Genomic DNA, 57671 nt, shown 5'->3' on the forward strand with positions numbered 1-57671 from the left:
TTCCCTTTCCGGCGGTTCCGACTCTATCAGATCCTTTCGGGCCTGATTCCCAGTCGAACTTGGGTTGTCTTTGCGGCTGTTGGGCCGTTCCGACGAGTGAGACATTAGCGGATTCCTGCGTCCCGAACCAAATCAGGGCCGCGGCTTCCTCATTTCGAGAAAAGGGCACGAAAAGCAGCGCGACAGGCGTCGCGAAGTTGTCGTGATCTTGTTCTGCGGAATGGCTGTCCTGGGCCAGTCGAAACCGGTACTCACATCGGACAACCCGAAGAACTATACGGGGCTCCCCTGTGACCGTCAACCCCCGCTACGGCTCGCTCGCCTCCCGCACGGGCAGGACCGCGCACTGCTGGGCTCCCCGGAGCACAACCGTCACGCCGCATCGTTCGAGGAGCTGCACGACGTCCTCGAAGTAGGAGAGTCCGTCTTCCGGATCCTCCACGACGTCCGCCAGCGCGCGGCGTGCGATCTCTGAGTCGTGCCAGGTCAAGGTGAAAGGAGGAACCACTCCGAAGCCACCGCCCAGGCAGTCCTTGAGCGCGTTCCACTCTCGCCCGAAGTAGCGGCCGGGCCCGAGCAGGGCCTCAGCAATCGCACAGTGCAGCCCGGGCACGTCCGTGACGAATCGGCCGTCGAGATGGTGCTCGCCACCGGACCGGTCAGGTCTGGGCGCAGGCACCCGCCAGGCACGTGTGGCGAGGTCCAGCCACGCGGCCCTGCCTTGCGCGTCGTACGGTGCCCACAGATTGGGCTCTGTCGGCGGGCCCTGATGCCACTCCGCCCAGACGGGGCGGGCTGCCGGGGACGGCCTGTCGTCGCCGCCATCGGTGAGGGTGATGTCGACGAGCGTGCCGCCGAGTACGGACGGCCGCGCTTCAGTGACGGCCAGGCCCACGTTGTGGGAGGCCATCACGGCACCATGGCGATCCAGAACCAGAAGGCAGGCCCAGTCCCGCTCCGCCCCACCGGGGCGGCGTAGCACCGCGAGCAACGGCTCGGCGGGCTCGCAGCCGATCAGCTCCAGCGCGACAGGGGCGGGGTCCACTCGCGGTCTGAACAGGCCGTCCACGGCGGAGCACCGGCCTGCGCCTGCCGCGGCGGCGGCCGTCGTTCCCGCGAAGAGCTCGAAGTGCGGCGTCGCAGGCAGCGCGGAGTCGCCCCCCTCGGCCCTGACGCCGGCGCCGAGCACGATGTCGTACCGTTCCGGATCGACCGAATGGGGCTGGTGGGCCACCACGGCCGCATCGACGAGAGTCCACCACTGCACGGGCTTCTCGCCGTCCCAGACCTCGACGCACACGTCACCCAGGCTCCGTGGCGAGCCGTCGGCCTCAGCCAAGACGTCGCTCAGGAGACCGTCGGGACGGCATCCGCGGAGGGTGAGGACCTCTCGTGGAAGCGGGGTCGGGTCGACGAAGAGGCCTTCCGCACCCGAGCACCTCCCCCAGAGACGTTCCACTCCGTCTTCGTCCTCCTGAACCAGGAGGTACTTCACCGGAAGACCCCGGTCCCGCGTGGCGTGATCTGCGATGTCCACCCGACCCCCGAAACATGAGGGCGACCTTCGCGCCCAGGACGCACAAGATACGGACCCGCTCGGCACGTGGAGCACGGAGGATATTAATTTTGCAGGGTCTGCATCTTTGCGTAGTCTGCAACATGTGAAGAACAAGGACGGCGTACCCGGTCTCCGAGAGCGCAAGAAGCAGGCGACTCGGGCGGCGCTGGCCGATGCGGCGGTGCGGCTGGCTGCCGAGCACGGGGCGGAGAACGTCACCGTCGAGGCGATCAGCAGTGCGGCGGGCGTCTCGCCGCGCACGTTCTTCAACTACTTCGACAGTCACGACGACGCTTTCCTGATGGTCGACCCGGAAGTCGGCGAGCGGGTCAGGCGTGCGGTGCGCGATGCGCCCGCCGCGCTGCCCGTGCTCGACGTGCTGCGGGAGGCGTTCGCGGCGGAGTTGGTGGACGTCGAGGAGCGTCACGAGATCTGGAGCCTGCGGGCCAAGGTCTTCCAGCGTTCTCCGCACCTCCTCGTCCGTGGGCTGGGGGCCCACATGGCCGAGGAGCAGGAGCTGGCCGCGGCGGTTGCCGTGAGGTTGGGGGGTGTGCCGGGCGAGCCCGTCGGGCTCTATCCCCGGCTTGCGGCCGCCGTCGCGACCACGGCGATCCGGGTCTCGATCGAGGACTGGGTCCAGCGCACACCGGACGTCGCCTTCATCGACGTGTTCCGGGAGGCCTTCGACCACCTGGTCTCCGGCCTCGACGCCCCCGCCGCGGGCTCCTGAGGCGCCGCGGCACCACCGCACGAACGCCGGCCCCCTGCCGTACCCCTTGAGTTTGTTCCTGCCCGATCTCCGGATCGACTCCCAAGAAGGACACCGTGAGCGCAACAGCGGCGCCTGACCAGGCGCCCACCTCCATGAACCACAAGCAGATACTCCAGGCCATGTCCGGGCTGATGGCCGGCATGTTCGTCGCCATCCTGGCGGGCACGGTCGTGGCCAACGCACTCCCCCGGATCATCGCCGACCTCGGCGCCAGCCAGTCGTCGTACACCTGGGTCGTCACCTCCGAGCTGCTCGCCATGACGGCGACCGTCCCCCTGTGGGGCAAGCTCTCGGACCTCTACAACAAGAAGCTGCTGCTGCAGCTGTCGCTCGGCATGTTCGTGGTCGGCTCGCTGCTGGCCGGGTTCTCGCACGAGGTCGGGCTGCTGATCTTCAGCCGGGTCGTGCAGGGCATCGGCGCCGGTGGGCTCACCGCGCTCGCCCAGGTCGTCATGGCGGCGATCATCCCGCCGCGTCAGCTCGGCAAGTACGCGGGCATCTTCGGTGCCGTCTTCGCGGTCGGCACGGTCGCCGGGCCGCTGATCGGCGGAGTGCTGGTGGACACGTCGTGGCTGGGGTGGCGCTGGTGCTTCTTCATCGGTGTTCCGTTCGCGCTGCTCGGGATCGTGCTGTTGCAGCGCACGCTGAAGCTGCCGACCGTACGCCGTGATGTGAAGATCGACTTCCTGGGTGCGTTCCTGATCGTGGCGGGCGTCTGCGCGCTGCTGATCTGGACCTCGCTCGCGGGCCACCAGTTCGACTGGGCCTCCTGGCAGACGGCCGCGCTGACCGGTGGCGGTGTGCTGCTGCTGGTCGCCGCGGTGTTCGTCGAGGCGCGGGTGCCGGAGCCGATCATTCCGCTGACCATCTTCCGCAACCGCACGGTCACCCTGACCACGGTCGCGAGCCTGCTCGTCGGTGTGGCCATGTTCGGCGGCACCGTGTTCCTGTCGCAGTACTTCCAGATCGCGCTCGGCAAGTCGCCGACGGTGGCGGGGCTGATGAGCCTGCCGATGATCCTGGGTCTGCTGGTGTCGTCCACCGTGGCGGGCCAGATCATCAGCAAGACCGGCAAGTGGAAGGCGTACCTGGTCGCGGGCGCGGTCATCATGACCGCCGGTCTGGGGCTGCTGGCGACCATCGACGCGGACACCCACTTCGGGCTGCTCAGCGTCTACATGGCCGTCCTCGGCATCGGCGTCGGCATGCTCATGCAGAACCTGGTGCTGGCCGCGCAGAACGACGTTCCCGCCACCGAGCTGGGCGCGGCGACCTCCGTGCTGTCGTTCTTCCGCAGCATGGGCGGCACGATCGGCACCAGCGCGCTGGGCGCGGTGCTGGCGAGCCGGGTCGCGACCGAGATGGCGAACGGCATGAAGGCCGCCGGCATGCCTGTTCCGGCGGGCGGCGACAGCGGTTCCGTGCCCGACATGGCCAAGCTGCCCGCGCCGCTCCGCGACATCGTGGAGAACGCGTACGGTCTGGCCACCGCCGACCTCTTCCTGCTGGCGGCGCCGTTCGCGGCACTCGCGCTGGTGGCGGTCGTCTTCATCAAGGAGAAGCCGCTGAAGACCACGAGCGGCATGGAGCGGCTCGCGGAGGAGGCGGGCACGGCGGAGGCTGGCGACGCCGCTGCTGTTCCTGCGGACGCTGTGGTGAAGGACAAGCTGGCCAAGGACGAGGGCCAGGACGGCGGCAGCAAGAGTGCCGCGCCCACGCCGGTCGGCTGAGCCTTCGGATGTGTACGTGAGTGAGTGACGGGCGAGGCCCCGGTCACCCCCTGTGGGGGTCGGCCGGGGCCTTTCTCGTCAGCGGGTGCCGTGCGGCGGGCGGACCTCGGCGCACCAGCGGCGGCGCGGGCCCCGGTACAGCAGGGCGTCCCAGCCGAGGCCGGTCAGGACCTCGGCGCACCGGGTGAGCCGGTCGCGTTCCTCGGCGGCGGCGCCGCTGCCGGCCGGGCCGAGCCATTCCACGGCGACGGTCTGCGGCTCCGCACCGGGGCTAACCCGGTAGCCGGTGGCGGTGCGGTGGCCCTCGGCGTCGGTCGCGGAGGGGGTGAAGGGGGCGGCCTCCAGGGCGAGGGCGACGGCGTTGGTGAGCTTGCGCAGCTCCCAGGCGGCGGGCACGGCCTCCGAGTCCTGGGTGAGGCGGCGGATCTGGAGGAGGCCTTCGAAGGCGGTGCGGACGGTGGCGGCGCGCCGGTCCGGGGCTTCCGCGGGCAGCGGGCCGTCGCCGGTCGCCGGAGCGAAGGGGGCTTCTGCCGGGGAGGGGCTGGGGGCGGCCATGGGGTCAGTGTCCTCGTTCGGGGCGGGGCGGGGTGGGGCGGGGTGAGTGGGTGCGGGGCCGACGGGTGCAGGGCCTGTGGGTAGGGGGTCAGCCGAACTCGCCCGGGGTGACCAGGCCCGTCTCGTACGCGAGGACCACCGCCTGGGCGCGGTCGGGTTGTCGAGTACGGCCAGGAGGTCGAGGTCGCTGTGCGGGCGCAGGCCGCCCTGGACGGCGGAGCCGTGGAGGTAGACGCCGGTCAGGCCGGGGGTGGGGTCGAGGACGCGGTGGAGGAGGTCGAGGACGGCTCGGGTCTGGGGTGTGGGTTGCTCGATCACGGGGCGCCGCCGATCCGGCGGAGGGTGTGGCCGTCGAGGTGGGCGCGGATGTTCTCGACCGCCTGGCCGTAGTAGGTGGCGTAGTTGGACTGGGTGACGTAGCCGAGGTGCGGGGTGGCCAGGAGGCGGGGGGCCGTGCGGAAGGGGTGGTCGGCGGGGAGGGGTTCGGTGTCGAAGACGTCGACGGCGGCTCCGGCGAAGGTGCCCGCGTGCAGGGCGGCGAGGAGGGCGTCCTGGTCGACGAGGCCTGCGCGGGAGGTGTTGATCAGGTACGCGGTGGGCTTGAGGAGGGCGAGTTCGGGGGCGCCGAGCAGGCCTCGGGTGCGGTCGCCGAGGACGAGGTGCAGGGAGACGAAGTCGCTGGTGGTGAGGAGGTCTTCGAGGCTGGGGGCGAAGGTGGCGCCGGCGGTGGTGGCGCGTTCCTCGGTGAGGTTCTGGCTCCAGGCGGTCACGTCCATGCCGAAGGCGTTGGCGACGGCGGCGACACGCGTGCCGATCTTGCCGAGGCCGACGAGGCCGAGGCGGCGGCCGTGCAGGTCGGCGCCGACGGTGGACTGCCAGGGGCCGTTGGTGCGGAGGTTGTCCGCCTCGGTGACCAGGCCTCGGGCGAGGCCCAGGAGGAGGGCCCAGGTGAGTTCGACGGGCGGGGTGGGGGCGCTGGAGGTGCCGCAGACGGTGATGCCGTGCTTCTCGGCGGCGTCGAAGTCGATGACGGAGTTGCGCATGCCGGAGGCGACGAGGAGGCGCAGGCGCGGGAGGCGGGCGAGGAGGGAGGCGGGGAAGGGGACGCGCTCGCGGAGGGTGACGACGATGTCGAAGTCGGCGAGGGCGGCGGCGAGTTCGTCTTCGGTGGAGAGGGGGGTGGGGAGGGGGACGAGGTCGACGTCGGGGGTGAGGGGGGTCCAGTCGGTGGAGGTGAGGGCGGTGGATTGGTAGTCGTGGAGGAGGGCGCAGCGGAGATTCATGGGGGGCCTTGGGGGTTGGGGGGTGGGGTGGGAGTGCTCGCTTACCGGTGCCGGGGGTGTTCGGGTCCGTCCCGCTTGGGCAGAGAGGCCCCTGCCCCTTCCCCAAGCTCTCAACTTCGTTCGAGCAGGGGAGACCCCATCCTCCGCCTAGAGCGCTCGCCGCGCGGCTTGGTGGAGGGTTCCCTGCGGGTGGGTCGTGGCTGGTCGCGCAGTTCCCCGCGCCCCTCACTGGGTCAGCGGGTGCGGGATCGGGTGGTGAGGTTGCGGGCGGCGGTTCCCCATTCGGGGTGGGTGAAGGTGAAGCCCTCGGTGAGGAGGCGGCCGGGGATCACGCGGCGGCTCTTGAGGAGGAGTTCGGTGTCCGTGCGGAGCGCGAAGGCGCCCAGTTCGGCCATCCGGCGTGTGGCGGGCAGGCCGATCGGGACGCCCGCCGCCCTGCGCAGGGCGCGCATGAAGGCGCGGTGCGGGAGCGGGTTGGGAGCGGCCAGGTTGAAGGGGCCCGAGAGGTCGGGGCGGTCGATGAGGAAGGCGACGGCGCGGACGAAGTCGTCGTCGTGGATCCAGGAGAGGTACTGGGCCCCGCCCGCCACCGGTCCGCCCAGGCCCAGGCGGACCATCCTGTGCAGGACGTCGAAGACGCCTCCGGCGTCCGGGCTCATCACCATCGCGGCGCGCAGGGCGACCTTGCGGGTGTGCGGGGTGGTGGCCTGCTCCTGGGCTCGCTCCCAGTTCCTGGCGATGCGGACGCTGTACTCCCAGTACGCGGGGACGTCCGGTTCCGTGCCGCCGACGACGCCGGTCGTCTCGTCGTGCGGGGCGTCGTAGCGGTGGGCGTAGAGGGTGGCGGTGCTCATCTGGAGCCAGAGGGAGGGGGGTCGGGACGCGTTGGCGATCGCCTCGCCGACCGCCTCGGTGGAGTGGACGCGGGAGTCCATCATCGCCCGGAGGTTGGCGTCGGTGTAGCGGCAGCTCACACTGCGGCCCGCGAGGTTGATGACGACGTCGCTGCCGTCGATCTCCTGGGCCCAGGGGCCCTGGGTGCGGCCGTCCCAGGCGACCTGGCGGGCGCGCGTCGGAGTGCGGGTGAGGATGACGACCTCGTGTCCGGCCCCGGTCAGCGCACGGTCGAGCACCGCCCCGACCTGGCCCGTTCCGCCGGGGATGACGATCTTCACGGGGCTCCCCCTCCGTACGGCGCGGGGCTCCCCCGGCGCGGTGGGGCGAGCCTATGCCCGCCTGGGCGCAGGTGGCCGCCCGGGGCCCCGGGTAGGTGATCGGCCAGGGGCGAGGGGATTCGGACGAGTTGTCGGGGCGGTGTTCGCAGGTGATGTCGCGTGGCTAGCATGGCCAGGGTCGGAAGAGTGGAGCAGGAGATTCAACTTCCGCTTTCCGGCTGTCCGTTCGTACGGCACGGGACGGGTTCCAGCCCCGTTCGCCGCCGCATCCACGTCAGAGGACCCGCGCCATGACATCGTCCCCCGTCCCCCGTCCGCGCCCCGGCCCGCGGAGGCGCCCGCCCTGGGCGGCGCCCTTGGTGAGCCTGGTCGTCGTCGCGGCGGTGGGCGGCGGCGCGGTGGCCGCCGCGCCCGGGGCCGCACGGAGCTGGGTGCTGGGGGCGGCCGTCGTCGCCGGGGTGTGCGTGGTCGTGGCGGTCGCCGTGGCCGGGGCCCTGACGCGCCGGGCCGGGTTGGCCGCCGAGCGGGCGCGTGAGGAGAGCGACGTACTGCGGCAGGAGGCGCTGCGCCGGGCCGGGGAGACCGCACATCTGCTCAACGTGTCACTGCCGGAGGTGGCGAAGCGGCTGCACGACGGTGCGGCTCCGGAGGCCGCGTTGCACAGCGTGCAGCGGCCCGCCGATCCGCAGTTGGCGCAGTTGCTGCACACGGTCGCCGCCCGTTTCGGCGATCTGCACGCCCGGACCGCCGCCGCCGAGTCGGGACGTGCGCAGGCCGAGCACACCCTCGGCGACGTCGAGCGGCTGGCGGCGACCGTGCTGCCGGAGGCAATCTCCCGGCTGCGCACGGGCGCGTCGGCGGAGACCGTGCTCGCCGCCCTTCCGCTGCCCGCCGATCCCCGGCTGCGCGGTCTCCTGGAGCGGACCGTACGCGACTTCGCGGACAGCGAGCGGCGTGCCGTCGCCGCGCAGGCGGCCAGTGCGACAGGGCTCGGCCGGGTGCAGGCCAAAACGCTGCGGATACTCGCCGACCTGCGCGGAATGCAGGACAAGTACGGCGGGGAGGTGTTCGGTGATCTGCTGCAACTCGACCACACGACATCGCAGTTGGGGTTGCTGACGGACCGTCTGGCGCTGCTGATGGGCGGCCGGTCCAGCCGGGCGTGGAACAAGCCGATCGTGATGGAGTCGATTCTCCGTGGCGCGGTGGGGCGGATCAGCGACTACCGCCGGGTGCGGCTGCATTCGACGTCGACGGCCGCGATCGCCGGGTTCGCCGCCGAGGGCGTGATGCACCTGCTGGCCGAGCTGATGGACAACGCGACGAACTTCTCGCCGCCGGTCAACGAGGTCCATGTGTACGTCGAGGAGAGCACCTCGGGGCTGGTGGTGACGGTCGAGGACAGCGGGCTGTGCATGGCGCCTGCCGCGATGCGCCGCGCGGTCGCCTCGGTGTCCGGGCAGTCCAACGACCTGGCCTCCCTCCAGGGCACCCGGCTCGGCCTGGCCGTGGTGGGTGTGCTGGCCGCGAAGTACGGGATCTCGGTGAACTACCGGCCGTCCTCGCGCGGTGGCACGGGTGTCGTCGTCCTGCTGCCGCCGCAGTTGCTGGCGCAGCAGCGCAGCGCCCCGGCTGCGGCGCAGACCGTGCCGCAGGCCCCGGCTCCGGCTTCGGCTCCGGTGGATCTGCCGCGTCCGGCCGCGTCGCCGGAGGCGCCCGTACCGCAGGAGCCGTCCGTACGGGAGCAGGTGGCGCCGGTACAGGACCAGGAGCTTCCGGTACGTGAGCCGCAGCGGCCCGCGCCGGAGGACCCCGGCACCTCCACCCCCAACGGCCTCCCCGTACGCCCCCGCGGCCGGACCATGGAGGCCGCCGACCGCAAGCGGCTGGACGCCGACGAGGCCCCCGCCGCCCGGCCCGCTCCCCCGCTGCCCGGGCAGCCCGAGGCGCCGGACAGGCCGCCGCGTCCCGACGCCGGGGCCCGGTTCGGCGCGTTCCACCGCTCGCAGAAGCGGCAGGCCCCGCCCGCCGAGTAACCCCGTTCGAATCCGGTCGAATCCGGTCGCATCGCGCAACGTCGAGCAACTCCCCTTCCCTCTCCCCCGATTGGAGGCACGGGCCGCCCTCCCCCTGCGGCCCATGACCACCGTGCAGACCACTGACAACAGCCTCACCTGGCTCCTGGACAACCTCCTGGAGCGCACCCCCGGTTCCCGCCACGCCCTCGTGCTCTCCCGCGACGGGCTGAAGCTCTGCCGCAGCAGTCACCTCACGCTCGACCAGGCCGACCAGCTCTCGGCGATCGCGTCCGGCATGCAGTCGCTCGCGCACGGCGCGTCCGTCGAGTTCGGCGACGGGTCGGGCGGGGTGATGCACCTGATGACGGAGTTCCCCGGCGGGCTGCTGCTGATCGTGGAGGCCGGGCAGGGCGCCCACCTCGCGGTGGTGGCGGCGGCCGGGGCGGACCCGGGGATGATCGGGCACCACATGAGCGAGCTGGTCGAGCAGATCGGCGACCATCTGCGGGCCGATCCCCGGCAGCCGTCTCCCGGTCAACCGTCCCCTGACGGCAGCCGGTCATGAGCCGGCCGCCCGTCGACACCGGTTCCCCGGACCGTCTCTACACCGTCACCGGCGGCCGTACGGAGCCGGACAGCATGGTCTTCGATCTGGTCACCCTGGTGGTCAGTGAGCGGGAACCGGCGCCCGGCATGCCGTCGGAGCACGTCCGCATCCTCGAACTCTGCCGCCATCCCGCCGCCGTCGTGGAGATCGCCGCCCATCTGGGGCTGCCGATCACCGTCGTACGCATCCTGCTGGAGGATCTCCTGTCCGCCGGGTCGATCACCGCCCGCCGCCCCCGAGCGGCGGCATCCGTCTCCCAATTGCCCGAGTCCGAACTGTTGTTGGGGGTGCTGCATGGACTCCGCAATCTCTGAAGAAGCCCCGGAGCGCACCCCGCTCGGCGACGCCGCCGACACCGGGCTGAAGATCGTGATCGTCGGCGGGTTCGGCGTCGGCAAGACCACGCTGGTGAAGTCCGTCAGCGAGATCCGGCCGCTGAACACCGAGGAGCACATGACGCAGGCGGGCGCGGGCGTCGACGACCTGTCGCTCACCTCCGACAAGACGACGACCACGGTCGCCTTCGACTTCGGGCGGATCACGCTCAACGAGCAGATGGTGCTGTACCTGTTCGGGGCCCCCGGGCAGGAGCGGTTCTGGTTCCTGTGGGACCGGCTGTTCGCGGGGACGCTGGGTGCGGTGGTGCTGGTGGACACGCGGCGGATGGCGGACTCCTGGTACGCCATCGACCGGCTGGAGCACCACCGGACGCCGTTCATCGTGGCGGTGAACCGGTTCGACGACGGGGCGCACTTCTCGCTGGAGGAGATCCGGCAGGCGCTCGCCCTGTCCGACACCGTCCCCATGATCTCCTGCGACGCGCGGGTGCGGTCCTCGGGCAAGGCCGTGCTGACCACGCTCGTCGACCATCTCTACCGCCTCGCCCTGGCACGGGAGTTGACCACATGAGCAGCAGCACCGAAGGCTGCCCCGCACACGCCGAGGCCGTACGGCTCGGCGGCCTGGAGTATCAGCAGACCCCAGCCGAGCTGTACCGGGGGCTGCGCCGGGAGCACGGGGCGGTCGCTCCCGTACTGCTGGACGGGGACGTTCCGGCGTGGCTGGTGCTCGGGTATCCGGAGGTCAGCTACGTCACCGGCCATGACGAACTGTTCGCGCGGGACTCGCGGCGCTGGAACCAGTGGCCGAACATTCCGGCGGACTGGCCGCTGCTGCCCTTCGTCGGCTATCAGCCGTCGGTGCTGTTCACCGAGGGTGCGGAGCACGAGCGGCGGGCCGGGGTGATCAGTGAGGCGCTGGAGGCGGTGGACCAGTTCGAGCTGGGGCACGACTGCCGGCTGATCGCGGACGAGCTGATCGACGCGTTCGAGGGCAGCGGGCAGGCCGAGCTGATGAGCGCGTACGCGCACGCGCTGCCGATGCGGGCGGCGGTGCAGATGTGCGGGATGCCCGCCGGGTCCATGGACACGGCGGATCTGGTGCACGATCTGCGGGTGTCGCTGGACGCGGCGGAGGGTGACGATCCGGTCGCCGCGTACGTACGGGTGCAGGAGCGCATCCAGCAGCTGGTGAAGGACAAGCGGGCGGCGCCCGGGCCCGATGTGACGTCGCGGATGCTGCACCATCCGGCGGGGCTCGCGGACGAGGAGATCGTGCAGGACCTGATCTCGATCATCGCGGCGGCCCAGCAGCCGACGGCGAACTGGATCTGCAACACGCTGCGGCTGCTGCTCACCGACGACCGGTTCGCGCTGAACGTGTCGGGCGGGCGTCTTTCGGTGGGCGAGGCACTGACCGAGATCCTGTGGCGGGACACCCCGACGCAGAACTTCATCGGCCGGTGGGCGGTGCGCGACACGCAGCTCGGCGGGCGCAGGATCAGGGCGGGCGACTGCCTGGTGCTGGGGCTCGCGGCCGCGAACACGGACCCGCAGATATGGCCGCAGGGGCATGTGGGTGCGGAGGGAAACTCGGCGCACCTGTCGTTCAGCAACGGCGAGCACCGGTGTCCGTACCCGGCGCCGCAGCTGGCGGACGTGATGGCGCGCACCGCGATCGAGACGCTGCTGGAGCGGCTGCCGGACGTGATGCTGTCGGTTCCGGCCGAGTCGCTGACCTGGCGTCCTTCGATCTGGATGCGGGGGCTGGCGGCGCTCCCGGTGTCGTTCACGCCGGTGGCCAGGTAGGCCGGTTCTGCGGTTGCTCCCGTTGCTCCGGTACGAAGTCGGGGCGGGCCCGCGCGGCCGGGTGCGGGCTGCGCGGTCCGGCCCGAATGCGGGCTGCGCGGCCGGCCCGGGTGCGGGCCCGCGCGGCCGGGGCCCGCCGCTGCCCCGGCCGCCGAAGCCTCTACCGTACGGGCGTGAAAGTGACCGGCACCGCTTCCGGGCCGCGGGTGAACACGCCCTTCTCGACGGTCGCCGCGCCCTCCTTGAGGCGGACGTCGGGCATGGCGTCCAGGAGCTGGCCGACGCCGATCTGGATCTCGGCGCGGGCGAGCAGCGCGCCGACGCAGAAGTGCCGGCCGAGCGCGAAGGCCAGGTGGTCGGCGGCGGCGGAGAACGCGTTGGTGGCGTTCAGGTCGGCGCGGAAGATGTCGAAGGTGTCGGGGTCGGCGTAGCGGCGCTCGTCGCGGTTGGCGGAGCCGATGAGGCAGGTGACGGTGGCGCCCGCCGGGACGGTGCCGCCGGTGACCTCCACGTCGACGGCGGTCTGCCGCATGATCATGTGGACCGGCGGGGTGTACCGCAGGGTCTCCGCGAAGGCGCGGTCGATGAGGGTGCGGTCCTTCTGGACGGCCGCCAGCTGCTCCGGGTGGGCCAGGAGGTTGGCGAAGATCGCGGCTATCGCCTTGTCGGTGGTCTCGCCGCCCGCCGCGAGGAGCAGGCTGCAGAAGGCCTTGATGTCCTCGTCGCTCATGCGGACGCCGTCGACCTCGGCGGTGCAGAGGGCCGAGAGCAGGTCGTCGCCGAGGTTGTTCCGGCGCTCCTGGATGACCGGGATCATGTACTCGGCGAACTCGACGCGGGTGCGCTCACCGGCCGCCGCGATCTCGGGGTCGCCCGCGAGGTTGCCGAGGAAGGCGATGACGCTGGTGTACCAGCCGTGGAACTTGGTGTGGTCGCCCTTGTCGAGGCCGAGCATGTCGGCGATGACGTTGACCGGGAAGCGGGTGGCGAAGGCGTCCACCAGGTCGACCTCGCCCGTTTCCCGGAAGGAGTCGATCAGTTCACGGGCGTTGCGTTCGATGACCGGAACGAAGGTCTCCTGGAGGTCCCTGCCGCGGAAGGCGGGGGCGACCAGGGCGCGGCGCACCGAGTGCTCACGGCCGCTGAGCTGGAGGATCGTCTTTCCGTGGACCGGTTCGAGCTGCCAGTCGTAGTTGTCGGTGGTGAACTGGCCCTCCTTGTCCTTGAAGATCCGCTCCACGTCCTCGTAGCGGGAGACTATCCAGCTCTGCATGGGCTCGTGCCAGATCAGCGGCGCGTGCTCGCGCATGGCCCGGTACACGGGGTAGGGGTCGGCGGCGAACTCGGGCGAGAGGATGTCGGGGATCTCGTCGACTGCGGTCACGGGAGGGCTCCTTCGGCGGCGGGGGCGGTTGCGGCAACGGTCGGCGGTGCGGCAACGGGCTTGTCGCCCCAGGCTATTGATCATCCACCAGGCCCGGAACCCCTCCCTCCAGAGGGTCTTGCCCCTGCTGTCCCTCTCGTCGCCCCCTTCCCTTTTGCTGATCGTTCTTGGAACATTCCGTTTGCTTCTGATCCCCCACGATGAGGTTGCGCACCCATGTCCGAAGTCCCTGAAGTCCCTCACGCCTCTGCAGTCCCCGCCCCGTCCGCCGCGGTGAACCGTCGCCGCTTCCTCCAGATCGCGGGCGCCACCGCCGGTTTCGCGGCACTGTCCGGCTCCATCGACCGGGCCGCCGCGATCCCGGCCGCCCGGCGCACCGGCAGCATCAAGGACATCGAGCACATCGTGGTGCTGATGCAGGAGAACCGGTCGTTCGACCACTACTTCGGCGCGATGAAGGGCGTCCGGGGCTTCGGCGACCCGCGCCCGGTGGTGCCGCACGGCCTGAAGTCCGTCTTCCACCAGCCGGACGGGGCCAAGGAGGTCCTGCCGTACCACCCGGACGCGGACGACCTCGGGATGCAGTTCATCGCGGGCCTCAACCACGACTGGGCGGGCGGTCACCGGGCGTTCAACAACGGCTCGTACGACCGCTGGATACCCGCGAAGTCGGCGGGCACGATGGCACATCTGAACCGGCAGGACATCCCCTTCCACTACGCGCTGGCCGACGCGTTCACCGTGTGCGACGCGTACCACTGCTCGTTCATCGGGGCCACCGACCCCAACCGGTACTACCTGTGGTCCGGGCACGTCGGCAACGACGGCAAGGGCGGTGGTCCGGTGCTGGGCAACGAGGAGGCGGGGTACGACTGGACGACGTACCCGGAGCGGCTGGAGAAGGCCGGGGTGTCCTGGAAGATCTACCAGGACGTCGGCGACGGCCTGGACGCGAAGGGCAAGTGGGGCTGGATCGACGACGCCTACCGGGGCAACTACGGCGACAACTCCCTGCTGTACTTCAACAAGTACCGCAACGCCAAGCCCGGCGACCCGCTCTACGACAAGGCCCGCACGGGCACGAACGTCAAGAACGGCGACGGCTACTTCGACCTGCTGACCGCCGACGTGAAGGCCGGGAAGCTGCCGCAGATCTCCTGGATCGCGGCTCCCGAGGCGTTCAGCGAGCACCCCAACTGGCCCGCGAACTACGGCGCTTGGTACATCTCGAAGGTGCTGGACGCGCTGACGTCGAACCCGGAGGTGTGGGCGAAGACCGCGCTGTTCATCACGTACGACGAGAACGACGGCTACTTCGACCACGTCGTGCCGCCGTACCCGCCGTCCTCGGCCGCGCAGGGCAAGTCGACGGTGGACACGGGCCTGGACTACTTCAAGGGCAACATCGGCTACGCGGCGGGCGCGTACGGGCTGGGCCAGCGGGTGCCGATGCTGGTGGTGTCGCCGTGGAGCACGGGTGGTTACGTGTGCTCGGAGACCTTCGACCACACCTCGGTGATCCGGTTCATGGAGAAGCGCTTCGGGGTGAGCGAGCCGAACATCTCGCCGTGGCGCCGGGCCGTCTGCGGCGACCTGACCTCCGCCTTCGACTTCCGGCTGCACGACAGTGACCCGGCGGCGCTGCCGGACACCGACGCCTACGAGCCGCCGGACAAGGAGCGGCACGACAGCTACGTGCCCAAGCCCCCGGCGGCGGGCACCCTGCCCAAGCAGGAGCGTGGCTCACGACCCTCGCGCCCGCTGCGGTACGCGCCGTACGTCGACGGGGCGGTGGACGCGGCGGCGGGGAAGTTCACGCTGACGATGAGCGGTGGCGGCGCGGCGGGTGCGGGCTTCCACGTGACGTCGGCGAACCGCACCGACGGGCCGTGGACGTACACCGCAGGGGCGGGCGCGTCGGTCGCGGACACCTGGAACGCGAAGTACTCCCAGGGGAGTTACGACCTGTCGGTGTTCGGCCCCAACGGATTCCTGCGCACCTTCCGCGGTACGAACAGCACGACCGGCCCCGAGGTGACGGTACGTCACTCCACCGGCGGGGGCGGTCAGCTCGTCCTGACGGCGACCAACGCGAGCAAGGCCGCCTGCCGCCTCACGGTCGTCAACGCCTATGGCGGGGGACGCAGTTCCTTCACCGTGCCCGCGGGCGGGAAGGTCGAGCGGACCGTGGACGTACGGGCCGGGAAGCGCTGGTACGACCTGACGGTCACCTCGGGCACGGACAGCGCGTTCCTGCGGAGGTTCGCCGGGCACGTGGAGACGGGCGCGGCGGGGGTGAGCGACCCGGCGATCGCCACCGCGTGAACTCCCGCCACTGACAGCGGATGTGGCATGTGGGCCGTTTACTGGCCTACATGCCACCTAGGGTCGGGGACATCAACCGCCGCACCGCACGGAGGAGTTCGATGACCACCGAGGCCCCTGGCACGCCCGAGATCCGCCCCTTCCGCATCGACGTCCCGCAGGCCGACCTCGACGACCTGCGGGACCGGCTGGCCCGCACCCGCTGGGCCCCGCAGCTGCCCGGCGAGGGCTGGGAGCGCGGCGTGCCGGTGGAGTACCTCCAGAGCATGGCCGCGTACTGGCGGGACGGCTACGACTGGCGGCGGCACGAGGCGCGGCTGAACGAGTTCCCGCAGTTCATGACGGAGATCGACGGGCAGGACATCCACTTCCTGCACATCAGGTCGGCGGAGCCGGACGCGCTGCCGCTGCTGCTGGCGCACGGCTGGCCGAACTCCTTCGTGGAGTTCACCGACCTGATCGGCCCGCTCACCGACCCGGTGGCGCACGGCGGTTCGGCCTCGCAGGCGTTCCACGTGGTCGTCCCGTCGCCGCCCGGCTTCGGGTTCTCCTCGGCACCCGTCGGTACGGGCTGGAACGTGGAGCGGGTGGCGCGGGCCTGGGCCGCGCTGATGGACCGGCTCGGGTACGAGCGGTACGGCACGCAGGGCGGCGACCTCGGCGCCTATCTGGCTCCCGCGGTCGCCGCCGTGGCCCCCGACCGGGTCGTCGGCGTCCACGTCGAGGCCGGGCTCGGCTTCCCGAACAAGGAGGACCTGCCGGACCTGACGCCGGAGGAGCGCGGGGCGTACGACATGATGCAGCAGTGGATGGGCGGCGGCGTCGACCACCACTCCCTGCTGCGGGCCGCACCCCAGACCTTCAGTCACGGGTGGAACGACTCGCCCGCCGGTCAACTCGCCTGGCTGTTGCAGAAGTTCAAGGAGTTCTCCTTCAGGACCGAGCTCCCAGAGCAGTCCATCGACCGGGAGCTGTTGCTCACCAACGCGACCCTGTACTGGCTGACCGAGACCTCCGGCACCTCGTCGTGGTTCATGTACGAGAGCAGCGAGTTCCGCTGGCCCCGGGGGCAGTCCGCGGTGCCCAGCGGTGTGTACGCCGGGTACGCGCCGCTGCGGAGCGTCGCCGAGCGCGGCAACAAGATCGTCCACTGGCCGGAGAGCAACCCGGAGTCGGGTCACTTCCTGGCGATGGAACTGCCTCTCGCGCTCGCCGCCGACGTACGGGCCTTCTTCGACAAGGTGCGCTGACGCCTGGTCAGCCGCCTTGGGCGGGGGTGTAGTTGTACGGAGTCGTGATGCTGAGCTGGGCGAAGCCGAGCCGCTGGAGGATCGGGCGGCTGGTGTCCAGCACGGCGTCCGACTGGACGTAGCGGTAGCCGCGGGCGACCGCGGTGCGGGAGCGGTGGGCGACGAGGGCGCGGTAGATGCCCTTGCCGCGCCACTCGGGTGCGGTGCCGCCGCCCCACAGGGTCGCGAACTGCGTACCGGGGTCGAATTCGGCGCGCGCGGCGCTCACCGGCTCGTCCCCGGCCATCGCGACGACCACGGAGAGGGTGTCCGGGGCCTCGGTGAGGCGGGCCAGCACCTGGGCGCCGATGCGCGTCGAGTCCTCGTCGAAGGCGAGTTCGTGGGCCCGGACCATCAGGTCGACGCCCGCCTTGTCGGTGACCTCGACGAGCCGCACCCCGTCGGGGAGCACCGGCTCCGTGCCGAGCCCGGCCGCCTCGGCGACCATCACGGCCTCCGGCCCCTCCGGGAGGAACCCTGCGGCGAGGAGCCGCTGCGGGAGGTCCTCGGGGCGGTCGTGCGAGTAGTGCTTCCACTCGAACTCCAGGCCGAGGGCGGAGAAGTACCGGACCTGCTCGGCGATGACCGCGTCCGCGGTGTCCTCGGTGAGGTCGGACCACAGGACGGCGTTCCAGCCCTGTGCGCCGCCGGCGTGCCGGACGACGTGCCCGGCGTCGGGGCCCAGGCGCTCGCCGGGGGCTTCGCGGCGCATCTCGGTGTCGAAGAGTTCGCGTACTGCGTCGAGGTTCATGGGCGTACTGGAACACGGGCCGGGGCCGCCCGCCAGCGAATTCCCCCGGGGCGGGAGGGGCGGGCGGGCCGTGCGGGGCTGCGGGGTGCTCGGCGGGGCACTCGGCAGGGTGTTCATGCATCTGCCATGTATGCGTTACTCATTGCGCCCCGGCGACTGGATCTTCCCCCCTACTGTCGCCGCTGTTCCGCACGGACAGACGGATGCATGCGCGGACGCACGCCCCCCGCCCGACGACAGACAAGGCAGCCCCCATGAGATTCACCCCGCTCGTGATCGCCACCGCATCGGCCGCACTCCTCGCGCCGACGGCCGCCGCCCCCTCGGCCACGGCCCCGGCGGCGCAGGTCCTCGCCCCGCCCACCCTCGTGACGCCCGGCGGCCGGTACGAGCGGGCCGTGCCGCTCGCCTTCCGGGCGGAACGCGGCGCGGTCGTGCGTTACACGCTGGACGGGACGACGCCCACGCGCGGCAGCCGCCTGTACGTGCCCGGCACGTCGGTGCGGATCACGAAGGACACCAACGTCACGGCCGTCGCCTTCCGCGGCGCGCGGGCCAGCGTCCCGGTGTCCCAGGGCTTCCTGATCAAGGGCGCCGAGAAGCCGGTCGCCCGCCTCGTCGTCATGTCGGACGTGCACATCGGCGACTACGCGAAGAACACCACGAAGTGGGCCAGCTTCTTCGACACCATCGACTCCGTCTTCCCGAAGCCCGACGCGATCCTCTCCAACGGCGACATGATCAACGACAACGGGGACGGGAAGGGCCCCGACCACAAGATCGTGGCCCGCATCTTCCAGGAGAACCTGGAGCGCAAGGGCATGACCGGCACCCAGGTCCTGCTCTCCAACGGCAACCACGACGACTCCCTCGCCCAGATCCGCACGCACTACCCCCGGTCCTGGTTCCCGGACGCGGGCGGCGGCTTCTACGAGTCCTCGGTCAACGGGGTGCCGCTGCTCACGCTCAACACCGAGACGTACAACTCCAGTACGGAGCAGCAGAGTTGGCTCAAGCGGCGGCTGGCCGAGCTGACCGCGAAGAGCCCGAACACGCCCGTCCTGATCCAGGGGCACCGGCCCGCACCGAACACGGTGATGGACGGTCAGCAGGCCTCCAACCCGAAGCTGACCGCCGACCTGAGCGCCTTCCCGCAGGCCGTGTTCTTCTCCGGGCACTCGCACCTCAACCTCAACGACGACCGCTCCGTGCACCAGAAGGACTTCACGGCCGTCAACGACGGGTCGATGTCGTACGTGGAGATGGACCACGGCTACCAGGCCGTCACCGCGGAGGGCCTCGCGAGCCGCTTCGAGTCGCCGACCTCGCAGGCCCTGTTCGTCGAGGTCTACAAGGACCGCACCGAGATCGCGCGCGTGAACATGGCCGCCGACAAACACGACATCTACACCGGCGGGAAGTGGTCCTCGGACTGGCAGCCGCCGTACGCGAGCGCGGGCACGCTCAGCGGGAAGTCCTGGACGCTCCGGCTCAAGGGCCGCACCGCGCAGGAGATCAAGGAGAACTTCACGTACACCACGGCCAACCGGAACAAGGTGGCCCCGGCCTTCACCGGCCGCCACCCGCTGTCGGCGGTACGGGACGCCAAGGGTGCGACGGCGCTGCGCATCGCGCAGGCCCGGGACGACCAGATGGTGCACCACTACCGGGTCGAGGTGACGGACGAGTCGACCGGGGCGAACGCCGTCTCCGCGAAGGTGCTCGCCGAGTACTACTACGCGCCGCTGCCCAACGCCCTGGACATCCCGCTGCCGAAGGCTCCGGCGGGCACGCGGTACGCGGCGAAGGTGGTGGCGGTGGACGCGTACGGCAACGCGTCGAAGGAGGTTTCGCTGAAGTTCCGCAGCCGGTAGGCGGGTTGGGGGTGGTGAGGGGGACGATTCAGTGATCAACTGTTCCGTCGGCCGGCTCCGCCGCCGCCCCCTTTCGCCCCGCCTTCCTCAAGGAATTCCGTGAACCTCTCCGTACGGCTGCCCCGTTCCTCCTCCGGCTGGACCATGGCGGTCTTCGGTCTGCTGGCCACCGCGCTGGGCGTCGTGGGGCTCGTCGCCCCCGACGCCCAGCTGGCGTTGATGGGCTTCGCGCCGATACCGGACGGGCAGCGGGCTGCCGGGGACCACACCCTGATGTTCCTGACGGCCTCCTCCATGGCCGCGGTGAACATGGGCGTGTACTACGTGCTGGCCGCGCTCGCCGACTGGCGGGCCTTCTTCCGCTGGACGGTGCCGTTCCGGCTGCTCACCTTCACGGTCTTCACGCTGGCCGTGGTCACGGGCCGGGCTCCGGCCGGGTTCCTCGGGGTGGGGATCTGGGAGGGCGTCGGCGCGCTGGCCACCGGGATCGCGCTGCGCGCGGAGGCGCGGAAGGCTGCACGCGGAGGCGCGGGGGACGAGGAGTCGGGCGAGACGTCGGGCGAGGAGTCGGCGGCCCGTTCCCGGGCATACGACGAGAACACCCGTTCCCTCTGACGTACCGCACCAGATGGGGAGAAGCGCGACAACGGGTGAGAAGGTAGGCGCAGCCGACACCCGATCGACCCACGGAAGTACCGCCATGCCGAGTGAGCCCACCCCACCGCAGACCGATCGGAGCGGTCCGCCTCCCGCCCCGGGCGTGCTGGCCCGCTACCGCACCGCGCTGCGCCGCACCCCGGTGTCCGTGTGGAATGACGACGTGTCCGACTGGGCCGCGGCGCTCACCTACTACGCGATCCTGGCGCTGCTGCCGTCGCTGCTGATCACGGTCACGCTCATCGGCCTCGCCAATCCGGACGCGACGCAGTCCCTCATCGACGACATCGCGTCGGTGGCCCCGGCGGAGTCCAGCAACGCGCTGCGCCAGGCGCTGGAGGACGCGGTCCACGGGAACTCCGCGGTGTGGCTGCTGATGGTCACGGGAACGGTGAGCGCCCTGTGGTCGGCGTCCAGCTATCTCGCGGTGTTCCGGCGGGCCATGCACGCCATGCATCACGTCCGGGACGTCCGCCCGGCATTGCGCAAGGCGCACCTGATCGTGGTGACGGCGGCGTGCCTGCTGCTGGTGCTGCTGACGAGTGCGGCGGCGCTGGTGATCACGGGGCCGATGGCGCGGGGGCTGGCGGACAAACTGGGGATGGGGGACGTCGGGGAGGCGGTGTGGTCAGGGCTGAAGTGGCCCGTGCTCGGCTTCCTCGTGGCACTGCTGATCATGATCCTGTTCCACACCGGGCCGTCGGTGGCCCGGGGTGTGCGCAGAGGGCTGCCGGGCGGTGTGCTGGCGGCGGTGCTGTGGCTGACGGCGTCGGCCGGGTTCGCGTTCTACACGACGCACATCGCGAGCTACAGCCGTTTGTACGGGTCGCTGGCGGGGATCGTGGTGTTCCTGGTGTGGGTGTGGTTCGCGAACCTGTCCCTGCTGGTGGGAGCCCAGTTCAACGTGGAGCTGGCGAGGCTGGAGGGCCGCGGCCCGAAGCAACGCCACCCCCGCTCAGCCCCGAGGCCCGTGGCGGAGTAGCCCCTCTCCTCTCCCCCCGGGGGGCGGGACGGGCGGGCAAGGAGGCGGCCCCTCCCGCTACCGGCCCACCCGGGTGCCCCCCGCCCAGCCCCCGCTACCGGACATCTTCGATGCGGAGAGCGCCGTCACCGCCCCCTGCGAGCGCCGCCGACACCGCCCCCGGCAACGCGGAGAACCCCAGCATCCCGGCCACGAGCACCGCCGCCGCCCCATGCCACTCCCCCGCCCTCCGCAGCATCGCGTGATCCCCACCCCCGACACCGACGAAGCAGGCCCGCGCCCCGGCCCCCCGCGCCCGCGCCGCCAACTCACGCGTCCCCCGAGGGCTCGTCGTACGGTCCCGGTCACCGTGCAGGAGCACGACGTCGCGGCCCGCGAGCTGCTCGACCGGCTCGCCCGCCGGACACCACGGAGCCAGCCCGACCACCCCCACCACCCGCGGGTGACCGGCGACCCGCAGCGCCGCCCGGCCCCCCATGGAGTGCCCCACCAGAACAACAGGCACCGGCCCGGCCTCGTCGACCAGCGCGTCCAGCGCACGCAGCGCGTCGGGCACGGGATCGGCACGGCTGCCGTTCCAGCCCCGGTGCCGGTAGACAGCCGTACGCAGCGCCAGCGGGCGCGCCCCCGCCGCCCGACCGATCGCACGCCCGAAGGGGACCATCCTGCGGCCGGGCAGGTTCAGCGGCGGCGGCGGTTCCAGGCCGTCCGCGCGCCCGCCGTGCAGGAGCAGCACGGCCCCCTCGGGTGCGGGCCCCCGCCCCTCGGCACGTTCCCGTTCGCTCGCCCCTCGGGTTCGCATGTCCGCCTCCGCTTCCGGTGAGTGGGCCCTCTCGGGGTGTTCGGAGCCGACGGCCCGCCGGATGGGTCTCGGCATGTTCCGGCGAGGGTACTCGCCCTGTCGCCGACCGGTTCCGCATGACATCGTGCATTGGTCCGGACCAGTTGCAGGCCCCGGGAAGGGACCCCGGAAAGGGAGAGTGCAGCACCCATGGAGACTGTGGAGAGAGCCGTTCCGCTGCACCGCCTGGAGGTGCCCGCCCCGCAGCAACTCCCCTTCGCCATCGGCTCGTTCGACAGCATCGGCGCGCTCTCCCGGGCCTCCTTCCCGCACCGCCACACCTTCTACGAGATCGTCTTCGTCACCAGCGGGCACGGCGCGCACGTCATCGACCTCTCGCGCTGGGAGCTGCGCCCGCCGCACCTGTGCTTCGTCGTGCCCGGTCAGGTGCACTACTGGGAGAACGCCACCGATCTCCAGGGCCGGGTCGTCCTCTTCACCGAGGACTTCCTGCTCGACCATCCCGGCGACCGCGACCTGCTGCGCGCGCTCGGCGAACGGCCCTGGTTCAGTCCCGCCGGCGACGACGCCCCGGCGTTCGCCCGGCTGGTCGCGGAGCTGGAGCGCGAGTACCGGGCGGGGCAGGAGGGGTTCGCCTCCGTCCTGCGGGCCTATCTGCATGTGCTGATCGTGCGGGCGTCCCGGCTGGCGGGCACCGTCCCTGCGACGGCCGATCCGACGGGCCGCCCCGCCCTGGTCACGCAGGAGTTCGTACGGCTGCTGGCCCTGCCGGACCCCGAGGTGTGGGAGGTACGGTCCTGCGCCCGCCGGATCGGGGTGACCGTGGGCTACCTCAACGAGGCGGTGAAGCAGACCACCGGCCGCACCCCCGGCCAGCTGGTCCGCGAGGTCCGCACCCACGAGGCCAAGCGCCTTCTCGTACGAACGGACTTGACGGTACGTCAGGTGGCGGCGGAGGTCGGCTTCGCGGACCCCGCGTACTTCTGCCGGTACTTCCGGCGCGAGACCGGCATCAGCCCGGGCGCCTTCCGGCGCGGCAGCGGTGCAATGCACCACGACTACCGCGTCCCGTCCCTCGCGCACCCCGCGTCGCCGTCCTAGGTTCGAAGGGACTTCCGGAGCGCGCCCGGAGCGTCCCGGGGCCTGCCCACAGGCCCCGGCTCTCCCCTTCCGCTCCCCCACTTGGAGGCGTCCCCGCCATGGACCAGCCCCAGCCGCCGGGCATCCCCGAGCAGTCCGGCACCCCCGACCCGACCGGGTCCCGCCCCTCCCGCAAGACCGTGCTGCGGGCTGCCCTCGCTGCCTCGGTGGCGCTGCCCACCGCCCTGGTGGGCGTGCCCGCACTGGCCAGGACGGCGCGCGACAGCGACGTACCGCCCGCGCTGACGCCCTCGTGCGACGACGGGGACGACCCGACTCCGGCGCAGACCGAGGGCCCGTACTTCAAGCCGAACTCGCCGCTGCGCACCTCGCTCCTGGACGGGAACCCGCCGGGGACCCGGCTGACCGTGACGGGGTACGTGTTCGGGCTCGCCTGTCGTCCGATCGCGAACGCCCTGCTGGACTTCTGGCAGGCGGACGTCAACGGTGCGTACGACAACACCGGCTTCCGTTTCCGGGGCCATCAATTCACCGACGCCCAGGGCGCGTTCAGCCTGACGACGATCGTGCCGGGCCTCTACCCGGGCCGCACCCGGCACATCCACGTCAAGGTGCAGGCCCCGAACCGGCCGGTGCTGACGACGCAGTTGTACTTCCCGAACGAGCCGCGCAACAACACCGACAGCATCTTCGACGCCCGCCTGCTGATGACGATGCGCACCAACGGGCCCGCCAGGGAAGGCAGTTACGACTTCGTCCTGAACGTCCCGCAGGGTCCGGGCCCGACCGATCCGCCGACCACCCCGCCGCCCTCCGGGACGTGGCGGGCGGGGACCGCGTACAAGGCGGGCGACCGGGTGACGTACGGCGGCCGTTCCTACGTCTGTCTCCAGGCGCACACCGCGAGCGCCGGATGGGAGCCGCCGAACGTGCCCGCGCTCTGGCGCGCCGTGTAGGGGCCAAGCCTCGTCACGGCCGGGGCGGCGGGTTCGGCGCTCCGGCCGGCGGGGCGATCTTCGCGTGGGTCCCGGTGGGCACGGCGGTGTCCACCGGGTCCTCGGTCGTCACCCGGGCGTGCACGCCGAGGGCGGCGTCGCGCTTGGCGCCCGGGTCCCAGCCGGTCTCCACGACCCGCTTCTGCACGACGATCGCGCCGCCCAGCAGGACCACGCCGACCAGCAGCATCAGCGCGATCGCACCGCCGCCGCCGATCTTGGCGACATTGCCGATGATCGAGCCGAACCAGCCGAAGTCGGCGTCGCCGAAGGTGGTGTTCTCCTTGCCGAACGCGCCCAGCACCTTCAGGAGCAGGGCGGGCAGGAAGGTGATGAGGACGCCGTTGAGGAACGCGCCGACGACGGCTCCCCGGCGGCCGCCGGTGGCGTTGCCGTAGACGCCCGCCGCGCCGCCGGTGAAGAAGTGCGGGACCAGGCCGGGCAGGACCAGGGCGAGGCCGAAGGCCGGGTTGAAGATCCAGGCGAGCAGGCCGAGGCTGATCAGGCCGCCGATGAAGCTGGAGATGAAGCCGATCAGGACGGCGTTCTGGGCGTACGGGAAGACGATCGGCGCGTCGAGTGAGGGGACCGCGCCGGGGACGAGCTTGTTGGCGATGCCCTGGAAGGCGGGGACCAGTTCGCCGAGGATCGTGCGGACGCCGAAGAGGATGACGGCGACGGCGATGCCGAACTGGAGGCCCTGCATCACGGACTTCATCAGGTAGTTCCCGACGTCGGTGGCGGCCGCACCGTCGCCGAAGGCCTTGAAGGCGACGTCCTGGCCGACCTTCGCCAGGAAGACCACCGCCATGATCATGTAGATGAGGACCATGGACAGGGCGGTGGCGACCATCGAGTCGCGCAGGAAGCGCAGGCCCTCGGGGAGGTTCATCTCCTCGGTGCTGCGGCTGCGCCTGCCGACGAGCTGGCCGGCCGCACCGGCCGTGATGTATCCGGCGGTGCCGAAGTGGCCGATGGCGACGGAGTTGTTGCCGGTGACGCGTTTGGTCCAGGGGTGTGCGAAGGCGGGCAGGGCGACCAGGAGGATGCCGAGCAGGATGCCGCCGACGATGACGACGGCGACCGAACCCTGGCCCGCGGTGGCGAGGACCATGGTCAGGAGGGTCGCCATGAAGAGCATGTGGTGGCCGGTCAGGAACACGTACCGCAGGGGTGTGAAGCGGGCCAGCAGCAGGCTGACCGCGAAGCCCACGATCATCAGCCAGGCCACTCTCGCCCCGAACTGGGCCTGGGCGATGCCGACGATGGCCTCGTTGGTGGGGATGACGCCGTGCGCGCCGGTCGAGCCCTGGATCATCTCGCCCAGTGGGGCCAGGGAGTTGACGACGAGTCCCGCACCGGCACCGATCAGCAGGAAGCCCAGCGTCGCCTTGATGGCGCCGCCGACGACCTGCCCCGTGGACTTGCGCAGGGCGATCAGGCCGACGGCGGTGATGATGCCGATGAGGTAGGCGGGTTGGCTGAGGATCTCGTTGACGAGGAACTTCGCGAGGGAAACGAGCCAGTCCATGTGCGGGGCCTCCGTGCCGTAAGTCCTGGGTCGGACGTCGGGTCCGTGATCGACGTCGTACGTGTGGCGCGATCAGACGTCGTACGTGTCGCGCAGGACGCCGTCGACCTCGGTGGTGCTGGTGAAGTCCTCGACGACCTTGACCGGCACGCCCACGTCGCCGAGGGTGCGGGCGATCTCGCGCGAGGTGAGGATCGCGACGGCCTCGGAGGCCTTGCCCTTGGCGGAGATGGTGTCGGTGGCCTCGACGCTCACGAACTTCGACCACTTCCAGCGGTCCAGGACCTGTTCCAGGGTGTTCTTCAGGAAGAGGCTGGTGCCGACGCCGTTGCCGCAGACGGTGAGGATCTTGTGCATCCCGGGGGCCGACGCCCGTCCGGCGGGCACTGCGGGTGCCGCGTGCTGCGGCGCACGCGCGTCGTCCTGTGACGTGGGCACGCCGTCCTGCGGAGTGCGTACGTCGTCCTGCCCCGCGAGTACGGCGTGCAGGGCCTGTGGCGTAGGCGCTTCGTGCAGGGCGCGGGAGGATTCCGGGTCGCCCAGGAGGCGGGCCAGCGAGGCCATCGCGGCGGTGTGCGCGGCGGCGTCCTTCGCGGCGAGGGCGACCACCAGGGTCACCGGGTCATTGGTCTCGTGGCCGAACTCGACGGGCTTCGCGAGGCGCACCCAGGACATTCCGGTTCGCAGCACGGCGGGCGACGGCCGGGCGTGCGCGAAGGCGAAACCAGGGGCGATGACGATGTACGGCCCGTTCTCCTCGACATTCCGGATCATCTCCGCGGTGTAGTCCGCGGTGGCGGTGCCGGTGGCGACGAGGAGTTCGCCCGCGTCCCGGACCGCCTGCCTCCAGTCCGTCGCACGGGCGTCGAGGCGTATCGCTTCTGACGGAAGGAGATCACTCAATGCCGACATGAATCCGATATTTGCACAGTCGTGAACATGCGGCGCGGCCAGAGCACATGGGTAGAGAAAGAGGGCACTCGCTCCGCCACCACGAAGATCGACGCCGTTCCGCGCAGCGCGGGCGTCGATTCGCGAAGATCACCGAGCCCGAGGGGGGCCGCCCGTGCGCAGTGTGGGAGTGGAAGAGGAACTGTTACTGGTCGACAGCGACGGGGCGCCGAGGGCGGTGTCCGGCGTCGTCCTGGCGGCGCTGCCCGACGGCTCCACCCTGGAGAAGGAGTTGCACCGGGAACAGCTGGAGATCGCGACCCGGCCGCGCCACACCATCGAGGGACTCGCCGCCGAGGTGCGCCGCTGGCGCGGGGAGGCGGCGGCCGGGGCCCGCCGGGCCGGGGCGGAGCTCGCGGCGCTCGCGACGTCGCCGCTGCCGGTGAACCCGTCCATCAACTCGGGCGACCGTTACCGGCGGCTGGAGGAGGAGTTCGGGCTGACCGCGCTGGAGCAGCTCACCTGCGGCTGCCATGTGCACGTGTCGGTGGAGTCCGACGACGAGGGGGTCGCGGTACTGGACCGGATTCAGCCGTGGCTGCCGGCCCTGGTGGCGCTGAGCGCGAACTCGCCGTACTGGCAGGGGCGCGACACCCGGTACGCCTCGTACCGCAGCCGGGTGTGGGGGCGGTGGCCGTCCACCGGGGCGACCGAGCACTTCGGGTCGGCCGAGAACTACCACCGGCAGGTGCAGGGGATGCTCGCCACCGGGACCCTGCTCGACGAGGGGATGATCTACTTCGACGCCCGGCTGTCGCGGCACTACCCGACGGTGGAGGTGCGGGTGCCGGACGTCTGCCTGGAGGCGGACGACACCGTGCTCATCGCGGCGCTGGTACGGGCGCTGGTGGAGACGGCCGCACGGGAGTGGGCCTCGGGCGGCCCGGCGGACGACACGGGGGTGGGCCTGCTGCGGCTGGCGTCGTGGCGGGCGGCGCGGTCGGGGCTGTGCGGGGAGCTGGTCGACCCGGCGACCCTGACTCCGGCACCGGCGGAGACGGTGGTGCGGGCGCTGCTGGCGCACGTGTCGGAGGCGCTGCGGGACAGCGGGGACATGGAGCTGGTGAAGGAGCACCTGGAGGTGTTGCTGGAGAGGGGGAACGGGGCGCATGTGCAGCGGGAGCTGTTGAGGCGGACGGGGAGTCTGCGGGGGGTGGTGGAGGAGTGTGCGCGGAGGACGGTGGGGTGAGGGGGCCCGTCCGGGCCCGGACTTTCGGGGTGCCCGCCGGGCCCTGTAGCGGCTGGGCGCCGTGGCAGGGCCCGGCTCGGCTCGGCTCCCGGGGCTGAGTGCGTTCGGCCCTGTCCCGCTGGGGCATGGGGTCCCCAGCCCCGCCCCTTCACCTCGACCTGCGGGGGCATGGGACGGTTCCGTGCGGGTGAGTGGGTGGTTGCTCGCGCCCACGCGGCGGAGCCGCACATCGATACAGCCCCGCGCCCCTGAAGGGGCACGGACAAGTGGGGCCCGCAGGGATCAGGCCGAGGGTTCCTCGACGGAGGGGTCGTCGGAGGGGGCGTCTTCCAGGCCGGGGCCGTCGACTGCCGCACGGGGGTCGTCGTCCGGGGTGGCCTGCTGGTCCGGGAGGTCGCGGGGGATTCCCGGGGACTGCTCCTCGGGGCCGTCCTGGCGGCGGTCTTCCATGGGAGGGGTCCTTTCGGGGAGAGGGGCCGCCGGGTGTCGGCGGGGTGACACCGCGCCGCGTACCCGGGCCGGGCGGGCCCATGCGCGCGCCGCCTGACCTGGCGTTCTGCGGGGTGCGCCCGCCTCGTAGAGTGCGGGGATGCCCCGCAGCAACCCCAGCACCGTCCCCGTCAGCGCCCCGCCCGTCGAACCGGTCCCGCGCCTGCATCGCCTCCGGTCCCCGTGGGCGGCCCTGCTCGTCTGGGGGCTGACCCGGCTCTGGCTCGTCCCCGCCGCGCTCAAACTCCCGCCGCTGGACGGTGACGGGACGCTCGACCCGTCGGTGGACCGCGTGTACCGGGGGTGGTTCGAGGTGCTGTCGGGCGGGGCGTTCCCCGCGCACGACGTGAGCTGGCAGTACCCGCCGGGTGCGGCCCTGCCGATCCTCGCGCCGGGGGCGCTGCCCGGACTCGACTACGGGCTCGCGTTCATCGTGACGGCCGCCGTGACCGATGCGCTGGTGATGGCGGGGTTGCTGTGGCTCGTGGTGCGGCGGGGGCGGTCGGTCGCGGCGCCCTGGCTGTGGACCGTCGCGCTGGCGGTGCTGTCGACCGTGCCGTGGAACCGGTTCGACCTCCAGGTGACGGCCGTCGCCATGGCCGCGCTCGCCGTGGCCGCGTCCCGGCGGGCCTGGGCGGACCGTGCCTTCGGGGCGCTGGTCGCGCTGGGGGCCCTGGTCAAGGTGTGGCCGGTGCTGCTGCTCGCGGGGACGGAGCGTGGACGACGTACCCGACAGGCGTGGATCGCGGCGGCCGTCGCCGGGGTCGTGCTGCTCGCCGGGTTCGCGCTGGCCATGCCGCACGCGCTGTCGTTCCTCACCGCGCAGAAGTCGAGGGGGATTCAGATCGAGTCGGTGGGCGCGCTGCCCTTCCACGTCGCACGGCACCTCGGGTGGAGCGGCACGTGGAAGGCCAAGGACGGCTCGCACGAGTTCGTGGGGCCGGGGGTGGAGACCGTGTCGCTGGTGATGCAGGGGCTGACCGTGCTCGCGCTCGGGTGGCTGGTGTACTGGCGGCTGCGCTCGGAGCGGTCCGCGCCCTGGATGCTGCCGGACGCGGCGCTCACCGCCGTACTGCTGTTCGTCGTGACGAGCCGGGTGATCAGCCCGCAGTACCTGATCTGGCTGGTCGGTCTCGGCGCCGTGTGCTTGCTGCGACGGGAGACGTCGCAGCGGCCCGTGGTGTTCCTGATTCTGGCCGCGTGTCTGTTCACGACGCTCGGATTCCCTCTGCTGTACCGGGAGTTGAGGGACGACGCCGATCCCCTCGCCATCGCCAACCTCTTCGTGCGCAACGGACTGCTGCTCGTCGCGGCCGGGCTGTCCGCCGTACGGCTGTGGCGGGCGGGGCGGGTGGGGCGCTGAGGCACGGATGCAGCGGAGGGCCGTAGGCATATGCCAGGTGCACCACCGGATCGAGTGTTGCCAAACGGCTTACGGGCCCCCCACCCCTGTGCGAAAGTCTTAACGGTCGACTTCCGCAGACCGTCTCGCACAGCTCGTTTCGGCCGCTGCCTGTATCGGAGTACGCCATGCCGTCCCCCCTGTTCGCGGATCGCTCCGCGCCGCAGCCTCCCGAGCGGGGCATGGTCGACGCACTGATCACGCAGACCCGCCGGCTGCGCGGGGACATGGACGCGGTCCGCCGGGACGCCCCGCTCGACCTCGGCGACGACGACGCGCAGGTGCGCTGGCAGCGAGCGCTGTGCGATCTGGCGGTCAGTCAGCTCGACGACCTGGGCGTGCACCTGGGGCAGTTGAAGGACGGGCTGCCGTCCGTTCCCTTCACCCCCTGCTCCCCCGCCGAACGGCCGGAGCCGCGCACCGGCGGCAAGCAGCCCGCCCTGCTCACCCGGGTCGGCAGCGCCGAGTGGAACCTGCTGACCGACGAGGTCACCTGGTCCGACGAGCTGTACGAGATCTTCGGGCGCACCCGCACGGACGGCCCCCTCTCCCTCGACGAACTCCCCGCCATGCTGCTGCCCGACGACCAGGCCCTGCTGACCGCGATGGTCACCGACTGCCTGGTCGACGGGAAGCCGATCGACGGGGAGTTCCGCATCGTCCGCCACGGCGACGGCGCGGTGCGCACGCTGCACATGATGGGCGAGCCGGTCCTCGACGCCGACGGCTGCACCGCCTCCATGTGGGCGGTGCTGCGCGACGTGAGCACCCTGCGCCGCACCCAGCGCGCCGTACGCGAGAACCAGGACTCCCTCCAGCACGCCAGGCGCCTCGCCCAGGCGGAGCGCACCGTGGCCGTGCAGCTCCAGGAAGCGGTGCTGCCCGCCTGGCGCGGGGCCTCTCCCCCGCTCCCGGCCACCGAGGCGCTCGACCTCGCCGCGTACTACCTCCCTTCGGCCAGCGGCGAACTCGTCGGCGGCGACTGGTACGACGCGATGGAACTCCCCGACGGGCAACGGATGCTGACCGTCGGCGGACTCACCGGACACGGGGTGACGGCGACCTCCTCGGTGGCGATGCTGCTGGGCGCACTGCGCGGCATGGCGCTCGCCGGGGTGCGGCCCGGGGCCCTGATGGGCCATCTCAACCAGCTCCTGGACTCCTCCTCCGCACATCACTCACCGGGCAGCGCCCTGTGCTGCCAGTACGATCCCGCCACCCGCCTCCTCACCTGGGCACAGGCCGGTCACCCCGCACCGCTGCTGTTCCGCGACGGCCGGGGGCAGGCCCTGACCCCGCCGCGCGGCATCCTGCTGGGGGCGACGAGCGGCGCGGCGTACGAGCAGGCCGAAGCGACCCTCCGTGCCGGTGATCTGCTCCTGCTGCACACGGACGGACTGTCCCGGCGCAGCCCGACGGACGACGAGTGCCGCGGCAGGCTGCTGTCCCTCGCCCCACGGTTCGCCGACGCCCCCAGTGCACGCGCGTGCGTGCGGCTGGTGCTGGAGGAGTTCGGCGCGACGGAGCGCGAAGAGGACGCCTGTGTGCTGATCGCCAGGATCGGCGCGTAGCCGACTGTCCGTGCCGTGCGGGCCGTGTCCTGACCCGCGTGGTCGGTGGTGCGGTCGGTGCTCTGCGGGGAAGTGCCGCTAGACGGCCGTCCCCGCTCCCCTCGTTCCGCCCACCTTCTTCGGCATCACGCGCTCCAGTTCCTTGCGCAGGTCGTCGATCATGGGGTAGTCCGCGTACTGGGCGGTGAGCCGGTACATGCTGCGCAGCCGGTCCCAGGTGCGGTGCGAGGAGGTCTCCCCCATCGAGTTCAGGGCCAGCCGGGCGTACCGGTCGGCCTGGTCGGGGTCGTTGCCGATGAAGCAGGCCGAGGCCATCGAGATGTGGTCGAAGAGCTTCGAGCGCTGACGGCCGTCGGGCCGCAGCTCCAGGGCGAGCCTGGCGTGCCGCTGGGCGACGGCCGCCGCGGACGGCTCGTGCTCGGCGAGCGTACGGAACGCCAGGGCCTGCATGCCGTGCAGGTCCGCCTCGTCGAACATCTGCATCCAGCTCGGCGCCGGCGTCTTGCCGTCGTCGGAGACGAACAGTTCCTCGGCCTCGCCGAGGGTGCGCCGCATCGCCTGGCCCTGCCCCATGGAGGCCTGCGCCCAGGCCTCGATGGTGTGCAGCATGGCGCGCGTGCGGGGCAGGGTCTGTTCGCCGGAGCCGGACTTGGCCAGCTTCATCAGGTCGAGTGCGTCGTCGGGCTTGCCCAGGTGCACCATCTGGCGGGCGGCCCGGGACAACGCCTCGCCGGCGCGCGGGCGGTCTCCCCCCTCGCGGGCCGCGTGGGCGGCGATGACGAAGTACTTCTGGGCGGTGGGTTCCAGGCCGACGTCGTGCGACATCCACCCGGCGAGGACCGCCAGGTTCGCGGCCACTCCCCACAACCGCCTTTGCAGATGGGCGGGTTGCCGGTAGGCGAGCATGCCGCCCACCTCGTTGAGCTGGCCGACGACCGCCTTGCGCTGGAGGCCGCCGCCACGTGAGGCGTCCCAGGCGCGGAAGACGTCGACCGAGCGTTCCAGTGCGTCGATCTCCTGCGACCCCACGGGGGCCGCTTCGTACAGGTCGTACCCGGCACGCTCCACGTGCAGGGGTTCGTTGACGCGCGGCCCGTCGGCCGCGAGCTTGGGGTCGGTGTGCAGCCAGTCGTACATGGCGCTGGTCAGTGCGGAGCCGGCGGCGAGCGCGGCGCCCGCGCCCACCAGGCCGCGTCGGTTGAGCATGAGGTCCATTCCCGTGAATTCGGAGAGGATCTCGGCCAGTTGCTCAGACGTCCACGGCACGCCGTCGGGGTGCTCGGACTTGCCCGGTGCCCGTCGTCGTCCCGTGCGCCCATGGCGAGTGAACCCGAGGTCCTCGATGGTCACGACACGACCGAGTCGCTCGGTGAACAGGGCTTCCAGCACCCGGGGCACGGGATCACGGGGGGACTCCCCCATGTCGATCCAGCGCCGCACCCGAGAGGTGTCGGTGGCCAGCTGGGGGTGGCCCATGGCCGCCGCCTTCCGGTTCACCATTCTCGCGAGTTCGCCCTTGGACCATCCGGTCAGTCCGAACAGGTCGTTCAGGCGGGTGTTGGGTTCTCCGCTCACGTCAAGCCCCCAGGTTCTCGGCTGACTTGACATTAACCCGCCGCGATATGCGTCGCGACTATTCGCCATGGTTCGCCAGGGTGCGCCAGATGGTGTGCCACCCGCGGCCGGGTCTTAGGTAAGAGTGCGCCACCCCGGCCCGGCAGCCGGCTCGTACTCCCCAGGGTGCGAAAGCCGTCCGCCGGGGCGGGTGGCGCACGCAACTCGTCGGCACACGAAGGGACCTGTACCGCCCATGTACACAGCATCGTCCTCCGTGTCCGCCCCGCCCCGGCCGCACCGTCCGCTGGCGGTGGGCAGCGGACCGTATCTCGATCCGCACCACGCCGCTGCTGCGGGCACCGGGCGGGCGCGGCGTGCGGCGGGGCCCGGAACCCAACCCCTCAGCGGGAGACTCGACTTGTCCGGCCCCCAGGGCGCGCAGCTGCGGTCGGCTCTCGCGTCGGTGCACCGGATCTGCCCGGAGTTCCATCCGGTGCAGGTGATGCGCCGCAGCGGGCGTTCCGTCCTGCTCGTCGGCACCGTGGGCCGTACGACCGCGGTCGCCAAGTGTTTACTCGACCAGTCCGAACAGTGGACCGAGAGGTTCCGGCACGAGATAGCTGCGTACCGCGCCTTCGTCCGGCACCGTCCGCCGGTGCGGGTGCCCCGGCTGATCGCCGCGGACCCCGACAACTGCACCCTGGTGATCGAGCGGATGCCGGGCCGGGCCGCGGCCCTGACGCGGCACCCGGCCGAGGCCCCCCCGCGGGCCGACGTCCGGGCCGCCCTCGGCGCGATCGACAAGCTCAACCACTGGCGGCCGCCGGCCGAGATGTTCGGCCAGCCCCTCAACTACGGCAAGCGGCTCACCGATTTCCACGCGTTGGGCCTGTTCACCGACCGCGACCTGGGCGACCTGCAGAAGCTGCTGCACGGCATCTCCCGGTCCTCGCTCCCCTGGCAGTTCTGCCACGGCGACGCCCTGCTCTCCAACATGATCCTCTCCCCGGCCGGTCCAGTGCTGGTGGACTGGGAGCATGCGGGCTGGTACCTGCCGGGGTACGACCTGGCGACGCTCTGGATGGTGCTGGGCGACGCCTCTCCGGTGGCGCGCCGTCAGATCAGCCAGCTGGCGCAGGCCGCGGGCACCGCAGCGCGGGACGCGTTCCTGGTGAACCTGATGCTCGTGACGACGCGCGAGGTGCGCAGTTACGAGGCGAAGGTGCAGCGCACGATGCGCGAGGCCCCGCCGGCGGGCACGCTGACCGCTTCGGGCATCTCGCCCGGCGAGGAACAGCGGCTGCTGCTGCGCAGGCTGCACGACGACTGCGCGCTGGCCCGCCGGGCGGTGCGGGCGGCGGTCGGCACGCGCTGAGGACACCCGCTGCTTCCTGGGCCCGGGGTGGCCGGGGAGCGGCGGTGGAGGGGAAGGGCGGAGGGCAGTGCCTGGGCGCGGGCGCTGCCTTCCGCGCTGTCCGGGGTGTTCCGGACGGGCGGCGATCCGGGGGCGGAGGCGGGGTCGAAGGTCCTGCGAGCTGCGGGACCTTCGGCCCTTTGTGCGGCAGATGGGCCGCTTCGCAGTCTTGGAGGCGTTTCGACCCCTTGTGCGGGGAAAGCAGGAAGAAGCTCCGGCCGACGCCGGGGTTCTTTTCGCACGGAGGTAGGAACACTGTGGGCATCATCGCGTGGATTCTGATCGGCCTGCTCGCCGGAGCCATCGCCAAGGCCCTGATGCCGGGCAAGGACCCGGGCGGCTGCCTGGTGACCATGCTGATCGGCATCGTGGGTGGTCTGCTGGGCGGCTGGCTCGGCAAGGTGATCTTCGGGGTGGAGTCGATCAACGGCTTCTTCTCGCTGTCGACCTGGGTGGCTGCGGTCGTCGGTTCGGTCATCGTGCTGGCCCTGTACCGGATGGTCTCGGGGCGCAGGGGCTGAGCCCCGTCAAGGGCGCGGGCGGTCGGTCGTATCGTCCGATCAGGTGGCAGGCGCCCGCCCGGCAGAGCCGCACCCACGGCCCGCGAAGCCCGGGTCCCGCACGGTTTTCGACGGGTACGAGGCCCGCTCACGGCACGTCGCCACGCGACGCCGCCGGGGCGGGCCTCCGCCGTACGGGGGCGTCCGGTCGGCATCATGAGCGGCTCCGCCGCCCGCTGCGCTGCCACCGGAGGACGCCTTGCACCTTTCCGCCACCAGGACGGGGGGCGTCGCGGCCGCCGCCGCCCTCCTGCTCAGCCTCACCCCGCTCGCCGCTTCCGCCGACATCCCCGACGTCCCCGTGCCGGGGGCGCGGGCGGTCCCGGCGGCCGACTCCCTGCAACAGGCGTTCGGTGTTGCCGCCGACCGGTACGGGGTTCCGGCGGACCTCCTGCTGGCGGTGTCCTATCTCCAGTCCCGCTGGGACGCGCACGACGGGTCGCCCAGCGTCGGCGGCGGCTACGGGCCGATGCACCTGACGGACGCGCGCACTCCCTGGCCCCGACTCGCCGACGGCGAGGGCATGTTGGCGCAGGCCGCGTCCCTCACCCGGCGGCCCGTGGCAGAGCTGCGCGCCGATCCGGCCGCCAACGTACGGGGCGGGGCCGCGCTCCTCGCCGCCGCACAGCGGCGGGCCGGGCACGCCCCGAGCGCCGATCCGGCCCGCTGGCGGGATGCACTGGCGCTGTTCTCCGGGGCACAGGAGCCTGCGGCGGCCCGGGCCTACGCGGACGAGGTGTTCGCGGTGCTGCGGGAAGGCCCGCACCGGACGAACGACGCCGGGCAGAGAATCGCCCTACCCGCCCACCGGAGCACGGCCGGGGCCCCGGAAAGCACGGACCGCAGCGCCGCTCCCGCCCGGGACGCCGCTGCGTCGACCGGCCCCGTGGAGTGCCCGCCCACCGTGTCCTGCGAGTGGATTCCCGCACCGTACAAGAGACTTGACGGGTCGTCGGACGGTGACTTCGGCAATCACGACCTGGCCGACCGCGACCGGGACGGCAGCATCGACTACATCGTCGTGCACGACACCGAGGGCTCCTGGAAGACCGCGCTGCGGCTCGTCCAGAAACCGGACTACGTGTCCTGGCAGTACACCCTGCGCTCGTCCGACGGGCACATCGCCCAGCATGTGCCGCTGAAGGACGTCGCCTGGCACGCGGGGAACTGGTACACCAACGCCACCTCGGTCGGCCTGGAGCACGAGGGCGTCCTGACCGCGCCGGACGCCTGGTACACGGAGGCCATGTACCGCGCGTCGGCCCGGCTGACCCGCTACCTCGCCGAGCGGTACGACATCCCGCTCGACCGGCTGCACGTCCTCGGCCACGACAACGTGCCCGGCGCCACCCCGGAGTCGGTGCGCGGCATGCACACCGATCCCGGCCCGTACTGGGACTGGGCGCACTACTTCGAGCTGCTGGGCAAGCCCTTCGTGCCCACGGCGGGACCGGACAGCGCGGTGGTCACCGTACGACCGGAGTACCAGGCACACCGTCCGCCGTACACGGGCTGCGGCAAGAAGTCGACGGAGCCGTGCCCCGAGCACGCTTCGGGTGCGGTGCGGCTGCACACCGCACCGGACGCGAAGGCTCCGCCGGTGAAGGACATCGGGCGGGGCACGGACTCCACGGTCCAGGTGAACGACACCGGGGCCCGCGCCTCCACCGGGCAGAGCTTCGCGGTGGCGGAGCGGCGCGGGGACTGGACGGCGATCTGGTACCTCGGGCAGAAGGCCTGGTTCACCAACCCGGCCGCGCGGCCGACCGCCGTGAACACGACGGCCCCCCTGCTCACCCCGCGCGCGGGCCTGGCGTCGATTCCGGTGTACGGCAGGGCCTACCCGGAGGCGTCCGCGTACCCGGCGGACGTGCCCGCCCAGCCGGTCGTCCCCCTGACGTACCGCATTCCCGCAGGTCAGCGGTACGTCGTCGGGGAGCGTGCACCCGGCACCTACTTCCATGCGAAGGAGTACGGGAAGCCGGGGCGGGTGATCCGGGGCACGGAGGTGTACTACGAGATCCAGTACGGGCACCGGATCGGGTACGTGAAGGAGTCGGACGTGACGGTGCTGGGCGGCTGAGTGCCGGGGCCGGGCGGCTGAGTGCCGGGCCGGGCGGCTGCCGCGCCCGGAGCGTCCCGGTCAGCCCTGGAACATCTCCGCGGGCAGCGGCTTCAGCAGTGCGTACAGGTCGTCGGTGATCGGCCGGTCCCAACTGGCGATCGTGACCAGGACGTTGTCGCTGCGGTCGAACTGCACGCAGGAGATCCGGCTCTCGGAGAGCTTGAGGCGGCGCACGATGAGGAGGTTGTCGCCCTGCATGACGGGGACGTCCTCGGTGCTGACGACCTCGACCTCCTCGTCGTTCTCCAGCGCGAGCAGGAGCTGGGCGACCTCGAAGGGGACCTGGCCCTCGCCGAGCTCGCGGGCCGGGGCCCCTTCGGGCAGGTTCCCGATCACCATCGCAGGGCCGCGCCCGCCGAACAGGTCGTAGCGCAGGAAGACGCCCTGGCAGGTGCCGTCGGGGGCGGGCAGCAGCCCGGCGCCGAGGTTTCCCGGCCAGTCGCCCGGGTCCATCGCGAGGACGTCGAAATCCGGCCCCGTGGGCGTGGCGGAGGGGCGGCGGCGGAGGAAGGACATGCGGACATGGTACGTGGCCGGGGCGGGCCGCGTTCAAGCGGTCGGCCCTTCCCCGGCCACCTCTCAGGGCTGCCGGGGACCCGGGCGCAACGGCTGTCCCTCGCCCGCTGCGGCGCGCAGCAGGAGGTCGGCGAGATCCTCGGGGCGCGACAGCATCGGGTAGTGGCCGGTGTCCAGGTCGAAGTAGCGCGCGGTGGGGTCGGCGAGCATCCGGAACTGGGGGTTCCCGGTGTCGACGAGCGCCTGGATCACGGCGGTCGACGCGAAGCCGCCGCGGGTGCAGAACACGGCGCTGAACGGGGGCCAGGGGGCGTCCTTCGGCAGGTCGAGCGGCTGGTCGAGGGTGGCGAGGGGGTGGGGGGCGCCGAGCTGTTCCATGCGTGCCAGGTCCGCCTCGCCGACGTCGGCGAGGGAGCCCCAGAGGGCGGCGTCGTGCATCGGGGGCACGGGGAGGCGCCAGCCGTCGTGGCTCGCGGCCAGGGCCTGGAGGCGGTCGCGGTAGGTGGGGTCGGGGTTGGCGTCGATCACGGAGCGGCCGTGGGCGGGGAGGGCGGCGTCGAGGAAGATCAGCCGGTCGATGCGGCCGGGGCGGCGCAGGGCGGCGCCGACGGCGGGGTGGATGCCGTAGCTGTGGCCGACCAGGACCACGGGCTCGGTGGGGTCGGCGGGGTCGAGGTGGTCGAGGGCCTGGAGGATGTCCTCGACGTGGGTGGCGAGGGTGGTGGAGGGGGTGGCGAGGTGGCGGCGGTCACCTAGGCCGGTGAGGGTGAGGGGGTGGGGGTGTGCTCCTTTTCGGCGGAGGTGGTGGGCGGTGTCGCGCCAGATCCAGGCGCCGGTGTAGCCGCCGGGGGCGAGGAGGAGGTGGGGCATGGGGGGCCTTTCTGTGCGGGTGGAGTGGTGGTTGCTGTTCGTGCCGGGGGCGCTGCCCCCGGACCCCCGGATTTCGCCCCGGTCCCGCCCCTTTCCCTAAAGCGCTCGCCGCGCGGCTTGAGATTTGGTTGCTCGCGCAGTTCCCCGCGCCCCTGAGGGCGTGCCCTTCGGGCAGCCATCCCGGTCGCGATCCCCCTTACTCCCTCAACGCCGACCCCAGTCCTTCCCGCTCCGTGCCCAGCTTGCGGTAGGCCGTGGACATCAGGCGGGCGACTCCCGTCTCGTCCGTGTTCAGGGCCTGCGCGATGTCGCGGACCGTGTCGCCCCGGACCGTCATGCGTGCAGCCGTCCGTTCCCGGGCGGTCAGGGTCGACGTGTCCTCGTCGGTCGGGCGCAGGCGGCGGGGGCGCAGCCCCGCGGCGGCCAGTTCCTGGCGAGCCTGTTCCGCGAGGCCGTCGGCGCGGCACTGGAGGGCGCCTTCGAGCGCTCGGTAGAGGTGTTCCGCGGCCTCCTTCGAGCGGGACGTCCGGCGCAGTTCGCGGCCCAGGGCGAAGAGGGTGCAGGTGAGTTCGTAGGCGGCCGGTGATACCTCCAGGAACGCCTTCGACTCCTCCAGCAGCTCGACGCGTTCGGCGGGTGTCGCCGCGACCTCCGCCTGGACGCGCAGCGCCTGTCCGACGACGGAGGGGGTGCCGGTCAGGCGGGCCCGGGCGACCGCCTCCCGGGCCGTGGCCCGGGCCCGCTCCGGTGCGTCGTGCGCCTCCGCGCGGGCGAGGTGCAGCATCCAGGGGCACCAGCCGGGGTTGCGGATGCCGCGCGGCTCCAACCGCCTTCCGGCGGCGGCGAGTTCGGCGGCGGCCTCCTTCGGCAGGCCGCGGGCGAGGAGCAGTTCCCCGTACACCGTCTGCGAGTCGGGGAAGGTGACGGCGGCGGGGAACGGCTCGCCGAAGCCGTGCCGTTCGGCGACCTCGGTGGCCTCCTCGACCTTGCCCCGGGCGAGCAGGACCTGGACCAGGGCCCCGACTCCGTACCACTGGACGGGGGTACGGACTCCGGTGCGTTCGGCGAGGCGCACGCCCGCGCGGATGAAGTCCTCGGCCTCGATCAGGCGGCCCCGGCGCAGGCGGATGTAACCGAGGAGGGTGTACGCGAAGGACAGGTGCGCCCCGCGCCAGCCCTGGCTCTCGAACTCGGCGATGCCCGGCGCGAAGAGCTCCTCGGCGCGGCCGGGCCGGTCGGCGTACATGAAGACGAGGGCGGAGAGGACCGGGACCTCGAAGCCCCGGCTGTCGTCGGCCCAGCTCAGGCCGCCGGCCAGGGCGCGTTCGGCGTGGTGGACGGGGACCGTGGAGTGCTCGCCGCGCAGGGTGGCGTCCCAGGCGCGCAGCCCGATGATGTACCGCTCGGTGACGTCGCGGCCGGTGAGGCGGTCGGCGAGGCGGGCCAGGCGGCGGGAGCGGGCGGGCGAGTCGGGTTCGTCGGCGCGGAAGGCGTCCCACATGAACTTCTCCGCCTGCATGCGCAGCCGGGTGCGGGCGTCCTTGGCGGTGCGGGCCTCGTGGACGAGGAGTTCGCAGGCCTCGGCGAGGCGGTCGCTGTGGGCGAGGACCTGGGAGAGCCGGTAGACGATGCCCTGGCGCAGGGCGGGGTCGTCGATGGGTTCTTCGAGGGCGGCGCGCAGGTGGTTGACGGTGGTGGCGGGTTCGGTGAGGAGGGAGGCGCAGCCCAACTCGTAGAGGACGGCGGCCCGTTCCTCGGTCTGCGGGGGTTCGCGCAGGGCGCGGGCGAGGGCCCGGCGGGCGGCGTCGGGGGCGCCCGCGCGCAGTGTTTCGCGGGCGGCGGCGCGCAGGTGCTGGACCGTCCAGGGGTCGGCCTCCGGGTGGGTCTCCAGGAGGTGGCGGGCGGCGGCCGCCGAGCCGAGCCCGGCGTCGACGACGCACCAGGCGGCCTGCCCGTGCAGGGCGACCCGGAAGGCGTCGGGTATCGCCCGGTAGATGGCGGTGGCGATGAGCGGGTGCACGAATTCCAACGGTGCGTCCGGGTCGCCGGTCCCGTCCTCCCGTGTGTGCGGTACGGCCAGGATGCGGGCCTCGCGGAGCCGGTCGACGGCGTCGGCGGCGGCCTCGGTGCCGAGCCCGGCGAGGTTCCCGGCCAGGCCGGGGGATATCTCGGTGCCGAGGACCGCGCAGGCCCAGGCGAAGCGGACGGTGGCGGTGCCCAGGCGTTCCAGGCGGGCGACGAGGCCGCTGCCCTTGACGGCGGCGGCGATGCCGGGCACCAGGTGGACGCTGGCGGCGGTGGGCGGGAGCTGTCGTTCGTGGGCCTTGGCGAGGAGTTCGACGGTCTCGAAGGGGTTGCCGCCGGTGACGTCCCAGCAGGCGCGGCAGAACGGGTCGTCGGCGTGCGCGCCGAGCGTGGCGCGCACGAGTCGGGCGGTGGCGGCGCCGGTGAGCGGGGCGAGGCCGAGCGGGCGGTGTCCGGCCCGGCCCGGGAGCGTACTCAACTGGCGTGCGTGGTCCGGGAGTTCGTCGGGGCGGTAGGCGACGACGAGGAGCATGGGGAGGTCTTCGACGCGCGGGGCGAACGCGTTGAGCCAGCTCAGCGACTCCGGGTCGGCCCAGTGTGCGTCGTCCACGACGACGACCAGGGGTGCGCGCTGGACGGCGAGGTGGGTGAGGACCCAGTCGAGGCCGTCGCGCAGGCCCTGCGGGTCGGGCGGTGCGCCCTGGGCGGTGGTGCACAGCCCGAGGGCCGGGGCGACGATGTCGTACCAGCTGCCGAGCCGTGACCGCAGTGCCGTGTCGGACTCCCCGGCGAGCTGCGGCTGGAGGAGTTGGCGGGCGACGTGGAAGGCGACGGTCTGCTCCTGGTCGCCGCCGCGCGCGGAGAGCACGGTGCACCCGAGGGCGGCGGCGCGACGCCGGACCTCGGCCAGCAGTGTGGTCTTCCCGAGCCCGGCGGGCCCGGCCACGGCGAGCAGCCCGCCGCGCGGCGGCTCGTGCGCGGCGGCCGCCCGCTCGGCGATCCGGAGCACGCGCACCCCCGCGCCGGGCTCCGGCCGCAGGTCGCTCTGGACCGCGCCGGGGTCCTCGACGCCGATCGCACCGCCGTACGGGGTCGGGGCGGGGGCGGCACCCCGGGTCGGCGTCGCACCGTTCGGGACGACGCGCAGCCCGGGACCGCCGCGTACGTCCGCCGGTCCGCCGACGTACGCGCCCGGCGCCGCGGCAGCACTGCCCGACCCGGCATCCTCGCCCAGAGCCGCGGCGGAACCTCCGCCCTGCGGGTCCGCCGGTCCGCCGACGTACGCACCTGGAGCCGCGACGGGGCGCCGGGGCCCGGCACTGCCGCCCGGCACCGCGCCGGAACTGCCGCACTCGGCATCCGGGCCCGGTGCGGCAGTGGCCCCCGGAGCCCCGTCCAGAGCCCTGCCGGAACCACCGGACCCCGGCGCCCCGGCAGCAATGCCCGACCCCGTGTCCCCGCCTTGGGCTGTGGCGGAACCGCCTGGCCCCGCGCCCCCGCCCTGAGCCCCGCCCGGGCCGACGCTCCCCGCATCCCCGTGACGCCCCGTCAGCGCGTGCAACGCCTCGTCGACGGCGGCGAGTTCGCTCTCGCGCTCGAACATTCGGCGTCCGGGTACGCCGGAACTCCGCGACATGTCGTCCCCCAACTCCCGTTCCGCTCCCGGCGCGAGGCGGCGCCGGCGGGCAGAGCCGAAGGTGTCCAGCATATGCCTCCACCCCCTGGTGAGGGGGTTTTGCGGGGAGCTGCTGGCGGTGGTGCACAGTCGGCCGTGGCCGGAGTCGGTGGGCGATCCGTGACCCGGCTCAGCCCGACAGAGCGTCCTCCAGGTCCGCCAGTTCCTGCGTGTCCAGCGTGAGCTCCGCGGCGCGGGCGGAGTCGGTGATGGACGCCGGGCGGCTGGCTCCCGGTACCGGGATCAGTGCCGGGGAGCGGGCGAGCAGCCAGGCCAGGGCGATCTGCTGTGGGCTGGCGCCGCGTTCGGCGGCGATGCGGTGGAAGGCCGTGCCGATGGAGGTGGCTCCGGAAGGGCCGTCGAGGGAGCTGCGGGAGATTCCGCCGAGTGGGCTCCAGGGGAGGAAGGCCAGCCCCAGCTGTTCACTCAGCCGCAGTTCGGGCTCGCTGTCGCGGACGGCGGGCGAGTACTGGTTCTGTACGGACACCAGACCGTGGCCGAGGATCTGGTGGGCCTGGCGGATCTGGTCGGTGGTGACGTTGGAGATGCCGGCGGCGCGGATGGTGCCGGTGTCGAGAAGCTCGCGCAGCGCGCCGACGGATTCCGCCCAGGGCACGGTCGGGTCCGGCTTGTGCAGTTGGTAGAGGCCGATCGCGTCGACGCCCAGGCGCTTGGCGGAGGCTTCGGCGGCTTGCTTGAGGTGGGCGGGGGTGCCCGTGATGGTCCAGCTGCCGTCGCCGGGTCGGCCGCGGCCGCCCTTGGTGGCCACCAGAACGTGGGAGGTGTCGCCGCCGTAGCGGGCCAGGGCGCGGGCGATCAGCAGTTCGTTGTGGCCCGTCTCGTCGGCATGCCAGTGGTAGCTGTCGGCGGTGTCGATCAGAGTGACACCGGCGTCGAGGGCGGCGTGGATGGTGGCGATGGCCCGTGTCTCGTCGGGGCGGTGCTCGATGGACAGCGGCATGGCGCCCAGGCCGACGGCACTGACCGTGTGGTGGGCGATGGTGCGGTACTGCATGGTGGCCCTGCTCCTTAAGCGGTGGGAACGGCGGATGCGGCGGCGAGGGTTTCGGCGACGGCGTCGGGCAGCCAGTCGGTGGTGCGGGAGAAGGCGAAACCCAGCGCCTTCGCACGGGCGTTGCTCATGGCGTAGTGGCGGTCGAAGGAGAACGGCGAGGCCTCCTCGCCCTCCGGGACGGTCCGGTAGACGGCCTCCCGGCCCGCTTGCGCGGCGACGATCTCGGCGAGGTCGTAGACATCGACCGGGCCGTCGGAGCAGGCGTTGACCGGGCCGGTGAAGTCGGCCGCGGTCGCCCACACCAGCAGGTCCGCCAGTTCCGCGTAGTGGATGAAGACCGTGGGCAGCGCCTGCGTGTGCACAGCGATCTCTTCGCCCCGGGCGATGCGCCCGGCATAGTGCGCCAGCCGACCGGTGAATTCCTGCGTGCCGCCGCCGAGTACGTGGGCACTGCGCACCGAGGCGAAGGCAAAGCTGCCGGCGTGGGCGAAGGCGGCCTCGGCCTGCCGCTTGCCCTCGGCGTAGTGCGCCTCCAGGTAGGCGGCGTCGTGCCAGGGCAGGTCCAGGGCCACCTGCCAGGTGGCCGGGTCCACCTGATCCTCCGGCACGGGTGTTCCCGAGGGCGCGGCCGGGAGGGCGGCGGTCCGGGGATCGTAGACCTCGATGGTGGAGGTCATGACGTAGCGCCGGGTGCGGCCGGCGAAGGCGCGGGCGGCGATGGCGGCCTGTACCGGGGTGTAGCAGACCTGGTCCACCACGACGTCGAAGGTGCGGGTGTCGAGCGCGGCCAGCAGGGCGGCCTCGTCGTTGCGGTCGACGACAAGGTGTTCGACGCCGGCGGGCGGCGGGGTGGAGCCGCGGTTGATCACGGTGACCTGGTGGCCCGCGGCCCGCAGTCGTTCCACCAGGAGTTTTCCGAAGTACCGGCTTCCGCCGATGACGCAGATCCTTTGCATGCCCCCATCCTGGAGACCTACTGTCATCAGCAGAAGTCCCTCCTTGCTGAATCGGTATGAAGGAAAACTGTTGATCGATGTGCAGCGGCTGCGCGTGCTGCGGGCGGTGGCGGAGCACGGCAGCTTCAACCGGGCGGCTGCGGCTCTCCGCCTCACCCCCTCGGCCGTCTCCCAGCAGGTGGCTGCCCTGGAGCGCAGCCTCGGTGCCCAGGTCGTCGCACGCAGCACCCGAGGCGTCACCCTCACACCGGCCGGCCGGATCATGGTCGGTGCCGCCGAATCCGTCGCGGCGGAGCTCGTGCATGCACAACAGCGGGTCGCCGAACTCAGCACTGGCCGCACCCAGCTCACCCTCGCCACCTTCACCAGCGGCGGGAGGCTTCTGCTCCCCGCCGCTCTCGCCCGGCTCACGGCGGCCCATCCCCGCACCGTTCTGCACATCAGGGAGGGCGAACCCGAGGACACCCTTCCCCTCGTCCGCCAAGGTGCCGTGGACCTCGCCCTCGCCTACCACTTCGACGGCCCGCTGCCCGTCGGACCGGGCCCCAGCCCCAGTCTGGAGTGGACGCCACTCCTGGAGGACCCCCTGCACGTCGTCCTGCCGCAGGGGCACCGACTCGCCCACCACGACGCGCTCGACCTCACCGACCTGGCAGCCGAACCCTGGGTGCTCGGCTGCCTGAAGACCGAGGCCTATCTGCGCCGCTTCGCCGAGCGCGCCGGGTTCGATCCGGACATCCGCGGGACGACCACCGACTACTTCTTCGCCCGTTCGCTCGTCGCCGCAGGCATGGGAATCACCCTGATCCCCTCCATCGCACTCACCCCCGAGATCCCGGGCCTGAGCACCGTCCCGATCACGTCGCCGGGCCCGGTCCGGCACATCGGGGTCGCCGCGCTCGGCGGCCGTGGTCGGCCCCAGGTCACGGCACTCCTTCACGCCCTGCGCGAGCAGGCCGACGAGCACACCACCGCGAACGCGGGCACGTGATCCACCGCTGCCTGGCGGTCGGCGTCCGAGCCAGGGCACCGGGGCCGGGACCGGCGGCGGGAGGAGTCGACGCACGCGCCATCCGTGCACTGACGCCACATCAGGCTTCACAGGAGCTTCACAGGTTCGGCCGTACCCGTGCACGACAGTCGTGGCCCCTCGTCCGCGCCTCCTCACACCCACCGCGACCGGGCCGCCGGACAGGGCGCCACGCCGACGCGCGGGCGGGGCGTCCGCCGGACAAGGAAGCTCCGGTTCACTTTCACCCCGCGTCCGGAATGGACGCGTTCGAGGACGGATTCGAACAGGCACTCCCGGGCGGCCGCGCACATGGTTCGCGCCACTGGTCTGACAGTGGCGCCCGGATCAACCCCGTCCCACCTCAGCGACCCCGCCGGAGCCGCCCGAGGGGCACGGGTCCCACGCTTCGAACAGTCGACCACTCGCCCAAGTGGCCGAATATCTCCCTCCGTCGGCAACGCTCGGTGGACTAGTCCACTGGCTCTTCACGATGAGTGCAGGACCGGTCACGGAAAGCGGTTGCGGCCAGTACGGGGACGGCCTGCGGCACCCCTCGGGAGCCGATCACCTACCCACGGTGACCGTCCCCCCGAAGGCGTCGAGCCTTGCCCCGATCTCCAGATCGACACCTACTTTTTTTCGTCAGGTTTCACATCAGGCACACAAATGCTGCACTCAGGCATGAATATGTGAGTCAACAGAGCACGTCGGCGGCACCCCGCGCGGGAACCGTCGTCGTGATGGGGGTGGGGGGCCGCCCGGTGTCGCTGCCGTGCGGGCCCGTTCGGGAGGGAAGCTCACCGCATGAAGCGTCTCAGACGTCAACGCGCTTTCGGGGCCGGTGCCTTGCTGCTGGCACTGGGCCTGTCGGCCGCACCGGCCGGCGCGCTTCCGGCACCGCAGGCGACGGCCGCCGAGCAGCCGCGCATCGACCTGCGGGTGCTGGTCGTCAGCGACGGCGGCCCCGGCACCGCCGCCATCGCCGCCGAACTGGACGGTGCGGGCACCCCGTACACGCTGGTCGAACTCGGCAACGCACAGCGGCCGTTGATCGACGCGGCCTTCCTCGCGGACACCGTCGACGGGCGGCCCCGGGCGAAGTTCCAGGCGGTCGTGCTGCCGAACGACAACCCCTTCCCGGCCGGTTCCGCCGAGATGGCGGCGCTGGTCGCGTACGAGCAGACGTACGCCGTGCCACAGGTGGACGCGTACACCTACGCCTCCGCACAGAACGGCCTCCAACCGCCCGTCTACAGCGGGTCCGTGGACGGCGTGCGCGCCGAGGTGACGACGGCGGGCCGCGGCGGCCCGTTCGGATACCTCGAAGGGGCCGTACCGTTCGAGGACAACTCGCCCATGGTGGGCGAGAGTTACGCGTTCCTGGCGCGTCCGGCGGCCGGGGCGGACTTCACGACGTACGTCGAGGCGCCGATCCCCGGCGGCACCGGCACGGGCAGCCTGGTCGGCGAGTACCGGCACGACGGGCGGCGCGAGCTGGTCGTCACCTTCGCGTACAACCAGTACCAGCAGCAGTTCCGCCTGCTGGCGCGCGGCATCGTGGACTGGATGACGCAGAACGTCCGGCTCGGCGCGGCCCGCAACTACTTCGCGGTGCACGTCGACGACGTGTTCGCGGCGGACGACCGCTGGGACGCCACCCTCAACTGCACACCCGGGGACGTCGACTGCCCGCCGGGACAGGGGCAGTCGAACCCCATCCGGATGACGGCGGCCGACGTCCAGCACGCCGCCGCCTGGTCGGCCTCGCGGGACTTCACCCTGGACATGGCGTACAACGGCGGCGGCAGCGTCGAGCACCGGGAGAACAACAACGGCGCCGACCCGCTCGCCGACTCCTTCGTGGCGCAGCGCGGCGACTTCCGGTGGATCAACCACACCTACGACCACCCCTTCCTCGGCTGCGAGCAGGACGTGTCGTCGGTGCCGTGGAAGTGCGCGAAGAACCCCGACGGGTCGGTGAAGTACGTCAGCCAGACGGAGATATCGCGGCAGATAGCGGACAACCGCCAGTGGGCGGCGACCCAGCAACTCCCCGTCGAGAACGACGAGTTGGTGACCGGTGAGCACTCCGGCCTGAAGGTCTCCCCGCAGCAGCCCGAGGACAACCCGAACCTGGCCCCCGCGCTCGCCGCGAACAGCATCGGCTGGCTCGGCTCGGACAGTTCGCGCGAACCACAGCAGCGCCAGGTGGGTCCCGCGAAGACCGTCTCGCGCCACCCGATCAACATCTTCTACAACGCGGGCCGCGTCGCCGAGCAGGTCGACGAGTACAACTGGATCTACACCCGGCGCAACCAGGGCGGCAGCGGCCTCTGCGAGGACCTGCCCAACACCACCTGCCTGCCCGGTCCGCTGGACGCGGCCACCGGGTACGCGCAGTACATCGTGCCGCAGGAGATCTCCACCGCGATGGGGCACGTGCTGGGCAACGACCCGCGCCCGCACTTCATCCACCAGTCCAACCTGGCCGAGGACCGCATCGCCTACCCGGTCCTGGACGGCACCCTCCAGCGCTACGACGACCTCTACACGGCGTCCGCGCCGCTGGTGAACCTGCGGATGCGCGACATCGGCGCGGAGCTGCGCGACCGGGCCGCCTGGAAGGCCGCGCTGAACGCCGGGCAGGTCGGCGCGTACCGCATCGGCGACACGGTGACCGTGCAGGCCCCGGCCGGTGTCCGGGCCACGGCCACCATGCCGGACGGCACCCGCCGGGTCATCGCCTCGGGCACCGACGCCTTCGGGCAGGAGTACGCGGGCACGGTCTCCGGGTGGGTCGCACCGGACGGCGGCCAGAGCGCGGTGACGCTGAAGCTGGCGGAGGTGCCGGACCTCGGCGCGCCGCAGGGCGGCTCGGCACCGCTCAGGGCCGCTCCGCGCACCCCCGTTCCGCCGGGCGTCGTCCGCTCCGTCCCGTACCAACCACAGCGCTAGCCACGCACCAGCGAGGGCGGCCGCCCGGGCCGCCCCGACACTTCCCGCACCCTTCTTGCCGTGGAGCGCATCGATGCACGATCCGCACCGCGCACCGCACTCCGGTGCCGCGCGCGTCACCCTCCTCACCGAAGGCACCTACCCGCACAGTCACGGCGGCGTGAGTGTCTGGTGCGACCAGCTCGTCACGGGCATGCCGGACATCGACTTCGACGTCGTCGCGGTCACCGGCACCGGGCGCGAGTCCCTCGCCTGGGAGCTGCCCGGCCACGTCCGCGAGGTCCTCTCCGTCCCCATGTGGGGGCCCGCCCCCGCCGGTGCGCCGCCGCGCGGCCGTCGCCGACGGCAGCTGATGGCCGCGTACGAACGGTTCCTGACGGCGCTCCTCGACCCGGGCGCGGAGGACGGGTTCGCCCCCGCGCTGTACGAGCTGGCGCACGCCGCCCGGGACGGGCTGCTCAGCCCGGCGCTGCGCAGCGACGCGGCGATCCGGGTGCTGACCGACGTGTGGAACCGGCCGGGGCTGCCGGTGGGCGAGGCGTCGCCGACCGTGCACGACGCGGTGACCGCGACCGGGCTGCTGGAGCACGCGCTGCGTCCGCTGTCCGCTCCCCCGCCGCGCACCGGCGTCTCGCACGCCGTCAGCGGCGGCGTGGCGGTCCTGCCGGGCCTCGCCGCGCTCCAACTCCACGGTGTACCGCTGCTGTTGACCGAGCACGGGGTGTATCTGCGCGAGCGCTACCTCGGCTACCGGACCGGTCCGTACCGCTGGCCGGTCAAGGCGGTGCTGCTGGGCTTCTTCCGGCTGCTCGCCGAAGAGACGTACCGCAAGGCCGCGTTGATCACGCCGGGCAACCGGTACAACCGGCTGTGGGAGGAACAGGGCGGCGCACCGCCGGAGTTGATCCGTACCGTCTACAACGGCGTGGACCCCGCCGCCTTCCCGCCCGCCGGGCCCGAGCCCGCCGGCCCCACCCTGAGCTGGGCGGGCCGGGTGGACCCGATCAAGGACCTGGAGACGCTGATCCGCGCGTTCGCCCAGGTGCGGGCCCAGCTTCCGACGGCGCGGCTGCGGCTGTTCGGCGGCACGCCGCGCGGCGGGGAGGCGTACCGGGAGCGCTGCGAGGCCCTGGCCGCGGAGCTCGGGCACGGTGACGCGGTGACCTTCGAGGGCCGCGTCGACGACATCAAGGACGCGTACGCGGCGGGCAACGTCGTGATGCTGTCCAGCATCAGCGAGGGCTTCCCCTTCACCCTCATCGAGGCCATGTCCTGCGGGCGGGCCACCGTGTCCACGGACGTGGGCGGGGTGCGCGAGGCCGTCGGCGACACCGGTCTGGTCGTGCCGCCGCGCGATCCCTCCGCGATGGCGGCGGCCGCGCTGGAACTGCTGCGGGCCCCGGCCCGGCGGGCGGCGATGGGCGAGGCGGCGCGGCTGCGGGTGATCGAGCAGTTCACGCTGCGGCAGACGGTGGACACCTTCCGGGAGATCTACGTCGACCTGGCGCACGGCAGCCCGCGCGCCACGGGGACCCACTTCGACCACTCCGAGACCGTCCAGCTTCGGCAGGTGGCCGGATGAGCGGCCCGATATCCCTGGAGCAGCACCGCGGCAAGGAGGACACGCTCACCCTGCGGCTGGCCTCCCTGTCGCAGGTCACCATGGCGTTGCGGCTGCCGCGCATCGGGGCGGGCCGCCGGGTGCACCCGGACGACGCGGTGGACGAGCTGGCGGCCCGGCTCGCCGACCGGATCGGGCCCGCGGTGCACCCGTACGAGGTGGCCGCCCTGCTGGAGTCCGAGGGCCTGACCGGCGAGGCGATCACCCGGAAGTACGGGCACAAGGACCTCTTCTCGCTGGCCCAGGACCTCTACACGCGGGTGCCGCGCGACTTCCCGGAGCCGCCGGGGGCAGCCGACCCGTGGGCGCCGGACCATGTGCGGTGCGCGTTGCGCGGGGCGCTGTTCGGGCTGCCGGGGCTGGCGTATCCGCTGACCTCGGGGCTGTGGTTCTCCGACGGGGCGGTGGCCGCGCTGATCGTGGCGGGGCTGATCTCCTGGGCGTGGAGCCAGGGGCTCGCGCACCGGGCGTACCTGCGGCTGGCCTCCGGGCGGCACGAGGCCGGGCGGACCCTGCTGTACGGGGCCCCGGCGGGCGCGCTGCTGGCGTCGGGGGCGGCCACCGCGCTGGCCGGGCCCACGCCTGCCGCGCTGTTCGCGGTGTGGCAGTCGGTGTACCTGGCGGCGGCAGGTGTGCTGCTGGTGTTCGCCCGGGAGCGGCTGCTGCTGGCCACGCTGGTGCCGGTGATCGCGGGTGCGGCGATGCTGCTGTGGGTGGAGCCGGGGCCGTGGGTGCGGGCCGGACTGCCGCTGCTGACCGCCGTGTTGGTGGTGGCGGTGGCCGGTCGGGCGATCCGTGATGCGGTACGGGAGGATCCCGCACCCGGTGCGGTGCGGCCCGGGGCGGCCGTGTCGTTGCCGTACGGACTGTTCGGCCTCGGTGCCGGAGTGCTGGTGATGTGCGCCGGGCTCCAGCACGCGTGGGCGGTGGTCGTCCTCACGCTCAGCATGGGTCCGGCCGAGTGGCTGCTCTTCCGCTACCGGGGGCTCTCGGTGGCGGCGTTGCGCAGGGCCGCCACACCCACCGGATTCCGGGCCAAGTCCGCTGCCGTCCTGGGTGGTTGCCTGGCCGTGTACCTGCTGCCGCTGGCACCGGCCGCGTACTTCACCGGGGCCGAGATCGCCCCGCTCCTCGCGCTGGCCGCCCTCCTGTGGACGGCGCTGCTCCTCCAGGCGTTCGGCGTCGCCTGGGCCCCTGCCGGGCTGACGCTGTGCGCGGCGGCCGGGGTGGCCGCGGACGCGTTCCTGCGACCCCCGGCGGGTCCGCTCGTCCCCCTGCTGTGTTGCGGCGCGGCGGCCGTGGGCCTGCTGGCGTGTGCGCTGCACCTGCTCGGGCGTCCGACGGCGCACGCCTGAGAGCCCCTTCCCTCCCGACTTCTGCGGCGCCCCCGGCCCCCGGGCGCCTCCTTCCGGGCAACACCTGCCCCTTGTCTCCCAACAACCTGTAAGGAACGTTACGTTGACCACCTCACCGCTCGCCGCCGTCACCGGGGCCGAGGGCTTCATCGGCTCCCACCTCACCGAGGCCCTGGTCGCCGCCGGGTACCGAGTGCGCGCCATGGCGCAGTACAACTCCTTCTCCTCCTACGGCTGGCTGGAGACCCTGGCCCCCGACGTCCTGGACCAGGTCGAGATCGTCCTCGGCGACGTCCGCGACCCGGGCTCGGTGCGGGCCCTGGCCGAGGGCGCGGAGGCCGTCTACCACCTGGCGGCGCTCATCGCGATCCCGTACTCCTACCAGGCGCCCCACAGTTACGTGGACACCAACGTCACCGGCACCCTCAACGTCCTCGAAGCAGTACGTGCGTTGGGCACCCCGCGCCTCGTGCACACCTCGACCAGCGAGACGTACGGCACCGCGCAGACCGTACCGATCACCGAGGACCACCCGATCAACACCCAGTCCCCGTACGCCGCTTCGAAGGCGGGCGGCGACCGGCTGGCCGACAGCTACTACGCCAGCTTCGCCACCCCCGTCGTGACGCTGCGCCCCTTCAACACCTTCGGGCCCCGGCAGTCGATGCGGGCGGTCATCCCGACCGTCATCGGCCAGGTCGCGGCGGGCTCGCGCACCATCACCCTGGGCGACCTGCGCCCCACCCGCGACTTCACCTTCGTCAAGGACACCGCGCAGGCGTTCCTCGCGGTGGGCACCGCGCCCGCCGAGGACGTGGTGGGGCGGACCTTCAACGCCGGTACCGGCGGCGAGATCTCGGTCGGCGACCTGGTGCGCCTCATCGGCAAGGTGATGGAGGCAGACCTGGACGTGCGCGAGGACGAGCAGCGCATCCGGCCCGCGAACTCCGAGGTGATGCGGCTGGTCGCGGACGCGTCCCGGCTGACCGCCGCCACCGGCTGGAGCCCCGCCCACGACCTGGAGCAGGGCCTCGCGGCGACCGCCGAGTTCTTCGGCGACCCGGTGAACCTGGCCCGCTACAAGACCGACATCTACAACATCTGACGCAGCGTCACCTCTGTTCCACCTCCACCCAGCACCACTTCACCTTGCCGGTTCCGCGTTCCACCTAGGGAGGCCACCATGCACGCTGTGATACTCGCCGGAGGCAAGGGCGTCCGGCTGCGGCCGTACACCACCGCCCTGCCCAAGCCGCTCGTCCCGATCGGCGACCAGCACGCCATTCTGGAGATCGTGCTGCGCCAGCTGTCGTCCGCCGGATTCACCAGCGTCACCCTCGCGATCGGCCATCTCGGGCACATCATCCGCGCGTACGTCGGCGACGGCGAACAGTGGGGCCTGAAGGTCGACTACGCCACCGAGGAGAGCCCGCTGGGCACCATCGGGCCGCTGCTCAACCTGCGCGACCAGCTCCCCGAGACGTTCCTCGTGATGAACGGCGACATCCTCACCGACCTCGACTACGCGGACGTGCTGACAAGCCACCGCGCCTCGGGGTCGCCGCTCACCATCGCCACGTACGCCCGTCAAGTCCGGATCGACTTCGGGGTGTTGACCACCGACGAGAGCAAGGTGGTGGCCTTCACGGAGAAGCCGAGCATGGACTACCGGGTCTCGATGGGGGTGTACGGGCTCTCCCGCGACACCCTCGCGAACTACACCGCCGGTCTCCCCCTCGGCTTCGACGAACTGGTCCTGGACCTGCTGCGGGACGGCACGCCCCCGCACGCCTACGCGTTCGACGGCTACTGGCTGGACATCGGCCGCCCGGACGACTACGACCGGGCGAACGCGGAGTTCACGACGCACCGTTCGCTGCTGCTCAAGGGAGCCTGAGAGACGATGCGCGTACTCGTACTGGGGGCGACCGGCTATCTGGGCCGGCACGCCGTGGAGCGGCTGGGGTCCCTCGCGGACGTCCGGCTGCTCTCCGGCGGCCGGGGCCCGGACGCCGGTCTGCGGGTGGACCTCGGCTCCGCCGACGCCCGCGAACTCGCGGACACACTAAGGGAGTTCGGCCCCGACGTCGTGGTCAACTGTGCGGGCTCGGTGAGCGGTGACGCGGTCACGCTCGCCGAGGTCAACGCCCGTGGCCCGGCCGTGCTGGTGGCGGCGCTGCAACGGGCGGCGCCCAGGACCCGGCTGATCCACCTGGGTTCGGCGGCCGAGTACGGTCCCACCTCGCACGGCATCCGGGTCACCGAGACCGACCCGACCCGCCCGGCGGGCCTCTACGGCGCGACCAAGCTGGCCGGGACGGTGGCCGTGGCGACCTCGGGCCTGGACGCGGTGGTCCTGCGGGTCGGCAACCCGGTGGGCCCCGGGGCACCGGCGGCGGGCCTCCCGGGCCGCCTGGCCCGCGAGCTCCTGGTGGCGGGCCAGGACCCCGACGCGGTGATCCGCCTCGGCGACCTCTCCGCGTTCCGCGACTTCGTCGACGCACGGGACGTGGCGGAGGCCGTGGCCCTGGCGACCACGGCCTCGGGCCCGCTCCCCCCGGTCCTCAACGTCTCCGGCGGCCGGGCCCTGCCGGTGCGGGAGCTGGTGCAGGAACTGGTACGGATCTCGGGCTTCCGGGGCCGGGTGCAGGAGAGCAGGCAGGAGGCGTCGACGCGCTCCGCCGAGGTGTCCTGGCAGTGCTCGGACATCACGTCGACGGGCAGCGCACTGGGCTGGCGCCCCCGCCACTCCCTGGAGGACGCGGCCCGCGCCCTGTGGGAAACGGTCCTCGCGGAACAACCCGCCACGCCCGCACGGGCTGCCCGGGAACCCGTACGCCGGGCGGAGCCGGGGACGGGGGCCGGGGAGCTCTCGGGACCGGCCGGGGACGCGGAGCAACCGGCCGACGCTGCGTCCGGCTCCGGCCCAGACCTCGTGCCGTCCCCCCGTTCCGAGGCCGAGACCGAGACCGGAGGCGCTTCCCCCGTGCGCCCCCGACCCGGCAACGGCCCCCACCCGGAGGCCCGTGTTCCGGGCTCCGGCCCGGGACACGGCGCGGGCTCCGGACCGGGACACCGCGCGGAGCCCCACCCGCCGGGAGGCCGGTTCGGCGGTCACGCGGAGGCCCACAGCACCGGGACCGGAGTCCATGCCACCGCACCGGGCGCACCCGGCGCGCACTCCCCGGCCACCGCACCCACCGGGCACTCCCCCGCCACCGCACCCGGCACGCCCGCTCCCGCCGTGCACTCCCGTACGGAGTCCCACCCCCGTGGGCCCCGCACCGGAGTTCCGGCCCACGCGCCCCACCCGGACACCCTGCGGTGAACATCCTGCTGCCGCTGTACGCGCACCCCGCCGTGGACCCGGAGGCGTGGCGGCTCGCCGCACGCGCCGCAGGCCGGGTCCGCGGCGTGGTGCTCAACGCCGCCGACGGCCCCGGCGAACAGCCCGACCCCGCGTTCACCTCCGCCGCCGCCGACCTGCGCGCGGCGGGGGTGCCCGTGCTCGGGTACGTCGACCTGGACTACGGGGCGCGCCCGGCCCCGGAGGTCGCCGCCGACGTCGACCGGCACGTGGAGTGGTTCGGCGTCGACGGCTGGTTCTTCGACCGGGCCCCCTCCGAACGCGCAGACCTTGCGGCCTGCCGCCGCACGGTCAGGTCCGCACGCCGCACGGGCGCGCGGACCGTGGTCCTCAACCCCGGCGTGCACCCCTCCCCCGGGTACGCCCGGATCGCCGACCTGATCGTGACCTTCGAGGGCCACTGGACGAGTTACGTCGCCGGATTCAGCCGCCCCCGCTGGACGGAACGCCACCCTCCGGAACGCTTCTGCCATCTGGTGTACGGAGTCCCCCGCGCCCTCTCCCCGGTCGCGTCCCGCACCGCCCGCACCCGGGGCGCGGCGGTCTGCTGCGCCGTCGACGGCGAACTCCCCAACCCGTGGTCGGCCCTGCCGCCCGAACTCCTGGAGCACGCGTCATGAGCCCCGCACCGCACCGCGGCACCCCGCCCCTGCGGGCCCCGGCCGTGTCGTCTCCCGCCGGCCCCCCGCACGCGGGCGGGGGTGGACACGTACGCAGCCGACTGCGCCCACTCGTACCCCTGGCACTCCTGATCCTGCTCGTCATGACGGCCTGCACATCACCGCGTACGGAAGCCGACGCCCCGAACCCCCGCCCGGAGGCCGCGGGCGCAGCACCCACCACTCCCCCCACCTCACCCTCACCGGGGCCCTCCACGACCCCGCTCCCCCTGGGCACGGCGGCCTCCGGGACCGCCACCCGCCCGCCGACGTCCGCCCCGCCGCCCCGCAAGGGCACGTCCCCGCGCCCGTCCTCCCGGGCGATCTGGCAGCCCCGCCCGGGGACGGCCTGGCAGTGGCAGCTGGACGGCCGGGTGGACCCCCGTACCGACGTACCCGTCTACGACATCGACGGCTTCGAGAACAGCGCCTCCGACGTGGCACGGCTGCACGCGGACGGCCGCAAGGTGATCTGCTACATCAACGCGGGCGCGTGGGAAGACTTCCGACCCGACAAGGCCGCCTTCCCGAAGTCGGTGCTGGGCGCCACGAACGGCTGGGCGGGCGAACGCTGGCTGGACATCCGCCGTATCGACATCCTCCGCCCGCTGATGGAGAAGCGCTTCGACATGTGCCGGGCCAAGGGCTTCGACGCGGTGGAACCCGACCTGATGGACGGCTACCAGAACAAGACCGGCTTCCCCGTGACCGCGGCCCACCAAATCGCCTACAACACCATGCTCGCCACCATCGCCCACGAACGCGGCCTGGCGGTGGGCCTCAAGAACGACCTGGAGCAAATCCCCCAGCTGGTCCGCCACTTCGACTTCGCGGTCAACGAGGAGTGCGCGGAATTCGACGAATGCGAGAGCCTCCGCCCCTTCATCACCGCGGGCAAGGCCGTCTTCCACGTGGAATACACCTTGCCCAACGGCGAGTTCTGCGCGGAATCCCGCCGCCTGGGCCTGTCCTCGATGCGCAAGAACCTCGACCTGGACCCCTGGCGCAAACCCTGTTGACGACGCTGTTCAGGTCACGTCAGGTCAAAGGCCCCGGCCCGCGCATTGACCACGAAGGCCCGCCACTGCGCCGGATCGAAGATCACCGAAGACCCCACGGGATTCGCCGCGTTCCGCATGGCGATGAACCCCTCCACAAAGGCGATCTGCACGTCCCCCGCCCCCTTGCTGCCGGACTGCCAGTCCGCCCCACTGAGATCGAGCTCCGGCCTCGCCCGCCCCACCATCCCGTGCTGCGTACTCGTCGCCACCGTCGCACTCCTCCCACTCGCCCGTCGTCCGCCAGCCACACTAACCACCCGGCCGGGCGCCGGACAGGGTGCGGAGACGCTCAACGGCACACGCCCCGCCGAAGAGGCCATCGGCGCCCTGCCTTCTGCCCGCCGGACGCTTCCTCGCCTGAGGCGGCACTGAACAAAGAGCCTGCGGACCTCGGTCTGCTGGCCAGCGGTGCTCATGCATGAAGAATGAACAGCCCGACGGCACTCCGCCAGAGACGGAAAGACCAGTCGGCACAAGTTCCCCGAAGGGGTCCTGTACGCCCGGCCACATGGTGGGGACATGTCCACACACCCACGGATCGTTTTCCACCGCCCGCGCCGGGCGGGCTGCCCCGTACTTCACCGTCGGCGAGCGCATCGTCGACACAGTGTCCGGCAGCACCGCCCTCGCTGAGGCTCTCCGTCGCCTCGGCGTCGCGGGGAGCCCACCTCCTCCGATCAGCGGCACATCTCGTCCACCGTGCTCTCGAAGTCCGGGAACTCCTCGACGGCTCGCCTGATGACGTCGGCAGCTGCCCGGGGTGCCCCGGGTGCGAACCTTTGCGCAACGGCGGCAAGCTCCGGGTTGAACCGTGGTGTCCAGCCCGGCCGGCGCACCTCGGCGAACAAGGGAATCGCTTCGAGCGGGCCGTAGCCACCCGCCAGCAACCACAGGAAGTCAGCCAGGTCGCGCGCGACGACGGCGGTCTCCCCCTCGGAGCCGAGGAAGACGACGGGCTGCGCGGCGGGATCCCCCTCCGGGCGGGCCAGCCAGAACGCCGCACAGCCTCCCGTGCCGTCCTGCCCGAACAACCGGAAGTCAGCGCCGGTCAGTTCCGCGTTCCCGATCCACGCGCGGAACCACGCGGTGGTCTCGTCGGCCGACAGGAAGCGCGGGAAGGGTTCGAACTCCACCCCGTCGCCACCGTCGTAGCGAAACGGGACGGCCAGCGCTGCGGCGAGCCCCTCCGGGAAACGGCGATCATCCGTGGTCATCACGGACGCAGGGTAACGACCCGGCAAACCACCCCACGCAGCGGTCCCGGGCAGCGCCCATCCACCGGAGCACGGCCGTCTCCGGCACCCGCTCGCCACGAAAGCGTCAGCCACGGGTGTTGCGCCCCGGCCCTGGCGACGCCGTCACACCGGGGACAGCCCGCCCTCACCGTCAACAATCCTGTATGTAGCCCTACTTGAAGCATGCGAGGAAGAGCAGAATCGAACCATGGACGCAGGCATGGCAGCAGTCCTCGGCGCGGGTGTCGGAGCTCTCGGAACCGCCTTGGCTGCGGGGATGTCAGGATTCTGGGCCCGATCTCAACTCACGATGCAGCTCGCAGCCCAGGAACGGCACCAAGAGAGGCAGGTGAGGGCCGACCACGTCTCGCAGCTGCGAGAACCCCGGAGGCAGGCGTACGCCTCGTTTCTTGCTGAGACATCAGCCGATCTGGAGATCCTGCAGCGGGTCGATGCGGCCCTCTCCGAAGATCCCCCCAAGCGGGAGGAAGCCTTCGAACACTTGCAGTCGCTGCACACTCCGGGTCTCAGCACGGTCTACGAACGGGTCCTCCT

The 57671-nt window shown here is 72.2% G+C and carries 47 protein-coding genes and 1 pseudogene (1 of these 48 running past the window's edge); 30 read left to right on the forward strand and 18 right to left on the reverse strand.

Annotated features, from left to right (window positions below):
• Positions 1-307: 307 nt before the first annotated feature.
• Entirely contained in the window at positions 308-1300 is a 993-nt protein-coding gene (locus tag ACIO3O_RS21785; RefSeq protein ID WP_401748280.1) for a barstar family protein, read from the reverse strand.
• 352 nt (positions 1301-1652) lie between these two features.
• On the opposite strand from ACIO3O_RS21785, the gene ACIO3O_RS21790 reads away from it, so the two are divergent.
• The gene (locus ACIO3O_RS21790) at positions 1653-2288 is read left to right on the forward strand and encodes a TetR/AcrR family transcriptional regulator (RefSeq protein WP_401748693.1); all 636 of its coding nucleotides are present in this window, start codon (positions 1653-1655) and stop codon (positions 2286-2288) included.
• A gap of 134 nt (positions 2289-2422) precedes the next feature.
• Entirely contained in the window at positions 2423-4060 is a 1638-nt protein-coding gene (locus ACIO3O_RS21795; protein ID WP_401748695.1) for an MDR family MFS transporter, read from the forward strand.
• Positions 4061-4138: 78 nt separating this feature from the next.
• Here ACIO3O_RS21795 and ACIO3O_RS21800 read toward each other — a convergent pair whose 3' ends face one another.
• From ACIO3O_RS21800 to ACIO3O_RS21810, 3 genes are all read right to left on the reverse strand, one after another.
• Positions 4139-4615, reverse strand: coding sequence for a hypothetical protein (locus ACIO3O_RS21800; RefSeq protein WP_401748697.1), 477 nt, complete (start codon positions 4613-4615; stop codon positions 4139-4141).
• A gap of 314 nt (positions 4616-4929) precedes the next feature.
• Positions 4930-5898 (reverse strand): D-2-hydroxyacid dehydrogenase family protein, encoded by a 969-nt coding sequence (locus ACIO3O_RS21805; protein WP_401748283.1) that lies wholly within the window; start codon positions 5896-5898, stop codon positions 4930-4932.
• 233 nt (positions 5899-6131) lie between these two features.
• Entirely contained in the window at positions 6132-7073 is a 942-nt protein-coding gene (locus ACIO3O_RS21810) for a TIGR01777 family oxidoreductase (RefSeq protein ID WP_401748285.1), read from the reverse strand.
• Positions 7074-7432: 359 nt separating this feature from the next.
• On the opposite strand from ACIO3O_RS21810, the gene ACIO3O_RS21815 reads away from it, so the two are divergent.
• The 5 genes from ACIO3O_RS21815 (at position 7433) to ACIO3O_RS21835 (ending at position 11845) form a co-directional block, all read left to right on the forward strand.
• On the forward strand, positions 7433-9109 hold the full coding sequence (locus ACIO3O_RS21815; protein WP_401748287.1) for an ATP-binding protein: 1677 nt from the start codon (positions 7433-7435) through the stop codon (positions 9107-9109).
• A gap of 112 nt (positions 9110-9221) precedes the next feature.
• Positions 9222-9656 carry a roadblock/LC7 domain-containing protein gene (locus ACIO3O_RS21820; protein ID WP_401748699.1) on the forward strand — a complete coding sequence of 145 codons (435 nt, stop codon included), beginning with the start codon at positions 9222-9224 and terminating at the stop codon, positions 9654-9656.
• Positions 9653-10012, forward strand: coding sequence for a DUF742 domain-containing protein (locus tag ACIO3O_RS21825; RefSeq protein ID WP_401748289.1), 360 nt, complete (start codon positions 9653-9655; stop codon positions 10010-10012). Before ACIO3O_RS21820 ends, ACIO3O_RS21825 begins: the two co-directional genes overlap by 4 nt.
• Entirely contained in the window at positions 9993-10607 is a 615-nt protein-coding gene (locus tag ACIO3O_RS21830; protein ID WP_401748290.1) for a GTP-binding protein, read from the forward strand. The genes ACIO3O_RS21825 and ACIO3O_RS21830 overlap by 20 nt, the downstream gene beginning before the upstream one ends.
• Positions 10604-11845, forward strand: coding sequence for a cytochrome P450 (locus ACIO3O_RS21835; RefSeq protein ID WP_401748292.1), 1242 nt, complete (start codon positions 10604-10606; stop codon positions 11843-11845). Before ACIO3O_RS21830 ends, ACIO3O_RS21835 begins: the two co-directional genes overlap by 4 nt.
• Before the next feature lie 160 nt (positions 11846-12005).
• Here the strand turns inward: ACIO3O_RS21835 and ACIO3O_RS21840 are convergent, their stop codons facing one another.
• Positions 12006-13229, reverse strand: coding sequence for a cytochrome P450 (locus ACIO3O_RS21840; protein ID WP_401748293.1), 1224 nt, complete (start codon positions 13227-13229; stop codon positions 12006-12008).
• 216 nt (positions 13230-13445) lie between these two features.
• Between ACIO3O_RS21840 and ACIO3O_RS21845 the strand changes: the two genes are divergently transcribed.
• Complete coding sequence (locus ACIO3O_RS21845) at positions 13446-15554, forward strand: phosphocholine-specific phospholipase C (protein WP_401748295.1); 2109 nt, start codon at positions 13446-13448, stop codon at positions 15552-15554.
• 101 nt (positions 15555-15655) lie between these two features.
• Positions 15656-16804, forward strand: a complete 1149-nt coding sequence (locus ACIO3O_RS21850; protein ID WP_401748297.1) for an epoxide hydrolase family protein — start codon at positions 15656-15658, stop codon at positions 16802-16804.
• A gap of 7 nt (positions 16805-16811) precedes the next feature.
• Here ACIO3O_RS21850 and ACIO3O_RS21855 read toward each other — a convergent pair whose 3' ends face one another.
• Positions 16812-17594, reverse strand: a complete 783-nt coding sequence (locus ACIO3O_RS21855) for a GNAT family N-acetyltransferase (protein WP_401748299.1) — start codon at positions 17592-17594, stop codon at positions 16812-16814.
• 254 nt (positions 17595-17848) lie between these two features.
• Here ACIO3O_RS21855 and ACIO3O_RS21860 point away from each other — a divergent pair, with 254 nt between their 5' ends.
• The 3 genes from ACIO3O_RS21860 to ACIO3O_RS21870 all read left to right on the forward strand — a co-directional run bounded on the left by ACIO3O_RS21860 (position 17849) and on the right by ACIO3O_RS21870 (position 21107).
• Entirely contained in the window at positions 17849-19468 is a 1620-nt protein-coding gene (locus ACIO3O_RS21860) for a metallophosphoesterase (protein ID WP_401748300.1), read from the forward strand.
• 144 nt (positions 19469-19612) lie between these two features.
• On the forward strand, positions 19613-20083 hold the full coding sequence (locus ACIO3O_RS21865) for a hypothetical protein (protein WP_401748700.1): 471 nt from the start codon (positions 19613-19615) through the stop codon (positions 20081-20083).
• An 85-nt stretch (positions 20084-20168) separates the two neighbouring features.
• Entirely contained in the window at positions 20169-21107 is a 939-nt protein-coding gene (locus tag ACIO3O_RS21870; RefSeq protein WP_401748302.1) for a YihY/virulence factor BrkB family protein, read from the forward strand.
• A gap of 94 nt (positions 21108-21201) precedes the next feature.
• Here ACIO3O_RS21870 and ACIO3O_RS21875 read toward each other — a convergent pair whose 3' ends face one another.
• A complete protein-coding gene (locus ACIO3O_RS21875; protein WP_401748304.1) occupies positions 21202-21909 on the reverse strand; it encodes an alpha/beta hydrolase in 708 nt (235 codons plus the stop codon).
• Between the two features lie 189 nt (positions 21910-22098).
• On the opposite strand from ACIO3O_RS21875, the gene ACIO3O_RS21880 reads away from it, so the two are divergent.
• The gene (locus ACIO3O_RS21880; RefSeq protein WP_401748306.1) at positions 22099-23010 is read left to right on the forward strand and encodes an AraC family transcriptional regulator; all 912 of its coding nucleotides are present in this window, start codon (positions 22099-22101) and stop codon (positions 23008-23010) included.
• A 98-nt stretch (positions 23011-23108) separates the two neighbouring features.
• Positions 23109-23966, forward strand: a complete 858-nt coding sequence (locus ACIO3O_RS21885) for a carbohydrate-binding protein (RefSeq protein ID WP_401748307.1) — start codon at positions 23109-23111, stop codon at positions 23964-23966.
• 13 nt (positions 23967-23979) lie between these two features.
• On the opposite strand, the gene ACIO3O_RS21890 is transcribed toward ACIO3O_RS21885, so the two are convergent.
• Both ACIO3O_RS21890 and ACIO3O_RS21895 read right to left on the reverse strand, forming a co-directional pair.
• Entirely contained in the window at positions 23980-25536 is a 1557-nt protein-coding gene (locus ACIO3O_RS21890) for a PTS ascorbate transporter subunit IIC (RefSeq protein ID WP_401748308.1), read from the reverse strand.
• Between the two features lie 72 nt (positions 25537-25608).
• Positions 25609-26448 carry a PTS sugar transporter subunit IIA gene (locus tag ACIO3O_RS21895; RefSeq protein ID WP_401748310.1) on the reverse strand — a complete coding sequence of 280 codons (840 nt, stop codon included), beginning with the start codon at positions 26446-26448 and terminating at the stop codon, positions 25609-25611.
• 154 nt (positions 26449-26602) lie between these two features.
• Here ACIO3O_RS21895 and ACIO3O_RS21900 point away from each other — a divergent pair, with 154 nt between their 5' ends.
• Complete coding sequence (locus ACIO3O_RS21900; RefSeq protein WP_401748312.1) at positions 26603-27676, forward strand: glutamate--cysteine ligase; 1074 nt, start codon at positions 26603-26605, stop codon at positions 27674-27676.
• Positions 27677-27958: 282 nt separating this feature from the next.
• On the opposite strand, the gene ACIO3O_RS21905 is transcribed toward ACIO3O_RS21900, so the two are convergent.
• On the reverse strand, positions 27959-28126 hold the full coding sequence (locus ACIO3O_RS21905) for a hypothetical protein (RefSeq protein ID WP_401748314.1): 168 nt from the start codon (positions 28124-28126) through the stop codon (positions 27959-27961).
• A gap of 139 nt (positions 28127-28265) precedes the next feature.
• Between ACIO3O_RS21905 and ACIO3O_RS21910 the strand changes: the two genes are divergently transcribed.
• Entirely contained in the window at positions 28266-29528 is a 1263-nt protein-coding gene (locus tag ACIO3O_RS21910) for a glycosyltransferase 87 family protein (RefSeq protein WP_401748315.1), read from the forward strand.
• A 167-nt stretch (positions 29529-29695) separates the two neighbouring features.
• The gene (locus tag ACIO3O_RS21915; protein WP_401748316.1) at positions 29696-31138 is read left to right on the forward strand and encodes a PP2C family protein-serine/threonine phosphatase; all 1443 of its coding nucleotides are present in this window, start codon (positions 29696-29698) and stop codon (positions 31136-31138) included.
• Between the two features lie 78 nt (positions 31139-31216).
• On the opposite strand, the gene ACIO3O_RS21920 is transcribed toward ACIO3O_RS21915, so the two are convergent.
• Entirely contained in the window at positions 31217-32713 is a 1497-nt protein-coding gene (locus ACIO3O_RS21920; RefSeq protein WP_401748317.1) for a hypothetical protein, read from the reverse strand.
• A gap of 235 nt (positions 32714-32948) precedes the next feature.
• On the opposite strand from ACIO3O_RS21920, the gene ACIO3O_RS21925 reads away from it, so the two are divergent.
• The 3 genes from ACIO3O_RS21925 to ACIO3O_RS21935 all read left to right on the forward strand — a co-directional run bounded on the left by ACIO3O_RS21925 (position 32949) and on the right by ACIO3O_RS21935 (position 36752).
• A complete protein-coding gene (locus ACIO3O_RS21925) occupies positions 32949-34070 on the forward strand; it encodes an aminoglycoside phosphotransferase family protein (RefSeq protein ID WP_401748318.1) in 1122 nt (373 codons plus the stop codon).
• Between the two features lie 296 nt (positions 34071-34366).
• The gene (locus tag ACIO3O_RS21930) at positions 34367-34630 is read left to right on the forward strand and encodes a GlsB/YeaQ/YmgE family stress response membrane protein (RefSeq protein ID WP_401748320.1); all 264 of its coding nucleotides are present in this window, start codon (positions 34367-34369) and stop codon (positions 34628-34630) included.
• A gap of 238 nt (positions 34631-34868) precedes the next feature.
• Positions 34869-36752, forward strand: coding sequence for an N-acetylmuramoyl-L-alanine amidase (locus ACIO3O_RS21935; RefSeq protein ID WP_401748322.1), 1884 nt, complete (start codon positions 34869-34871; stop codon positions 36750-36752).
• 60 nt (positions 36753-36812) lie between these two features.
• Here ACIO3O_RS21935 and ACIO3O_RS21940 read toward each other — a convergent pair whose 3' ends face one another.
• From ACIO3O_RS21940 to ACIO3O_RS21960, 5 genes are all read right to left on the reverse strand, one after another.
• Positions 36813-37310: a hypothetical protein gene (locus ACIO3O_RS21940; RefSeq protein WP_189827555.1), complete on the reverse strand. Its 498-nt coding sequence runs from the start codon at positions 37308-37310 to the stop codon at positions 36813-36815.
• Between the two features lie 63 nt (positions 37311-37373).
• Positions 37374-38180, reverse strand: a complete 807-nt coding sequence (locus tag ACIO3O_RS21945) for an alpha/beta fold hydrolase (protein ID WP_401748324.1) — start codon at positions 38178-38180, stop codon at positions 37374-37376.
• 196 nt (positions 38181-38376) lie between these two features.
• Positions 38377-41913 carry an ATP-binding protein gene (locus tag ACIO3O_RS21950; protein WP_401748326.1) on the reverse strand — a complete coding sequence of 1179 codons (3537 nt, stop codon included), beginning with the start codon at positions 41911-41913 and terminating at the stop codon, positions 38377-38379.
• A 97-nt stretch (positions 41914-42010) separates the two neighbouring features.
• Entirely contained in the window at positions 42011-42895 is an 885-nt protein-coding gene (locus ACIO3O_RS21955) for an aldo/keto reductase (RefSeq protein ID WP_401748328.1), read from the reverse strand.
• 14 nt (positions 42896-42909) lie between these two features.
• The gene (locus tag ACIO3O_RS21960) at positions 42910-43851 is read right to left on the reverse strand and encodes an NAD-dependent epimerase/dehydratase family protein (protein ID WP_401748330.1); all 942 of its coding nucleotides are present in this window, start codon (positions 43849-43851) and stop codon (positions 42910-42912) included.
• A gap of 70 nt (positions 43852-43921) precedes the next feature.
• Here ACIO3O_RS21960 and ACIO3O_RS21965 point away from each other — a divergent pair, with 70 nt between their 5' ends.
• From ACIO3O_RS21965 to ACIO3O_RS22005, 9 genes and pseudogenes are all read left to right on the forward strand, one after another.
• The gene (locus ACIO3O_RS21965) at positions 43922-44842 is read left to right on the forward strand and encodes a LysR family transcriptional regulator (protein WP_401748331.1); all 921 of its coding nucleotides are present in this window, start codon (positions 43922-43924) and stop codon (positions 44840-44842) included.
• A gap of 825 nt (positions 44843-45667) precedes the next feature.
• Positions 45668-47818: a hypothetical protein gene (locus tag ACIO3O_RS21970; protein WP_401748333.1), complete on the forward strand. Its 2151-nt coding sequence runs from the start codon at positions 45668-45670 to the stop codon at positions 47816-47818.
• A gap of 73 nt (positions 47819-47891) precedes the next feature.
• Positions 47892-49400 carry a GT4 family glycosyltransferase PelF gene (pelF, locus tag ACIO3O_RS21975; protein ID WP_401748335.1) on the forward strand — a complete coding sequence of 503 codons (1509 nt, stop codon included), beginning with the start codon at positions 47892-47894 and terminating at the stop codon, positions 49398-49400.
• On the forward strand, positions 49397-50794 hold the full coding sequence (locus ACIO3O_RS21980; RefSeq protein WP_401748337.1) for a hypothetical protein: 1398 nt from the start codon (positions 49397-49399) through the stop codon (positions 50792-50794). The genes pelF and ACIO3O_RS21980 overlap by 4 nt, the downstream gene beginning before the upstream one ends.
• A gap of 103 nt (positions 50795-50897) precedes the next feature.
• Complete coding sequence (locus ACIO3O_RS21985; RefSeq protein WP_401748339.1) at positions 50898-51899, forward strand: SDR family NAD(P)-dependent oxidoreductase; 1002 nt, start codon at positions 50898-50900, stop codon at positions 51897-51899.
• A 78-nt stretch (positions 51900-51977) separates the two neighbouring features.
• On the forward strand, positions 51978-52691 hold the full coding sequence (locus ACIO3O_RS21990; protein ID WP_401748341.1) for an NDP-sugar synthase: 714 nt from the start codon (positions 51978-51980) through the stop codon (positions 52689-52691).
• Positions 52692-52697: 6 nt separating this feature from the next.
• A pseudogene (locus ACIO3O_RS21995) lies at positions 52698-53606 on the forward strand (NAD-dependent epimerase/dehydratase family protein); the annotation flags it as partial.
• A gap of 512 nt (positions 53607-54118) precedes the next feature.
• Positions 54119-54781: a spherulation-specific family 4 protein gene (locus ACIO3O_RS22000; RefSeq protein ID WP_401748343.1), complete on the forward strand. Its 663-nt coding sequence runs from the start codon at positions 54119-54121 to the stop codon at positions 54779-54781.
• A gap of 143 nt (positions 54782-54924) precedes the next feature.
• The gene (locus ACIO3O_RS22005) at positions 54925-55839 is read left to right on the forward strand and encodes an endo alpha-1,4 polygalactosaminidase (RefSeq protein ID WP_401748702.1); all 915 of its coding nucleotides are present in this window, start codon (positions 54925-54927) and stop codon (positions 55837-55839) included.
• A gap of 14 nt (positions 55840-55853) precedes the next feature.
• Here ACIO3O_RS22005 and ACIO3O_RS22010 read toward each other — a convergent pair whose 3' ends face one another.
• Both ACIO3O_RS22010 and ACIO3O_RS22015 read right to left on the reverse strand, forming a co-directional pair.
• A complete protein-coding gene (locus ACIO3O_RS22010; protein ID WP_401748704.1) occupies positions 55854-56066 on the reverse strand; it encodes a DUF397 domain-containing protein in 213 nt (70 codons plus the stop codon).
• A gap of 492 nt (positions 56067-56558) precedes the next feature.
• Entirely contained in the window at positions 56559-57095 is a 537-nt protein-coding gene (locus tag ACIO3O_RS22015) for an SMI1/KNR4 family protein (RefSeq protein WP_401748706.1), read from the reverse strand.
• 229 nt (positions 57096-57324) lie between these two features.
• Between ACIO3O_RS22015 and ACIO3O_RS22020 the strand changes: the two genes are divergently transcribed.
• A protein-coding gene (locus tag ACIO3O_RS22020) for a hypothetical protein (protein WP_401748345.1) crosses the window boundary here: on the forward strand, positions 57325-57671 show its 5' portion. It continues 328 nt past the right edge of the window; the window shows 347 of its 675 coding nt (coding positions 1-347); the start codon lies at positions 57325-57327; the stop codon falls past the right edge of the window.

It is taken from the genome of Streptomyces sp. NPDC087440 (assembly GCF_044744005.1).
Taxonomy (GTDB): domain Bacteria; phylum Actinomycetota; class Actinomycetes; order Streptomycetales; family Streptomycetaceae; genus Streptomyces.

Coding starts and splice junctions, on each gene's coding strand:
- ACIO3O_RS21795 (WP_401748695.1), top strand. CDS start 2,423: ATGAACCACAAGCAGATACTCCAGGCCATGTCCGGGCTGATGGCCGGC.
- ACIO3O_RS21800 (WP_401748697.1), bottom strand. CDS start 4,615: ATGGCCGCCCCCAGCCCCTCCCCGGCAGAAGCCCCCTTCGCTCCGGCG.
- ACIO3O_RS21805 (WP_401748283.1), bottom strand. CDS start 5,898: ATGAATCTCCGCTGCGCCCTCCTCCACGACTACCAATCCACCGCCCTC.
- ACIO3O_RS21825 (WP_401748289.1), top strand. CDS start 9,653: ATGAGCCGGCCGCCCGTCGACACCGGTTCCCCGGACCGTCTCTACACC.
- ACIO3O_RS21830 (WP_401748290.1), top strand. CDS start 9,993: ATGGACTCCGCAATCTCTGAAGAAGCCCCGGAGCGCACCCCGCTCGGC.
- ACIO3O_RS21835 (WP_401748292.1), top strand. CDS start 10,604: ATGAGCAGCAGCACCGAAGGCTGCCCCGCACACGCCGAGGCCGTACGG.
- ACIO3O_RS21845 (WP_401748295.1), top strand. CDS start 13,446: ATGTCCGAAGTCCCTGAAGTCCCTCACGCCTCTGCAGTCCCCGCCCCG.
- ACIO3O_RS21850 (WP_401748297.1), top strand. CDS start 15,656: ATGACCACCGAGGCCCCTGGCACGCCCGAGATCCGCCCCTTCCGCATC.
- ACIO3O_RS21855 (WP_401748299.1), bottom strand. CDS start 17,594: ATGAACCTCGACGCAGTACGCGAACTCTTCGACACCGAGATGCGCCGC.
- ACIO3O_RS21860 (WP_401748300.1), top strand. CDS start 17,849: ATGAGATTCACCCCGCTCGTGATCGCCACCGCATCGGCCGCACTCCTC.
- ACIO3O_RS21865 (WP_401748700.1), top strand. CDS start 19,613: ATGGCGGTCTTCGGTCTGCTGGCCACCGCGCTGGGCGTCGTGGGGCTC.
- ACIO3O_RS21870 (WP_401748302.1), top strand. CDS start 20,169: ATGCCGAGTGAGCCCACCCCACCGCAGACCGATCGGAGCGGTCCGCCT.
- ACIO3O_RS21875 (WP_401748304.1), bottom strand. CDS start 21,909: ATGCGAACCCGAGGGGCGAGCGAACGGGAACGTGCCGAGGGGCGGGGG.
- ACIO3O_RS21880 (WP_401748306.1), top strand. CDS start 22,099: ATGGAGACTGTGGAGAGAGCCGTTCCGCTGCACCGCCTGGAGGTGCCC.
- ACIO3O_RS21885 (WP_401748307.1), top strand. CDS start 23,109: ATGGACCAGCCCCAGCCGCCGGGCATCCCCGAGCAGTCCGGCACCCCC.
- ACIO3O_RS21890 (WP_401748308.1), bottom strand. CDS start 25,536: ATGGACTGGCTCGTTTCCCTCGCGAAGTTCCTCGTCAACGAGATCCTC.
- ACIO3O_RS21895 (WP_401748310.1), bottom strand. CDS start 26,448: ATGTCGGCATTGAGTGATCTCCTTCCGTCAGAAGCGATACGCCTCGAC.
- ACIO3O_RS21905 (WP_401748314.1), bottom strand. CDS start 28,126: ATGGAAGACCGCCGCCAGGACGGCCCCGAGGAGCAGTCCCCGGGAATC.
- ACIO3O_RS21910 (WP_401748315.1), top strand. CDS start 28,266: ATGCCCCGCAGCAACCCCAGCACCGTCCCCGTCAGCGCCCCGCCCGTC.
- ACIO3O_RS21915 (WP_401748316.1), top strand. CDS start 29,696: ATGCCGTCCCCCCTGTTCGCGGATCGCTCCGCGCCGCAGCCTCCCGAG.
- ACIO3O_RS21925 (WP_401748318.1), top strand. CDS start 32,949: ATGTACACAGCATCGTCCTCCGTGTCCGCCCCGCCCCGGCCGCACCGT.
- ACIO3O_RS21940 (WP_189827555.1), bottom strand. CDS start 37,310: ATGTCCTTCCTCCGCCGCCGCCCCTCCGCCACGCCCACGGGGCCGGAT.
- ACIO3O_RS21945 (WP_401748324.1), bottom strand. CDS start 38,180: ATGCCCCACCTCCTCCTCGCCCCCGGCGGCTACACCGGCGCCTGGATC.
- ACIO3O_RS21950 (WP_401748326.1), bottom strand. CDS start 41,913: ATGCTGGACACCTTCGGCTCTGCCCGCCGGCGCCGCCTCGCGCCGGGA.
- ACIO3O_RS21955 (WP_401748328.1), bottom strand. CDS start 42,895: ATGCAGTACCGCACCATCGCCCACCACACGGTCAGTGCCGTCGGCCTG.
- ACIO3O_RS21960 (WP_401748330.1), bottom strand. CDS start 43,851: ATGCAAAGGATCTGCGTCATCGGCGGAAGCCGGTACTTCGGAAAACTC.
- ACIO3O_RS21970 (WP_401748333.1), top strand. CDS start 45,668: ATGAAGCGTCTCAGACGTCAACGCGCTTTCGGGGCCGGTGCCTTGCTG.
- pelF (WP_401748335.1), top strand. CDS start 47,892: ATGCACGATCCGCACCGCGCACCGCACTCCGGTGCCGCGCGCGTCACC.
- ACIO3O_RS21980 (WP_401748337.1), top strand. CDS start 49,397: ATGAGCGGCCCGATATCCCTGGAGCAGCACCGCGGCAAGGAGGACACG.
- ACIO3O_RS21990 (WP_401748341.1), top strand. CDS start 51,978: ATGCACGCTGTGATACTCGCCGGAGGCAAGGGCGTCCGGCTGCGGCCG.
- ACIO3O_RS22005 (WP_401748702.1), top strand. CDS start 54,925: ATGACGGCCTGCACATCACCGCGTACGGAAGCCGACGCCCCGAACCCC.
- ACIO3O_RS22010 (WP_401748704.1), bottom strand. CDS start 56,066: ATGGTGGGGCGGGCGAGGCCGGAGCTCGATCTCAGTGGGGCGGACTGG.
- ACIO3O_RS22015 (WP_401748706.1), bottom strand. CDS start 57,095: ATGACCACGGATGATCGCCGTTTCCCGGAGGGGCTCGCCGCAGCGCTG.